This window comes from Nostoc sp. LPT (assembly GCF_017115165.1).
Lineage (GTDB): Bacteria > Cyanobacteriota > Cyanobacteriia > Cyanobacteriales > Nostocaceae > Nostoc.
The window spans coordinates 1-57,671 of the sequence record NZ_JABXKF010000135.1 but is presented as its reverse complement, the minus strand read 5'-3'; the positions used below and the strand labels follow the sequence as shown (position 1 = coordinate 57,671).

Genomic DNA, 57,671 nt, shown 5'->3' with positions numbered 1-57,671 from the left:
GAATTATCGTCAGTGGATATTATCAAAAAAAGAGGATGAGTCTCGTTTATTGCGGGGTCAAACTTTAGTAGAAGCGGAAAATTGGGCAAAAGGTAAAAGTTTAAGTTTTCAAGATGGAGAATTTTTAGCCGCTAGTTGGACACTACAGCGAAAAGAAGAACTAGCAGAAACAGAAATACAGGCAGAATTAGAAAGAGAAAGGAAAGAAAAGGAAGCAGCAGAAAGGGCTAGACAAATTGAAGGTAAAGCTAAACAGAAAGCAGAAAAGCAATTGGTAATTGCTAGGAAAAGAATACGTTTTGGAATAGTGGTTTTATTTATTACTTTAGGGCTTACATGTTTGCTAGCAATAGGTGCATTTATTGGGCTTGAAACCGCTAACAGAAATACAAATGAACTCAACCAATCTATTGATAAAATTAGAAAATTATCAGCAGTGGCTTCTAAACTGCAACAAAAGGGAAAAACAAACGAAGCCAATCAGTTTTTGAATATTGCAGGTTTAGTATTGCAGAAGAAAATTAATAATTATCAGCTAAAAGAGGCTTTATTAAATAGTTCGTTGGTTTTAGGGTATCAATATCTAGCTGATGCTGAAAAAGAGCCAAATAAAAAAGATTTAGAATTAGAAAAGGCTGAAATAAATTTTACTAAAAGCCTGGAAAAATTATCAATAATAGAAAATGAAATTGATAAAACCCCCGACAATTTAGCTACTTTAGTTTATATTAACTACGTTAAAGGTAAATTAGAGGAACGCTCAAATAAATCTAAGGCTTTAGCAGATTATAAGAAAGCATTTGATTCTATCAGTAGTCTTAAATCTCAGTTTAAGTCTCATCTTGATTTATTTACCTTAGACCTAAATATTCTCTACAATGGTAATGCTGATATTGTAGCTTTGCTTTATCGTCAACTAAAAAAAATGGATAGCTCAAATCCAGTTTATGCTGAATCTTTAAAAAAGCATTTATTGAATGAATTAGACTATCTAATGCAGCAGCAAAGATGGAGGGAAGCAGATTTAAAAAATTGGCAGTTTATTCTCTATTCGGCAGGAAAGGAAGAACGCACAAGAAAGACCAGATTTAGGTATTTGGTCTTCTGGCTACAAAGCTGAACCCTTTGAATGGAGAGGTTCAACAATGCCACTCTTTGATAGAGCTAGTAATTTACAAGAATATTTAGAAGTTTATGATATTGGAAAATACCCAATAATTTTTATCGCTCATAGTATGGGTGGATTATTAGTTAAAGAAATGCTGCGTAATGCTCAGACCTTTCAAAAAAAAGCAGTTATTCAACAGACAAAAGGCATTGTATTTCTATCCACTCCTCACACTGGTTCTCATCTCGCTAACTTAGTCGATAAAATTGGTATTTTGGCACGAAGCTCTGTTAGTGTTAATGAATTGAAAGCACATATTCCCCAACTGCGTCAACTTAACGAGTGGTATCGGCAAAATGTTGATTCTTTGGAAATTACTACAAAAGTTTATTTTGAAACAAAGCCCACTCAAGGTTTTTTAGTTGTAGACCCAGATAGCGCTAACCCAGGCATCAAAGATGTCCAACCTACCGCTACAGATGATGACCATCTTTCTATCACCAAGCCAAAATCAACAGAGAATTTAGTCTACAAGGGAGTGAGTCAGTTTATTAAGCAACAATTGCTAATTAATCTAGCCATTGTTAAACAATCAACACCAAAAGCAAAAGAGAATAACTCCTCAGTGATTTTTGAAAATACTGATGGTCAAGTTCCTCTTAATTCCCTGTTTTATATCGAACGTCCAGAGGTGGAAATTAAATGTTATGAATCCATCCTCCAACCAGGGGCGTTAATCCGCATCAAAGCGCCGCAAAAGATGGGTAAAACTTCTTTAATGAGTCGCATTCTTGAGCATAGTAAACAAAAAGGTTATCGCACAGTTTCTATTAATTTATGGAGTCAAGAAAATCTTACCGATCTCAATAATTTCTTACAGGCATTCTGTGCAACTCTGAGTTATGAATTAGGACTAGAAGATAAAATAGATCAATCTTGGAAAAGACGCTTAAGCAGTCAAGTTAACTGCACTAATTATTTAAAAGACTATTTATTAAAAAATATTGATGTTCCCTTAGTATTAGGCTTAGATGATATTGATAAAATTTTTCCTTATCCCGAAATTGCTCAAGAATTTTTTGCTCTACTCCGAGCTTGGCATGAAAACGGTAAAAACGAGGAAATCTGGCAAAAATTGCGTTTAGTAATTGCTCATTCTCAAGAAGTATATGTTTCTTTAAATGTCAATCAATCCCCCTTTAATGTAGGTTTACCTATCGAAATCGGAGAATTCAACGTCACACAAATAAAAGAATTAGTGCAACGACATAAATTAAATTGGTCAGATACAGAAATCGGACAATTAAAGGAAATGATTGATGGTCATCCTTATTTATTAAGAACTGCTCTTTATCAAATTGCCACAGGTAATTTAACTTTAGAACAATTTCTGAAAGTTGCTCCCACTGACGAGGGATTATTTAGAGGCTTTTTACATCCCTATCTTTCACTACTAGAAGAAGATAAATTGTTAAAAGCAGCGATGAAAAAAGTTATTGAGAGTGATATTCCTGTGCAATTAGACTATACACAAAGTTTTAAATTACGCAGTCTGGGCTTAATTAAATTTAAAGAAAATAAAGTTCAATGCCTTTGTAATTTATATCGTCTTTATTTTCGAGAACGCCTATCCGAATGATTACACCCAGCTTGAGAGGATGAAGTATCAATAATGAGTGGTAAAATGATTAGCGATCGCAGCGTCAATACTAAAGGCGATCGCACCCCATTAAACCCCAAATTTCACAACTGCGTAGCCGTAAGGCTTGTCGTCAGACATCGCACTCTCAAAGTTACTAATTTGTAGAGATGCTAAAAGATAATGCAGATGCTTCCAGTAGATGCGGATGATGGTGTTGCCAAAAACTCAAAATCTGTTCGCCAACCTGTTGAGGATAGAAGTAGTGAAAAAAATGATACCCTTGTGGGCATTCCCAGAGTTTATCTTCTGGCTTCAACCAATTCAACCAGTCATGCAATGCAGGTGGATTGACTACAGGATCGCTCTTGCTACCACATACCATCATTGGCATAGAAACTCCGCCCTTGGGTAAATAAACCAACTTAAATAAAGAGTGTGATGATGGAGATTGTTCTAAATCTTTATCTAAGGCAGCTACTAACTTCTTAGTAGTATGAGGTGGTTGATTTCCAAAAAGACTGCGAACGCTACTTGCTAAAACTAACTCACGGCTGATGCTAAAAAGTTGTCGTTGAAAGTAATAGTGAGCTTGCCAATTGTTTGCAGGTTGAGCTGCAACAGCCAGCAGAGTGAGCGATCGCACTTTTTGAGGAAATCGACGCGCAAAGGTTAAAGCGATCGCACCACCCATCCCATGTCCTGCTAAATGCACGGGGCGATCGCGCCATTCTAAAAATTTATACAGCAACTCCACAGCTTGATCTATGCAACTGGCTTCATCTTTAGTTTGCTGGTATTCCCACTGGGCGACATTTATATAACTAGATAAATGTTCAAGTAATGGTTTATCAAAACGCTGTAAAACAGGACTGGCACTTAACCATAAAACATCAAATGAATCAGACATAAATACCTATAACTTCCAAATTATCAATTTCAATAAAGGCGCACAGCTAGCCGTGCGCCCCAAATCTCTACAAACCAAATTCTGTCTTCAACTGAGCAACCCAAGTTTTAATTCGCTCATCTGTTAGCTCAGATTGACTACCTTCATCAAGTGCCAATCCGACAAACTTGCCATTTTTCAAGGCTCTAGAATTCTCAAAGTCATATCCCTCAGTTGGCCAGTAGCCAACAGTTTTACCGCCTCGCTGGGAAATCTTTTCTTCCAGAATTCCAATTGCATCCTGGAAGTTATCGCTATAGCCATATTGGTCTCCATCACCAAAATAGGCAACCAACTTACCACTAAAATCTATTTGATCCAGATCGGAGAAAAAGCCTTCCCAATCGCTCTGAAGTTGACCAATATCCCAAGTGGGAGAGCCAATAATCAGCAAGTCATACTCATCAAAAGTGCTAGTATCCGCCTCGTAAATGGGATGTAATGTTACAACATCACCACCAAACTCATCCCGAATTTTTTCAGCATCAGATTCAGTGTTGCCAGTTTGAGTACCGTAAAACAAACCAATTTTTTTTGACATATTGACACCTGATAAATAAATAGTTGTGTGCTATGCAGAAAAGTCGCCCTGAGAGGTTGGTTAATCCAGCGTTCGCTGCCCATCAAGGCATCGACTCCAGTGTTTGAACTGCCACGCAAGTCAAAAGCGTTATCTTTTCAGAAAGTTTGCAAATACCTGAAATACATGACCCACTTAATGAGTATCAGTCTCAATAACTCTGAAGATATACTACCAGACTTATTGAGAGTCTTTTTTATTTAACTAAGTAAACTTTTGTTAAGACTTTCAGGAACCAAACCGAAAACTAGACGAGGCAGCAAGAATTCTCGTACCTTAATTGGTTAAAAACCTTGCACTTACTCGAATAGAAGTAGTTGAGATGAACGTCTAAACAAAAGAGTTTGGGCTAAAAGCGGTACAAGACTCGATCTTGGAGGAGTTATGTGACGCCATTTTTTGGTCGAGTAAAATACTATAACTTTATCGAGTTACTGTATTTTAATATTAAAAGTGAATAATGCACTCTGCAAGAGGATAGTTTAAATCAAACGGAAATTGCCCCTTATGCCAAAAGACTGGTAAAAGACCGCCCACAATATGCGGGGTATCAACCTTCTCCCGATTGCAAGATTCCGCTTAACGTCGGGCGGGGCAAAAACCCAAGTGCGAAAGTGCTGTTAGCGGAAGCGGGGCGTTTAGCCCGTACTCTTTTTATTACTCAGCACTCAGCACTGAGTATGGTAAAAAAGGTTCCTTGATCGTTTGGACTCGTGGAGATACTAAGGATATTTGCCATTCTGATACTGTCCGCAAACTTTTGCGTGAAGCTGAATTTGAAGAAGTTAGTTTCAAACTCACTCCTACAGGAGATATGGCAGTAGGACTTCATCGTTATCTCGGTGAAGGTTCAGCTTTACCAGAGAATCAACAGTTATTCGTGTTTTCCGGCACCCCAAACAGAGGAACGCAGGCAGTTTTTCAAACCTCTGGAGAATGAATCAGACTGTTTTCTAGAATAATTTGTTGACAGCAGTTTTCAGCTATTTAATCAAGAAAATTGATTGAGAAATAGTGCGATCGCTGCTAAAAATATCGATAACGCTTGTAGAGACGCGATTTATCGCGTCTTGAAAGACTAAATACCTTACGATATCCTCACAAAACATTCCTGATAATTACTGGTTTCAAAAATTACTTCGGTAAATGAAGCTAGAGGGAGTAAGTTTTTTGTGCATTTATGAAATTAATCCAAATACTAAAACTAGCTGTAATTCCGGTTTTGACTGTATTAAGCTTTGTGTCTACATCAAATAAAGTACTAGCTGACTATTTAAATAGTCAGGGATCAGGAGGTAATTACCGTTATGAATTATGGTCTACTGATGATAATAATTATTACTATTTGAAAGTTTGGCTATATGAAGCAAGTCCAGAAAGTAACCCATACAACATAACTAGAGCATTCCCCTCTACTAGGGAAGCTTTAATTTATTTTGATTGCAATTACGCTGAGAAAAATTTACCAGAATGTTCTCAATGATAATTTGGAACCCTCAGAACATAATTTGTAATTGCTAATTCGTAGTTCGTAATTAAAGAGTTCAATTACGAATTACGAATTACGAATTATAAATTAAACTTCGGCTGGTTGATATTCTTGTTGTCTTTCCACAAACGACTGGACACGGGTGCGGTAGTTTCTCACAGTCTCATCTACCCATTCGCGATCGTTGCTATTTGCATACAAATGCACCAGTGGTTCGCTGGCATCTGGTAAAACTAACAACCAACTGTCATCATAGGGTTGACAAATTTTCACTCCATCAATTAATTCTAGGTTTTGGGCTGGATGAGTTTCCACCAAGTAACGCATCAAAGCACCCTTGGCTGTCCACGGGCAACGGACTGTATAAGTTTTGTGAATTACACGAGGCAATTCTGACCGCGCAGCAGCAAGCGATCGCTCTTGGATAGTCAACATCTCAATTATCTTCGCAATGCAGAACATGGCATCAAATCCCGGATGCAGTTGCGGGAAAATAAAACCAGTCTCTCCACTACCTCCAATTACCACATTCGGGTTTTTCTGGCAAGCTTCCATTAAAGCTGTAGGGTTGGCTTTAGTGCGAATCACTCTGCCATCATGGCGACGCGCAACTTGTTCGATAGCGCTGGAAGCATGAACTGGTACAACTACTGTTCCTCTGGGGTTAGCGGTTAATATCATGTCTACCATCAGTGCTGTTAACATTTCCCCACGAATTGGGTAGCCTGATTCATCAACTAAAATTAGCTGTTCTCCATTCGCGGATACTTGCACCCCAAAGTTAGCTTTTAATGCCTCCACAACATGACCTAACTGAGTCAGCAATCCTTCGCGATCGGTGATTGACATCGCCGTTTTATTGACACTGGCATTCAGCACGACTGCATCAGCGCCAAATTTATCTAACATTTGGGGTAAAACTGCCCCCGACACCGCATAAACATAGTCAATCACCACTTTTGCGCGACTGTTGCGGAGTGTATGAACATGCAACAGTTTCTCAAAAGCAGTACAGTAGCGATCCATGACTTGGCTGGGATAAGACACATCCCCAATTTCATGAATTAGCGCCCGCCGCATATCTTCCTTAAAATAAGCACCTTCAATTTTCTTTTCCAGAGCTTTGGAGATATTAATGCCCTTGGCATCCATGAATTCAATCAGAATGTAGTCAGGGCGGTCGGGGTGTACCCGGACGTGGATACCACCAGCTACCGACATTGTGGGTATAACAGTACGGGCGATGGGGATAGCTGTGGCATCGAGGTTTTGAATGTCAACACCTACTGACATTAAACCAGCAATCAGCGATCGCGTCACCATCCGAGAGACATTACGCTGGTCACGGGAAACCGTTACCTTAGAACCAGGTTTTAAGGTAGAACCGTAAGCAGCTCCCAATTTCACAGCGAATTCTGGGGTGATGTCGATATTAGCTAATCCTTGGACACCACGTTGCCCAAATAAATTGCGTTGGGCGGTGTTCCCCCAAATCAAGTTAATGTTTAAAATTGCCCCTGACTCAATCTTTTTACTGGGCCAAACACGCACACCAGGGCTAATTTGCGCTTCTTCTCCCACCGTGGAAAGCGAACCTACAACCGCAGCTTCTAATACTTGAGCGCGGCGGTCTACACGAGCGCCACGGGAAATCACACAGGCAGAAAGAGCTGCTTCATCGCCAATGAATGCCCCATTCCACACTATGGGACGTTTAAGATTAGCATCAGCGCCAATAGTGACATTATCCCCAATTACGGTTCCTGCCTCAATTTGTACTCTTGCACCAATGCGGCAATTGTCACCAATTACTGCTGGGGCTTCAATCACAGCCGTATGGTCGATGTAGGTATTTTGGCCTACCCATAACTCATGGGAAACTTCTTTGTAGGCATAATCTAGTTGCACTTTTCGATCTAACGCGTCATACTGAGCCTCGCGATAGGCATCTAAGTGACCAACATCACACCAATAACCTTGAGCAATGTAACCATACATTGGCTCATCTTTTGTTAGTAGTAAGGGGAATAAGTCTTTAGAAAAGTCACATTCAACGTTTGCTGGCAGATATTCCAAAACTTCTGGTTCGAGAATATAAGTACCAGTGTTAACGGTATCAGAAAAAATTTCACTACTAGAGGGTTTTTCTAAAAATCGCCGAATCCGTGTCTCCTCGTCGGTAATCACCACTCCAAATTCAATCGGATTGGGAACCCTGGTTAAAATCAAAGTAGCTTTTGACTTCTTTTGTTTGTGAAATGCGATCGCTGCTGTCAGGTCAAAATCTGTTATGCTATCACCGCTAATAACTAAAAAAGTTTCATCAAGAAGTTCGGCAATGTTTTTCACACAGCCAGCTGTACCCAAAGGCTGATCTTCTTCGACGGCATAAGTCATCTGGACACCAAAATCGCTGCCATCTTGAAAGTAGTCTCGCAAGACATCAGGTAAATAATGCAATGTTGCAATAACTTCTGTAATTTGATGTCGTTTGAGAAGATTGATAATATGTTCGGCAATTGGTCGATTTAAAATCGGCACCATCGGTTTCGGCAGATCGCAAGTTAACGGGCGAAGCCGCGTTCCCGAACCCCCTGCCATCAATACTGCACGCATAAATCCTCCTTATAACTAGTTATAGCTTTCGCTACTTGAAAAGTGTCAGATATATTTTGTTTTTCTTTCTCTAGTCTGCTATGGATATTGATATTTGAGGAACTTCCACAAGATGCATTACCGCAAGGCGGAAGTCAAAAGTTAAAAGTCAAAAGTCAAAAGTTTTGTACAAGGCTTTTGCAGGGCATTGGGAAGAGGACTTGGGGACAAGGAGAATTGGGGACAAGGAGAAGGGAAAGACTTGTTGCAAGTTCTAACTTTTGTCCCCTTGTCCTCCTTGTCCCCCTCATCTCCCCCTGCTCCCTGCTCCCCACTCCCCAGCTTATTGACAATGATAAAGTTCATATTCGTAGCCATCTATGCTTGGCAAAGATTGAGTATCAGACATAACACATGTGTTCGCGGTTTCTGCTACGGGTGCGTGAAAGTTTACCAGCCACAGGTCAAAAGGTCGTGGTAATTTCTTTAAAGTATTTTTTAGAGAAATGGTGGAAGCATTCGGATCTCGATCTTGATGAGCAAGGAGAAACAGAGAATTTTGGAGTGAATTTGCAAGTTTAATCTCCCTCGCAACTCCCATCATTTCCCCAGTGTGTACATAAGTTTTGTGGGTGGTGGCAATCAGTACTGGTGTCGCAGATCTTTGTTGAATTAGTTGCACAAACAGGTCAGGACGATAATATTTTTGATAGCCGAGATTGCAAATTACTGTAACAGCACTGAAAAATGCCATTAACCAAATTAATATTACGGCTTTTTTCCCGTTTATTCCCCATTTACCTATGCTTGTTATCCCATTTTTCGCTGGCTCTGTTTCCATCCATTCCTGGGGAGGATGCCAACAAACTGCAAGACTTGCACCTAGTAAAACAACGATCGCGGGAAAGTAAACAAAGTTATATCTAGCACCCCTGGTGAGGTCAATACCCAAAAAGTACGTAAATATAAAGAATAAAGCGATCGCACTGATAACTACTCCAGCAAGCACCTGAATCATCATCCGGCTTTCTCGGTGCTGTAATTGAATTTTAATTCCACGCAACAAAATTGGTACTGCCCAAATAAAGAAAGTCAACATCACCAATCCAGAAGGAATCACAACCAAAGCTTGAGAAGATTCAACTGGTAATAAGGAAATCATTGCAATCAATGTTCCTAAAGCTTGAAAAATTGGGCTGAACCAATCTAGTCCAACACGCGAAACTCGAATCCACTCGGTTAAATTATCACGATTTTTATTCTCTAACAAGGTTGGTATCCAAATTAAACCCGCTACACAAGTACCTATAACAACGGCATAAATACGTTGCCAGAGAGGAGAGAAGAAAAGAGAAAATTTGCTGCTAGTTTGCAATTGAAGCCAAGCAAGAAAAATCAAAACTATGACTTCTGTGCAAAGAGTCAGGGTGAAGAAATAATGAGTAGCAATACCTAAAGCATTAATTCCTACCCATAAAAGTGCTACCCATATAGGTAAAGGTGTGCGGTTTTGAATATGACGTGTGGCAATTACTAAGCAGGTGAAGGAACCAATTACCCATAAGACTGCCAAAGTGTAATGACGCGCTTCTTGTGCTAAAAATACGCCGTAGGGTGATACTGCCATCATGGCAGCAGTCAAGTGTCCCACTAATCGCGAACGAAACGCTACCCTGCCTAATACGTAAACACACGGAATGGAGGCAGCACCGAATATAGCTGGTAGCGATCGCGCACCAAACAGCGATACTAATCCTCCGCCGCTAGGAAATAATTTCATCCACAGGTAAGCCAGCACAAAATACAGTGGTGGATGACTATCTTGTGTAGCTAAGTTGTGAATGACATCACCAATAGTCGCCGCTGGGTTTGGTTGCAGTGGTTGTAATAGAATATCAGGTGCGATCGCTCGATCTAGGGGTACTGATAAAAAAGTATTTCCCAAGCTAAACACCAAGGTGGCAAACTCATCAGTCCAAGGAGGCTTTGCAGTCAAGTTGACTAGGCGCAAGCTGATGCCGACAATCAACCAGATTAAGATCGGCAAGAGATGAACCCAGGAAGGAGGAAGGCGAGTCTGCCAATTATGCCAATGCTTGCGTTGTGAGTTGGAGTTTTTATCTGCCAGAGGCAGGAAATGGGTAGCTGATAGAGGTAGCAACGAGATAATTTGTTTGTAAAAATAAAATGCACCTTGGAAAAGAACTCTCATTGCCGGGCCTCACAAGAATGGATTTGTAGATTTGACGTTTGAGATTTAAGTTCGTTCTAAAATCTAAAAATAAAAATCTAAATCTCAAATCCCTCGTTGTGATTATTTCACGTCTGTGACGCGCCAGCTAAGTTTCAAGTTAACCCAGAAATTCCAGATGGTAGCAACTGCGATCGCTATCAACTTAGCTAAATACTGATTTATTTCCAAGACATTATAGAGAAAATTAATTATTAGAGCTTGTAATATAACTCCTGCCAAACAGACCGCACTGAACTTTAAGAATCGCTTGAAACGTTGATGCAAAGCACGTTGCCCCTGAGAAATATCACTAAAAGTCCATACATCATTCCATAGGAAATTATTTACGATTGCCACTCCGGCCGAAAGAATTGTACTGCGAGTTAAACCTAAATGAATTACAGTACGCAGCAAGTGAAACACCGTTAAATCCACAAACACACCACTAAAGCCAACAAACCCAAAACGGACAAATCGACCGATGGGGAATTTGACTTTTCTACTCAATCGTCCTACTTTCCCTGTGGAAAGCCGTAACCGTACCAAGTGGTGGATGTAATCTATATATTGCTTCCATGTCACCTTACTCTCGCCCTCTTTGCGTTCGCAAAACACATACCCAACCTCGGCAACTTGGTCTACTTTTCCTCGCCCGATTACTTCTAGGAGAATTTTGTATCCGACTGGATTAAGTGTTGCACCTGCGATCGCACTCCGGCGCACCATAAAATAACCACTCATCGGGTCAGAAACTCTGCCCAATACCCCCGGTAAGATCACCAAGCCTAACAACTGAGCGCCACGAGACAAGAAACGCCTAACAACACTCCAGCTACTAACACCGCCTCCTTCTATATGACGGCTAGCTACTGCCAAATCTGCTCCTTGCTCAATACTACGCAACAGTTGTATTAGTATCTCTGGTGGATGCTGTAAATCTCCATCAATCACCCCCAAGACACTCCCTGTAGCTGCTTGCCACCCACGAATCACCGCTGAAGACAGCCCCCGTTCCTGTTGGCGTCGCATCACCCGCAACTGGGGGTATTCTGTCGTCAAAGATTGTGCTATCTCCCAGGTTCGGTCTGGGCTATCATCATCTACCACTATTAGTTCATAGTTTCCTGCAATAGATTCATCCAGTAATTGACTCAATACGTTGACTACATTCTTGATGTTTTCACGCTCTTTATAAGTAGGAATTACTAGAGAAAGATGAATAGATTCATCACCTGTACCCACGGAGTTGGGAGGCAACTCTGAAATCTTTAGTGGGCCAGTTGATACTGCTAACAGCGAGTTGGATGAGTTTGTTTTCATATTCCAAATTGCAGAACGAGGGTGTGTAAAATCTGTGGAAAATAGAGGCAAACATCTGCTGACTTTATTAACTGAACCTAGTTACTCAAAACTTGAGGAATACTTTTGTTACAGTTAGATGCCCTGAAACTTTAGTAATTTCCGCACTTTGATTCTCAGTATTTTCCCATATATCATCTAAATTTTACATTTCACTCTTTGTTTTTATGATATTATACGAAAAGTTACGTAATTTTGTAGAAATATCCTGTAGTTTTAATTAAACTAAGTCAGCAAATATACAGTCAATTAAGCATATCTTGATGAATTTTTAATACTATGGGAATCATTAATTTAATATGGAGTATCGAAAATTTTGGTAATATTTATATATTATTCTTGTTACAAAAAGGTAAGAATAAAGTGCTAATGCTGATTACATAAGCTTGTTATACCCGTAAAAATTTAATTGTTGATGCCATAAATCTTGAATTAATTAAACACTACAAAACAAAGAAAAATTCAAATATTTTTTTAGAAATACTTATATTTCTAAACTGTTAAGAGCAGCTATAGATTACTATTTGATTTTTGAAAAAACGAACTACTCCATAAGGTAAGAAGCAGTTACTATTTCGCTATTACTTATATTTAACAGTAATTTCATGAACCAAATGAGACTATATCTGTACAGCCCCATTTTGTCAGATTTGTCAACGTTTGGTAAAATAAAAAATAAGCTTAACAAAAATTAATAAGTTATTAAATAAGTATAATATTGAGTAAACATTGTATTGTAAATATGTCAAAAGTAACACAATAAAATCCCCCAATAGGGCATTGCAAAAAACAGAAAAGTTTTGTTTGTTATTAATATTGATGGCGTAGTTTTATTGCTTGTTTTGAGTAAATGAACCTCTAAGAATACAGGGTAGATCATGCATATTCCTGATGGATTTGTTTCTATTCCGGTGGCAGGGGCTACCGGTTTAGCGAGTGCGGCAGCGCTGTTTGTTGCCTTCGGGCGATCGCAAGAGGCTTTTGGTATTCGTCGTGCCCCGATATTGGGACTAACCACCGCCTTCATTTTTGCCGCCCAGATGATCAATTTTCCAGTAGCAGGAGGTACTAGTGGTCACTTGTTAGGGGGAACCTTAGCTGCGATCGTTTTGGGCAGTCCTTGGGCAGGAACGTTGTGTCTGGCCACAGTTTTGATTATTCAAGCCGTGCTATTTGCTGATGGTGGCATTACAGCCTTGGGAGCAAACATTTTTAACATGGCAGTAGTTGGGGTTTGGGTTGGCTGGGTTTTAACCGAAACCTTGCAACGGCTGTTGGGGGGGTCTAAAGGGCGCTTACCCTTAGCAGCTGGGATTGCAGCTGGTGTGAGTGTAGTGGTAGCTGCGATCGTTTGTGCTATTGAATTAGCCCTCTCAGGAACTGCGCCGGTAGCGATAGTTTTACCAGCCATGACTGGTGTGCATATTTTGATTGGCATTGGCGAAGGACTGATTACCGGGGGTGTGCTGACTTATCTAGCCAGAGCCAGACCAGATTTGTTACCAGGCGAACAGCAGGAGTTTCGCGGCTGGTCAGTGCCCATTGTCACTATTTTTTTGATTGCGGGAGTGCTGTCACTCTTTGCCTCAGCATGGCCTGATGGTTTGGAGAAAGTTGCTGAAAATACTGGCTTCCTCAATTTAGCAAGTCAAGTACGGATAATTGTGCCAACTCCCTTAGCTGACTATGGAATTGAGGGTTTGGGGCAAATTGGCACTAGTATTGCTGGACTAGTGGGAGCTGCGGTTTGCTTTGCTGTTGCCTTTGGAATTGCCAAGGTAGTGAAACCGAAGAATGCTTAAACTTTCCTTACCGCTACGCTTGCAACTGTCTCTAGTGATTGTGGTGGGAGCAGCTTTATTAAAGCATCATGCCTGGTATGGACTAAGTATATATGGCGCGATCGCACTTTTATGGGCTTGCTTCTTACGCGTACCAATTCGCCAATTGGGAGGATTACTCGGTACAGAATTAATTTTTTTGTCATTGCTAGCATTACCCTTAGGATGGGAACGAGCCAGTTTTTTGCTAGTTCGTTCGCTGGTTTGTCTGGTGACGATGAATAGTTTTTTATTAACCTTACCCCCCCACAGTTTCGGCATTGCCCTCAAAACATTACCAGTACCAGCACCTTTAAAGGAAAACTTGTTATTAGCTGGGCAATATATGGAAATTTTGCTCTCAGAAGTGACGCGGATGCAGCGCAGCGCCCAACTACGTGGTCTGAATGGAACTACGGGATGGTTGCGCTATGCCAGTGCTGCCATGATTGGAGCTTTGTATCTCCGTAGTCTAGATAGAGCAGAGCGAGTCTATGCAGCAATGGTAGCTCGTGGTTACAACGGACAATTACCCATAGATTCTACCCTCAGACCAAAAGAACGTTTTGCCCTATTACTAGCTTGGGCGATCGCTGCTAGTGTAACCCTAACTTCTTACAAAATTTAACCCACTCCCAACTCCGTTACGCAGTTGATCACGACTACTTAAATATTGAGTTTGTAAATTTTGAAATCATTAACTTCTAATCCCCAATTATCAACCGATAATCCCCATGCAGCTGTAGTCGAGGTTAAGAACCTGGTGTATGCATATTCCCACCAAGAGCCAGTATTACAGGAAATATCTTTTAGCTTGAAGAAAGGCGATCGCGTGGCATTGATGGGAGCAACTGGTTCTGGAAAAAGCACCTTGTTGGAGAACTTAATCGGCTTAAAACAACCGCAAACAGGAAAAATTACTATTAATGGCATTCCCGTAGAACCGCAAACTTTACCCCAAGTGCGTCGTCAAATTGGCTTTAGCTTCCAAGATGCCAACGACCAACTATTTATGCCGACCATCTTGGAAGATATTACCTTTGGGCCACGTAACTATGGAATGTCACGAGCAGAGGCTAGCGATCGCGCCCGACAGTTATTAGCTGATTTTGGTCTAGAAGCCTATGCCAATCGTTCCGCCCACGAGCTTTCTGGTGGACAAAGACGCCTAGCTGCCCTAGCTTCGATTTTAGCCTTAGAACCAACAATTCTAATTTTGGATGAGCCAACTAACGGTCTCGATCCAGCATGGCGGCGTCATTTGGCGCAAGTATTATTAAAGTTACCCGTGCAGGTAATATTAATTGCCTCCCATGATCTACATTGGTTAGGCAGAGTTACTCAACGCGCTTTGGTGCTATCTGGTGGTCGTATTCAAATAGACAGCGATATTCAACCACTTTTGCAGGATGGTGCTACTTTAGACCAGTTGGGTTTGCCGATAGATTGGTGATTCCAGATCAGAGGGAGTGAGGAAGCAAGTGGATTTCGTAGCTCCTTTCACGAGTATCAAAGACTCGTTGACGAGTATCAAAGGTGGATAAACGTAGTTCAAAGACTCATTAATGAGTATCAAAGGTGGATGAATCGAGTTCAAAAATGGATGAACTGAGTTTTCTAAGGGACTTCTAGAAATTAACAATTCAAAATTCACGCATTCAAAATTCAAACATTTTAGACATTTCATATCATGTCCGGCTAATTAGTTATAATTCCTGAATCTATGCAGAAAGCCCAAAAACCCCTCTCCTCTGCACCTGGAGCCCCTCTGCTCCTCTGCGGTCTTAATGATAAGTCTTTAACCGGACACGATATCAGACGGGGATTTAAACCACGACTGAAACTGATCGGAGGCGGAGTGGCTCCAACTTTGCGCTACATATAAATGTAGGGGTCTTAAACCCTTGAATTTACGATAAATTATCCAATTTATTCAGATAATATTTTTCTTTCTCCCCAAGCTTTGAGCTCCCAGCAAGAACTGCCTACACAGCGATAGGATATTTTTTTAGTTGGAAGTCCCTAACTCCTGCCTCCTGCCCAATACCCCTACCTTAATTACTATCTTTACTCGTAATATTGGATACTATATTCTCAGTTTTATTGCTGTTGGGGTGTTAATGTCTGTTTCACATAAATATACTGTTCTTGCTCCTGTTAGCCTAAGCATTGCTTTGTTCATTACTAGTTGCAGCGAAACTAAAGTCTCCCAGTGCCAGCGACTGGTTCGAGTTGTGAATGCTGGAACTTCTCTGATTGATAAAAATAAAGGAACGCAAGTGATAACCAGCATACAGCTGTCTAAAGATTTGGAATTTGTGACTAAATCAATTAAGGAACTGAACTTAACAGACCCCAAGTTGAAAGAATTTCAAAACGGTTTTGTCAAGATTTTTCAGAATCTCAGTCAAGCGATCGCTAAAGCAGGTAAGGCGCTTGGTGCAACCAAGACAGCAGAAGCCTCGGTATCTGGGAGAGAAAAAATCCAAAAGGCGAGAGACGAAATTGACTCAGCACTGACAACAGCTACAACTCTTGGCAAACAGTCAGATACATTAGTGAATCAGATGAATAAGTATTGTAGCGAACCAGAATAATCTATCTGGGGCATTGAGCGTTAGGAGTGCTGAGTGCTGAGTGCTGAGTGCTGAGTGCTGAGTTAAGAGTTAGGAGTTTTGTTTATCTCCTTGTCTCCTTGTCCCCTCATCTCCTTCATCTCCCTGCCCCCCTGCTCCTCTGCTTTCCCTTAACACTCTGAGCTAAGGTAACTTTTATCACTTTCTTTTCAAAAAAATTCCTGATATACACCAACTTTATCTGTCAAAAGAAATATTGGTGCAAGTCAAATGAAATACCAGGAGTGATATGAGTCTACTGATGGCGAGTGTGCTGGCAACAGTGCCAATATCTGCGCTCAATTTACCAGAACAGTCCGTAATTCTGTCAGACAATCCAGTGCAGCAGTCAACACAGGATAATTTATCTCAAGTTGTCTCACCTGCTGAAATTACACCACCTGAATTCGTGCAGCCAGATATAACCACGTCGCCAATTATCAAAAATAAGTACGTAAATATATTTAGAAAAGTTAGAGAAAAAATTCAATTCATTAGTTCCTCTAACTTACCTAAATTAAAAGATACTCAACCTGTAACAGAAGTTGTACAGAACCAGGAAAGCACAGAAAAATTTTCCCAATCTCTTCATCCCTCAGACTCAGACAACCAAATGTCTCAAGTCACCTCAGTATCGCAACTCCAGGACGTGCAACCCTCCGACTGGGCTTTTAGTGCTTTGCAGTCTTTAGTAGAACGCTATGGCTGCATTGCAGGATACGCTGATGGGACTTATCTGGGGAATCGTAGCATCAGCCGTTATGAATTTGCAGCTGGTTTAAATGCTTGTTTGGAGAAGATTAACAATGCGATCACTAACAATAAAATTAATACTGTTAATAATGAAGATTTAATCTTGCTGCAAAGGTTGCAAGGCGAATTCAAAGCAGAGTTGCAGCAATTACAGCAGCGTGTCGAAGCTGTGGAAAAGCAGACTAGTGAATTACAAGGAAATCGGTTTTCCACAACTACCAGATTATTTGGTCAAGCCATTTTTAGCGTTCAGGGAACCAATAGCCCCGATGTGGATTTGTTTCCTAGAGATGGAGTACCTGAACGCCAGGAGAAAACCAATCTGACTTTCACAAGTAGCGCCCAACTAACCTTAGCAACGTCGTTTACAGGGCGAGATTTACTGCTAACAGGGCTGTCTGCGGGTAATTTGAGTTCTAATGCATCGTTGTTATCTACTAATATGGGACGGTTGGGTTTCGAGTCAAACACAGACAACAATCTAGTTATTAGTGACTTATCTTATCGATTTCTTCTCTCGGATAACTTGGGAATTGTCGTAGGTACAGGGGGAGTCAACCCGATTAACACCTTTCGCGGTATTAGCCCTTTAGAAGGTTCTAGCGACGGTGCAATTTCTCTATTTGGTCAGCGAAACCCGATTTTAAGTATTGGTAACGGCATTGGTGGTATAGGCTTTGACTGGCAGATTAGCGATCGCATCAGTTTGCAAGGTGTTTATAGTGCCGAAATACCCAGTTTTCCTGGCGACATCAACCAGGGTGGACTATTTGGCGGTAGATATACTGCTGGCGCTCAGTTAAGTTTAGCACCCACAAATAATATCGATGTCGGCATACATTATCTCTATTCCCACTCCCCAGATGGCTTACTGGGAGGTGGTATTGGCGATTCTCAACTGATTTCACCTTTTGCAGATCCTACAGCTTTCGATACCCAAGCCATTGGCGCTACCGTTGCTTGGCGAATTAACCCTAACTTGCATTTGGGCGGTTGGGGTGGCTTTACTTCCTCCAAGCCATCTAACCTTTCTGGAAGTGTAGAAACTACTAACTGGATGGTGTTTGCGGCTTTTCCTAATTTGTTTCGTCTTGGGAATTTAGGGGGCGTTCTCGTTGGACAACCGCCCAAAATTACTTCCAGTACTTTACCCGACGGCTTCAATTTTCCCAACTTTTCTGATGGGGGGACAGCAGGTGGACGTAGTGACACATCAATTCACGTAGAAGTTTTTTACCGCGCTCAACTGAGTGAGAATATCGCCTTGACTCCAGGCTTATTCGTTATTTTCAATCCCGATCACAATGCTGCTAACGATGCATTAATCGTTGGAACATTAAGAGCAAGTTTCCGGTTTTAATCTTGTACTGGTGTAGATGTAATAAAATACGCCATTTTTGTACTTACTGGTTCAGTATTAGATGCTTTCATTGCCTAGTGGGAGCAAGGAAAAACCGTGTGTGTTTTTTTTGATACGTGATTAAAGGAGCAAATTGTTCATGAAATTAAATTCATCAGTTCAGTTGGGTTGTGTTCTTGTTAGCAGCAGCAGTTTAGCCGCAGTCATCATCGGTTTAGGTGGAACAAGTGCTTTCGCTCAAATCACAATTCAAAGCACTGGCACATTATCAGGGACTATCCAACTCCCCAGAAATAATCCCAATTTCAATCAAAGCATTACTCGTGTTGATACAGACGACACGGGGACTTACTCGCGGAACTTAGGTACTAAGAACAATCCTAATTACGTCCCTATATACAAGTCAGACTATGTGCAGGTAAAAACACGTGCTGATGGTAGTTTGCATTATTTTGTTGACTTTAAAGGCATTCCGATTGTCTCCTTTAATGGCGTTCTGACTTCGCCGATTCTCTCTGGCGGTGAGTTGACACCCTATAAATACCAGGGACAATTGGCAGGAACCACATTTCAAGGAGTAGTTCAGGATGAATTTAATCTCACAAAAGCCTTATACACTGGTACTGTCACCGATCCAAACACTGGAAACCAGTATCAGGGTACTTTTGAAGTGAGTGGATATGGAGTCCGATATAGCAATCGCAATGGTGCTGCAACCCCCACAGTCTTTGATTTCAAATCCGATCTCCCAGGTTCGCCAAAGGTGACATCTTTGGAAATGACTAACTCACCCCTAGCAAGAATAGAAATCAAAGTACCTGCAACTGCAACTCTCATAACTCCTACACCAAGTACTGCTAATGGAAGTATACCCACTCCCCCGCCAGTAATTAACGGTGGAAGTATACCCACTCCCCCGCCAGTAATTAACGGTGGAAGTACACTCATTCCTCCATCAGTAATTGATAGTAGTGCGATCGCTCCTACACCAATAGTTGATGGTGGTAGCACACTGACTGTTGCACCAATAGTTGATGGTAGTAGCACACTGACTGTTGCACCAATAGTTGATGGTGGTAGCACACTGACTGTTGCACCAATAGTTGATGGTGGTAGCACACTGACTGTTGCACCAATAGTTGATGGTGGTAGCACACTGACTGTTGCACCAATAGTTAATAGTGGTAGCACACTGATTGTTGCACCTGTAGTTGATAGTGGTAGTGCGATTATTTCCTCGACACCTACATCTGGATCTAATTCTCCATCGCTCTCTACTACACCTAATATCGAATTCAGTAGTGGTAATTTTTTAGAGGTTAATCAAGTAGTTGTCAACCGTGCAACCCTTGCTCAACCTGCTTGTTCACAGGATTCTGCTAATAACTGTACAATACCTACTTCACCCAAACAAGTGATCGGCCCTCGTAGTCGAGTGCTACTGCGTTAGTTAGAGACTTTTCAATAAAAAATATCCAACTACTTCTTGTCGGGTGGGCGTCTCGCCCGCCCTTGAGCAAAGGCTGACTTGACAAAAATTTTGGGTGCTTCTGGAACTCTAGCAGGGCAAAATGAAATCAATATAAGAGTTAGCAGAGGGGCAACATTGCAATTAAAAAAGTCCATCATCAGTTATTTGCGGCGTTTTTGTTGCTCAGACTACCTTTCGGTGGTATGTTTTACCCTGATGATTTTCTGGCTATACTAGTGGCTTAAGCCGATTGATTGATAAATTTCATCCTCCAGCATAAAATACACAAAAACTCTGAATTTTGGACATATATCAGTATGCATTTACTTCTAACTGACACACAAATATTGTCTGATATTGGAGGAAATTAATTTTCTTGGAGGCTACAAAAACTCGATCGCTAAGGTTAACACTAAGACTACAGAGTGAATCTAGATCAATCAAACATCTTCCGAGTAAGCACCTATGAAAGAAGAATTGATAGCCAGAGTCGTGCAGGTCTTGCGAATTAATATGAGTTGGATGACTTGGAATTTGTTTCTGGCTTTTATACCTTTGGCTTTGAGTATCTGGCTATTTCGCATGAGGCGCGGTGGCACTTGGCTTTGGTGGCTAGGATTCTTAGTTTTCTATGCTTTCTTACCAAATGCACCATATTTGTTGACCGATGTAATTCACTTGATAGATGATATCCGCACGATTCAATCGGTGTGGATGATTACTTTAGTACTCATTCCTCTATATATGCTAGTAATTTTAAGTGGATTTGAAGCTTATGTAATATCGTTAATTAATTGGGGTCACTACTTACATCGCATCGGTAAGAGCCAATGGATTTGGCGCCTTGAGACAATTACACATTTTCTCTGTGCCGTTGGTGTTTATTGGGGGCGATTTTTGCGTTTCAACAGTTGGGATTTTATTACTCAACCCGATGCCGTTCTTACCAAGGGGGTAGAAGAAATTCTGGGAAAACAGCCCCTGGTGATTATTGCTATCACCTTTGTGGTACTTGCAGGTTTGTACTGGATTATGAAACGAGTAACTTTAGGTTTTGTTAGGCAACCAAAAAATGCATATCCTCTTAAGACAGAGCAATCTGATCCTAACACTCCAAATGCTGGATGATTGAAGGTTTTTGATCAAAATCTTGACTTTCTATTATTTTATAAAACACAAGGTGAATTACTACGCCCCCTATGGGCATAGCTTAATACTTTAAAACTTTATGTTCTTGAAGCAAGCAAACTGTGTGTTGAATAAAAGCTTAATTGTTCCTGTGGGGCCGTTGCGGTGTTTAGCTAGAATGACTTCTGCAATACCTCGATCGGGAGTATCAGGAGAGTAATATTCATCGCGGTAAAGCATGAGTACTAAATCAGCATCTTCCTCAATAGAACCTGACTCTTTTAAATCTGACAGCATTGGTCGTTTATTAGTTCGAGACTCTACACTTCGATTAAGTTGAGATAATACAATTACAGGAACATTGAGTTCTTTGGCTAGTCCTTTTAGAGAACGTGTAATCTTTGCTAATTCCCGCGCACGATTTTCATCATTGTCTCCTGTCAATAACTGTATGTAATCAATCACAATTAACCCTAAGAAATTCTCGTGTTCAAGCATAACTTGGCGGGCTTTAGACTGAATCTTAGCAACACTAAGATTTGGACGGTCATCAATATAAATTGGAAGTTCAGCCAAGTTTGATATGGCAAGTGAGAGAGGTGTCCACTGATTTTTGCTAATGCGACCTGTCCGCAAGTAACTACTTTCGATTTGTGCTTCTGCTGACAATAAGCGTTGGACAACTTGCTCTTTTGACATCTCTAAACTAAAGATGCAAACTGGTAGTTTATAAACATTAGTGACATTGGAAGCAATATCTAAGCAGAAGGCAGATTTGCCCATTGATGGCCGTCCAGCCACAATAATTAAATCAGAACGCTGAAATCCGCTAGTCATTGCATCCAAGTCATAAAATCCACAAGGAATGCCAGGTAATGTTATACCTTGATATCTTTCTTCTATATTTTGAAAGGTTTGGACTACTATATCTGATATATGAATTAGTTGATTTGTGTCACTTTTGTTAACGATTACCTGAATAGATGTCTGTATAGTATCGATTAATTCGATAATAGGTCGCTGGTAGTTTCGATTAAGTCGTGTAATTTTAGCAGGTAACTGTTGAATTTGTCGGCGCAGATATAAGTCATATAGTTCTTTTGCATAACTTTCTGCATTCTGTAAGTTAGGGCAAGAACTAACCCAGTTATTTAGCACTTTTTCAGCTTCTTCTGCTTCCAAAACTTTACATTGGGCTAAATAGCCAGCTATGATTACTGAATCAACCGCTTTTTCCTCACTAGCCCTGTAACATAAGTAATTAAAAACTTCTCTTCTCAAACTAGATGTAAAAATATCAGGAGGAAAATCAGATAAGCTTTTAATGAAAGCAGGAATTTGCTGGAGTAAAGCTCCAAGTAGTCTTTCTTCCAATCTTTGGTCTGCAAGCCTATCAACCTCAGCTAATGAATCATGATAGAGTTGATGATGCTCAGAACACAGTACTACTAAATCTTCTAAATGCTCCCGTTCATTACCAAGATTATCGTAGGAATTATGATGAACATCTAAATCATTTGTTTTTCCACAAATTTGACATTTATGCCCAGATCGTCGCAAGGCTAGTTTGCGGACTTCCTGCCAGTCCTGAGAATTTATATATTCGTAGTAGTTTAACGACATAAGACACTTCTTTATCAAATAGTTGCGTAGTTAAGCACTCGTTCCCATCCCCAGCGCCATGCTGTCTCTACAAGCAATTTTTTGCCATTGGTAAATACAATATACTCTTTTCCTCGGTCATAAGCAATATTTGCAACAGTATGATTGCGTAGATCATAACCCCAAATCTTAGTAGCACTTTCATACCACCTTTGCCCTTGAGATTGCAGCTGGGGTAAACCAAACCATTCTTCACACCAATTTTTTGGTTTCCACTGTTCGTTAAGTGCGCGGATTAATACGGCGCTAGGATATTCCATTGGTTTTTCTTGCTGCTGCAACCAAATCCAATACGCAATGACGGCTTTTAAAGCATCTTCGAGGCCAAAACAACATACTTCTAAGATATCCTTCACGTCTTCCCTGCCAAAATCTACACCAATTGCAGATAATGCATATTCGTATTTTTTGAATGTTTCGTACTCTATTGAGTCTTCCTCCCAAAACCCCATACTTAACCAACCTCCTAACAATTGACCTCAGAATTCTTCTGAAACCACCGATTTATCCATCTAAAGGATAGTGTATACAATGGGTAATTTTTTATCAAAAGAAAGATGCAACTAAACTCTCCTTCAACTAAACTCTGTTTGAGGTGAAATCAACTCAGAAGTAAACGGTTGAACTTCAACCGCCATCACCTGAGAATAACGTTTTATCAGATCGTTGAATATCGATGGTCTGGTCTGATGTATCTAGTCATGTTGATAGGGGGGATATAATATGCAATTAATCTCTAGAGAGGAAATCAAGACATTAATAGAACAGCCAAAAGGAAATTGTGTTTCCATTTATATGCCAACGCACCCAGCCGGGCCAGAAGTGCGACAAGACCCAATTCGCTTTAAAAATTTGGTCAAGGAAGCGGAGACTCGTTTAATTGATGCGGGTTTGCAACAGAAAGATGTGATCGCATTATTAGAAAAATCCCATGAACTTGATACCCAAGAATTTTGGGAGCAAATGGGAGAGCAAGGGTTGGCGATTTTTATTTCTGAAAATATTTTTCGCTATTATACCCTGCCAATTGATTTTCAAGAGTTAGTCGTGATTACAGACCGATTTCACATCAAGCCACTGCTGCCAATTTTAAATGGCAATGGTCGTTTCTATATACTGGCTTTGAGTCAACAAGATGTCAGGTTCTTTGAAGGAACACGCTACAGCGTCAATGAGTTGGAAGTAGAAAATCTCCCTAAAAGTCTAGATCAAGCTTTGCAAAAAGACGAGACTGCTAAAGAAGGTCAGTTTCGCATCGCCACATCAAAAGGGGGAACTGCCAATGCTTCTTCACAACCAGGCACGTTTCACGGGCAAGGAAGCCCTGACAAGGATAAACGCCAAGAAGACATCCTCCAATTCTTTCAAATTGTTGATGGCGCATTACACGAAAAACTGCGATCGCAAAAAGCGCCTTTGGTGCTGGCTGGCGTAGAGTATCTCTTACCTTTGTATAGACAGGCAAATACTTACCAGCATTTGGTGGATGAAGCTATCACTGGTAATCCAGAAATACTCAGCGCCCAAGAGTTACATAACCAAGCTTGGCCGATTGTCGAGGCTGATTTCCAAAAGTCACAGCAGGATGCTTTAGAGCAATTTCACGAGTTGTTTAGTGGTGATACTGGTAAAGCATCTAACAAGCTTGAAGAAGTTGTCTCAGCCGCTTATTACCAACGCGTGGATTCATTACTAGTTGCAGTTGGTCAGCAACAGTGGGGTTTATTTGATCCAACCTCAGAAACGGTTTATTTGCACCCAGAAAAAGAAGCTGGTGATGAGGATTTGTTGGATTTTGTTGCTGCTCATACTTTATTAAATGGTGGCACGGTTTACGCTATTCCCTTTGAACAAATTCCATATAGCACAGCCGTTGCGGCGATTTACCGATATTGAGTATTTTCGCGGTGTTGTATAAATTTGAATGTGCTATATACAACACCAACGATGATTATTATTCGCTCCTTGCATAATAACAAGGTAAAATGACCAAGATTCTATTTAATATACGATTCTACTTAATATACTTTGATTTATAAATTCAGGAGACCGACTTTTGAACAGGCTGCAACGATTAACCCTTAACGGATTCAAGTCTATTAAGGCGATGGATATTAAGTTGCGCCCCTTAAATATTTTGATTGGAGCAAATGGAGCAGGTAAAAGCAATCTCATCTCGTTCTTCAAGATGCTTAATGAGATGATGGCTGGACGCTTCCAACAATATATCGGTATGTCAGGGCGTGCTCAGTCCCTCTTGCATTTTGGACCTAAAATAACTCCTCAGATAGAAGCAAAATTGGAGTTTGAAGTCGAAAACGGGGTGGATACCTATCATCTGCGGTTATTCTATGCCGCTGGTGATACTCTGTTCTTTGCTGAAGAGACATTGAGCTTTCTGCAAACGGGTAGGACATCCCCAAGAATTGACCACTTAGGTGCAGGGCATCAGGAAACAAAAATTAGTGAAGCAGCAGACGGAGGTAAACAAACAGCCAAGGCTCTCAAGTACTTGCTTGATCGTTGTCGTGTATATCACTTTCATGATACATCTTCTACGGCGGGAGTGCGGCAATCCTGTTACATTGGCGATAACCGATGGCTCATGCCTGATGCCGGAAATTTAGCTGCATTACTTCTGAAATTCCGCGAAGACAATATTTCAGCTTATCAACGTATCGTCGGAACAATCCGTTTGATTGCACCATTTTTCGATGACTTTGTTCTTGAGCCAGATGCATCTAATCGTGTCATTCTGAACTGGCAAGAAAAGGAGTCAGATAGGGTATTTGGACCCCATCAATTTTCAGATGGCACTTTACGCGCTATATGTCTTGTAACACTGCTCTTACAGCCAGAAGATAAACTACCAGAACTCATCGTTGTTGATGAGCCAGAATTAGGTCTTCACCCCTATGCTCTAAATGTTATGGCTGCCTTGTTTAGCAAGGCTTCGCTTCATACGCAAATTCTCATCAGCACCCAATCGAGCTCCTTCTTAGATAATTTTGATCTTGAAGATGTGATTGCGGTAAACCGAGAGGGTAAGGAGTCGCAATTTAAGCAGCTCAATCCCACAGAATTAGAAGCTTGGCTCGACGAGTACAGTCTGGGAGAAGTCTGGGAGAAAAATATCATTGGGGGAGGACCGCATTAATGATGCGCCTCTACCTATTTGCTGAAGGACAAACCGAGCAGACATTCGCCGATAACCTCCTAAAACTATATCTTGCTCAACATAGTGTTTTGATGGACAAGATTATACTGATTGCCCATGCCAGAAAAAAAGGTCATGTGCATCGCGGTGGCGGTCGAAAGTACGAGCCTATGAAAGATGACATCCTGCGCTTTCTCAAGCAGGAGAAAGGCTCTAAGGTGTTCTTTACTACTATGATTGATTTGTATGCTATTGCTCCTGATTTTCCGGGATTGGCTGAAGCTGAGAGTCTGCGGCAAAATCCTGTACAACGGGTCGAATTTCTAGAGCAACGCTTTGCAGAGGATATCAGTGATCCCCGATTTATCCCGTACATTCAGTTACATGAATACGAGGCATACCTTTTTGCTGATCCAACGTGCTTTGAATATCTTGATGCTCATTGTACAAAGGAGATTGAGGCTCTTAACGCGATCGCTAATCAATATGAGACACCTGAGTTGATCAACGACGGACAGCAGACAGCTCCCAGTAAACGCATCATCGCTAAGTTTCCTGATTATGGAAAAGCGAAGTCTGCTTTTGGACCACAGTTAGCTGAACTAATTGGACTAGAAGTAATTCGGAGCAGGTGCCCCCACTTCAACACATGGCTGTTACGCCTAGAATCATTGAATCACACTCCTAGCTAATGCAGTTTTCGGCGTGCTGCTGCTAAAATTATGCGTTGTTCAGCACGAGCGATCGCTTGATATGTTCGCTCGACTGCTTCTGGTTCAACAGAAATGGAAGTAATACCCCATTCCACTAATTTATCAATAATTTCTGGGTAGAGGGCTGGTGCTTGACCGCAGATTGAACAAGGTATATCGACACTTTTAGCCATTTGGATCAGTTGAGCGATCGCACCCATAACTGCTGGATGACGTTCATTAAATACTTTTGCTAGCTGTCCTTGTTCTCGATCCACTCCTAGCAATAATTGGGTCAGGTCATTTGTACCAATAGAAATTCCCGCCACACCTGCTACAACATATTCTGGTAATAAAAACAAGATACTTGGCACTTCTGCCATCATCCACAATTGAAACTGCACCACCTCGGTTAAAAAAGCTTGCTCAACTTTGCGACGGCAAAAGACAAATTCTTCTACAGTCCGCACAAAGGGCAACAGTAGATTGACATTAGTGTAGCCAGCCTGCTGTACGCTCACCAATGCTTTCAGTTCCAGCTCAAAGACTGCGGGATTTTGTAAATAGCTAAAGGTGCCGCGTTCACCTAACATCAATTGGGGCGAAGATTGTAAACTATCACTCAATGATGGTAAATCCTGTGATCGCCAATCTAAAGAACGATAAAAAACTGGCTTTGGTGCAAAGGCACGGGCAAACTGCATAATCTGCTCAGACCATAGCTCTAACAATTCTGCCTGACGCCCGCTTAAAATCCAACTATTGGGATGTTGCCCGTTCAATATATTTAGTACCATCAATTCGGAACGCAACAATCCCACTCCATCCACAGGCAGGTTTTGCACTTGTTCTATTAAAGTGGACTGACTCAAGTTAACCAGCAGTTGAGTAGCAATCATAGGTAGATGAGACGTAACAGAAGCATGGGGTGCTTTCGGGTTAAGGTGATGGGAGGAAAGAAGATTTTCTTCTCTGCCTTTGTCCATCTCCTCCTTTGAGTCTCCTTTGATGCGAAAAACTTCTCCTCTGTCGCCATCAAGCAGCAGTCGTTCGCCAGTTTGGATTAAAGTTGTGGCAGATGTGGCGTTGACTACTGCTGTGATACCTAATTCTCTAGCTAGAATTGCCGCGTGACTGGTTAATCCTCCTTGTTCTGTGATAATACCACCAACTTGTTGCAATAATGGCAACCAATCAGGTGTAATCGTTGGTACTACTAAAATTACTTCCTTCGGTAGTTGTTCGGGTTTCTGTTGCGGATTAATAATTACCAAAGCAGTGGCTATAACCCGTCCCCCGGCTGCTCCTAATCCCCGAATGAAGTGTGAGTGGGAAATTGATTGGGAAGGACTAACTTGTGTTATGTAAAGCTTGTCAGATGTTGTTTGTTGAGTGATAGTCCACTTAATGGTAAAAGTTTTACCTAGTTCACTTACCAGTTGAGTTCCCAGAGAAATTATTTGTTGTAAGTATTCTTCTTGTAAAGAGTACTGTTTTTGTTGTGCTTCTGGAAGTATATAGGTAATCAGACAATTGCGATCTGGTGTTAGCACTGAGTTGGGTACGGGTTGCGAAAAAGTTCCAGATGCTGCATCATCAACACCATAAGCCAGCATTTTATTGCCCAGTTGTTGCTCAAGCACAACCCCAGTTTCTGGTTGAATGTAGTAAATATCTGGTTGTACTTCGCCTTGAGCGATCGCAATTCCTAATCCCCAAGTAGCTTCAATTTTCCACCCAGAGGAATTGGTTGTGAGCGAGCCACTGGCGATCGCATTCTCAACAGGTTGTATCAGAACTGCAAGATTAATTTGTTGGAGATTTATTCCTGAGTGCTGCCAATATAATAGACTTCTGGCCCGAAATATTTGGCTCCAGGTACGCTTTAGAGCCAAAGCGATCGCTTCGGGTTCGCACTGGCAAAATACCGACTCCAGCAAACCCGATATATTGTTGTTTATACCTGGGTTAGCAGTCGATACTGCCAAAGTTGGCCGAAGAATCAAACACCTAGTTTGCCATTCTCTAGCTACTTGGAAAATTGCACTTACCCACTGCTGTGCCACAGTTGCAGTCAGAATTTCTTGGCGCAAGCGACTAGCTACCTGCTGAAGTTGACGCCAATTAGTTACATCCAGGTGTAACGAAGAATGGGGTAAGTCAGCGACTAATGATTCTGAACTATTGAGATTTTCGAGAAATTGTCGCAAAATTTCCGCCGAAATTACAAAACCAGGCATCACCGGATAGCCACGCTGGATAATTTTGCTCAAGTAAAACGCTTTGTCACCTACTTTGGCGCGGTCTTGTAGTTTAATTTGGTCTAGCCAGTAGAGTTTATCCACTCAATTTTTTAGTTGTCAGTTGTCTATTTGTAGCCACAGCTATTTTTTCTGGTACGTTATCAGGTTAATCCACTGACTCCTGAATAAAAAGTGCTCAGGACTTACAGCAGTTTTCTTTTGTATGAAGTACAAAGTTACGGGTTTTGCAGCAGGAGGCAGGAGGTAGAAACTCTTGACAGCAGAATTCAGAACTCAGAATTCAGAAGTAAAACAGGCTTTATACCTGGCTTTGAGACGAGTCGTTGCGTACTTCAGTAACTTGAAATACGCTGTATAGCTGATTTGCTTGAGTTGTACATGGCAGTATCATATTTAATTATTAAGTGTATGGGTTAAATCTAACAAGTTAAGGTATTATTTTCTAGCTCCGTCATTTTAAATAGCCAAAAAACTATTTAATAAACTTAAAATTCATCTAGTTTGCCCAAATTACGGTCGTTGCCATAATTTAACAATGCAAATCTCCATTGATTGACCAGAATAATATTTTATTGAAAAATAATCCTAACAATCGAAAATATTAATTCTCAGTCTAAAACCATTCCTGAATTGATAGAATCCAAAGATGAGATCGGCTACTGTACTATACCCATTGGATTAAACTCCATTAATAAAACATTAGAATAATTTTGTACTATTTTTATAAAATTATTACGAGTTAACCTAAGTATATATAGTTCTTCATATCAGAATAAACATTGCCAAACACTTACTACCTTGCAACCAATGATTGGCTGAATATCAGCTTCCGGCTATGCATTGCATTGCTTATGGGAGCAATTATCGGCTTAGAACGCCAAATTAGGCGCAAACCAGCCGGTTTAAGAACTCATATACTGGTAAGTTTGGGTTCAGCCTTATTTACCTTGATAATCATGCAAACAGGAGGACTGCAAGCTAGTCCTGATGCACTTAGCCGCGTGGTTCAGGGGATTGCAGCTGGTGTAGGATTTCTCGGTGCTGGAGAAATTGTGCGTCAATCTTCCCAAGAATCACAGCAACTTGAAATTCACGGACTCACCTCAGCAGCGGCTATTTGGATTTCGTCTGCATTGGGAATTGCTGCTGGCTGTGGTTTATGGCAGTTAGGATTAATCAGTGCTGTGCTGACTTTTTTGATTCTCAACGTTTTTAAAAGGTTTGAAAAACATCAAAAAAAATTATAGTAGAGACAGATGAGCGCTATTATAAATCCCTGTACAAAAATGTCTTTAAAATTTTAATTTTTAATTGTTAATTCTCCTGCTTTCACGAAAATAATTTGGGATGACTTCAACCACTGGGAATCAAAAGAACCCAAGTGAGTGGTAGTAATCAGAGTTTGAAAGCGGTCTTGAATGGCATCCAGCAATTGATTTTGGCGGGATAAATCTAGTTCGGCAAGAACATCATCAAGTAATAGTAATGGTGGCTCTTTGACGACTTCTTCAATTAATTGTAATTCGGCTAATTTTAAGGCTAGAACCAGCGTTCGTTGTTGACCTTGAGAACCATATTGACGAGCGGGTGTCTGGTTAATGGTTAATTCTATTTCGTCTCGATGGGGGCCGACAAGAGTAGTACCTTGGTGCATTTCAGCAACGGTTCGCTGCTGAATTTTTGCTAAAAAAGCTTGCTGTACTTCTTCTGGCTGGTTATCCTCTAAAGGAATATTAGGTACATACTTGATTTGTAGAATTTCTGTACTGCCACTGATACTGCCGTGCCAAGTGGTAGCAATGGGAGCTAATCTTTGGATAGCGCGATCGCGTCGTCTAATTACCCTAGTTCCTGTAGTAGCTAACTGTGCATCCCACAGCGCTAGTTCTGATTGTAAAGACGTTGCATCTAACGTCTCTACATGGCGTTTTAAAAAGGCATTGCGCTGGCGCAACACATGATTATACTGCTGCAAAATGTGAGCATAAACTGGTTCAAGTTGAATTAAGAGTGTATCTAACCAGTTGCGGCGACCTTCGGGGCCGCCGCGTACTAGTTCTAAATCCAAGCTGGAAAATTGGACTGCATTGAGAACGCCAAGAAAATCCATTTGACGGCGGATCGATTCGCCATTGAGAGCAACGCTACGGCGACCATTGCGGCGCAAGGTCAAGGTCAGGTCACTAACACCTGTTTGTCGCTCAAGGGTGGCATTAATTTGGGCTATGGCTTCCCCTTCTTGAACTAAATCGCGATCGCGGGTCATGCGGTGCGATCGCAATGTCGCCAGCAACTCCACCGCCTCCAACAAGTTCGACTTTCCCTGAGCGTTATTACCTACCAAAATTGTTTTGGCAGCAGTAAACTCAACATTTTGGTCTTGATAATTGCGAAATTGTCGGAGGTTTAGAGTTTTTAGGTACATAGGGAAAAGTTAGGAGCGAAGAGGTAAGAGTTAGGAGTTAGGAGTTAGGAGTTAGGAATTGAAAACTCATATCTTAGTAACTCATAACTCTTCACTCATAACTCCTCACTTTTTCAAACGGCCTTCTTGCCCATAATCCGCAAGAATATCTTCTCCGCTTCAATCCAGACAAACATTAAAGCACTGAAACCAATACAAACCCCCAACTCTTGCATATTCAAGTAGTGAGTACCAAAGAAATCTCGCAGAGGTGGGACATAAACTAGCATCAGCTGCAAAATCGTGGTGACGACAATAGCCGCTAGGACAAATATATTGGAGAAGGGATTCATCTCGATCGTCAGTCGGTTGTTGGAGCGAATGGCGATCGCATGACCCATTTGGGCAATACACAAGGTAGTAAATACCATTGTTTTCCAAGCTTCGGGATTGCCCTGATACCCAGCAGCATGGGTATGTTGATAAGCCCACCACATCAAGGCAATACTGATAATGGCAAAAATGATGCCAATGCGAATCATATAAGAACCCAATCCCCTAGCGAAAATACTTTCGCGGGGACTAAAAGGTGGACGTTGCATGACATCCGGTTCTGGAGGTTCCACAGCTAATGCCAAGGCTGGTAAACCATCTGTCACCAAGTTCATCCACAAAATTTGTAAGGGAGTCAGGGGAACGCCTCCCAAGCCGATTAAGGGTGCGGCTGCAATTGTGAGAACTTCACCAATATTACTGCCCAAGATATATTTAATAAAGCGGCGGATGTTGGTGTAAACAACTCTGCCTTCCTTGGTAGCGCTGACAATGGTGGCGAAGTTGTCATCAAGTAACACCATGTCACTGGCTTCTTTACTGACATCAGTGCCAGTAATGCCCATTGCAATACCGATGTCGGCTTGTTTGAGGGCTGGGGCATCGTTGACACCATCGCCTGTCATCGCCACAAATCGACCCCGGCGTTGCAGTGCTTGGACAATTCGCAGTTTGTGTTCTGGGGAAACTCTGGCATAGATGCTCACCAGGTCAACGTTTTGCTCTAATTCCTGGTCAGTCATCCGTTGCAATTCTTGACCCGTAAGCAGGCGATCGCCTTCTTGAGCAATTCCTAAATCGGTGGCGATCGCTCGTGCTGTTAATTGGTGGTCGCCAGTAATCATCACTGGGCGAATACCTGCTTCTCGGCACTCTTGCACAGCTGCCCTTACCTCTGGGCGTGGTGCATCTAGCATTCCCACCAATCCCAGCCAGACTAAATCTTGCTCAGATGTCTCATCTGAACCTTCCGGGGGAATCTCCACCAGGGGTTTGTAGGCAAAACCTAGCACCCGTAAACCTTTACTCGCCATTTGGTCATTTTCTGCCAAAATTTTCTGGCGTTGTTCTTCGGTCAAGCGGCCTGTGTCATTACCCAAATGAATCTGAGTGCAACGTGCCAGGGTTAACTCTGGAGAACCTTTGGTAAACATTAAATAAGGTTCCGATTGCAGAAAACCAGCGATCGCAGGGTCAACACCTCTCGAAAATGCTTCACCTGTGGCGACTCCCTCCACCTGAGAAATCACGCTCATCCGCTTCCGTTCTGAGGAAAAGGGGAACTCTCCAACGCGAGGTAACTTACTGTTCCACTGGTCTTTTTCGATTCCGGCTTTTCCCGCTAGGGTGAGTAATGCCCCTTCTGTCGGATCTCCCAAAATCGCCCATTCACCTTGTTCTTTTTGCAAGACTGAATCATTACAAACAGCACAGGCGACTGATAACGTGGAGATTTCTGGAGACTCCTCTAGGGAAATTTTTTCACCATTTAACTGAAAGTCCCCTGTGGGAGCATAACCTTCGCCAGTAACGCGAAAAGTTTTGTTATTGGTGGAAATCGATTGCACCACCATTTTATTTTGAGTCAGGGTGCCGGTTTTATCAGAGCAGATAGTGGTTACAGAACCCAATGTTTCCACTGCTGGCAATTTGCGAATCAAGGCATTTTGGCGTACCATTCGCTGGGTTCCCAGTGCCAAGGTGACGGTAATTACAGCAGGTAAACCTTCTGGTACTACAGCAACCGCCATACTCAAGGAAACTTCCAAGAGTTCTTGGATGTTTTTAAAACCTCCATCCTTGAGGACACCGCCAACGACGACGATCGCCACGAGAATTAAAGAACCCGTAACTAGGACATTACCCAGTTGAGTCATCCGCTGCTGTAAAGGCGTAGGTTCACTTTCCACCGCCTGTAACATCGCAGCAATTTTACCCAGTTCTGTAGTCATTGCGGTGTTGGTCACCAGAACCTTGGCGCGTCCTTGGACTACTTCAGTTCCTTGAAAGACGACATTGAGGCGATCGCCTAATGATGTTTCCTCCGGCAATTTTAATGATGCCTGTTTATTCACCGCTTCCGCTTCACCAGTCAATGCCGACTCACGCACTTGTAAATTAGACTGTTCGATCAAGCGTCCATCTGCGGCTATCTGCATCCCAGCTTCTAGCAGCATTACATCCCCTGGAACTAGTTCTTTCGCTGCTATCTCCACCAGTCTGGCGTCGCGAAGCACCCGCACTAAGGGAGAAGTCATTTTTTTCAAAGCAGCCAGGGCTTTTTCGGCGCGGCTTTCTTGGACGTAGCCGAGTATGCCATTGAGAATAACAATTGCTAAAATTGCGATCGTATCTTTAAATGGCACTTCACCAGGCTTTAATCTGCCCTCCCGCAAAGCCATCAGGTCTAAAAACCCAGAAATGAGAGCTACGCCAATCAGCATCAACAACATAATGTTCTTGAACTGATCGAGCAGAATTTCCCAAGCACTACGGCCAGCAGTTTCTTCAAGTTCGTTGGGGCCGTATTTTTGTAATCTCTGTTGAATTTCTTGGGGTGTTAAGCCGCTGTCTGCGTTACTATCAAGCAGGTCTAGCGCTTTATCAACTTCTAAACTATGCCAAACGGCGGCACCTTCAGGCAGAGAATTAGCAGACATCGTGTAGGTCACAGCAAATGGTTACAAAATTCGATCATAATTTAGTGATGGCAGGAATTGCATCTTCTAAAGTTACATTAAGCTGATCGCCCAGTTGTATGAGTGTATATGTAATTCTTAATATTTGTAAATTCCTCCTGTTTTGACATAGTATTATTTCTCACGAAAGAGTTTTTCGGAACAGATTGTACCGATAATTATTAGTACCCCGCTGTAAACGTGGCGATCGAAAACCACTAATTGATGTACTTAGTAAGAGCAACGCCCATTGTGGGTAGTCTTTTAACTCAGCACTTTTCATCCACCCCAATCGGGGGAGCCATTGCTCGACTAGGATTTTCCATCTTAAGCAATTGGTGTGACGGCGGTAAAACCGCTTGAGTCATGTTTCCTCCCCTACCTAAAGGTGAGGGTTTTTTACACTTACCACAAGGTTTTATGAGTTTTGCACTCCCCACTTTGACCGTTAGCCAAATGTTTGGGCAAAGAACAATTCGACCGCTTACTGCTGCTGCCCTGTGTGGCATTACTTTCATTAAAGATAGACTGATTGCCATTGACAGTATTAAAGGACATCTACTGGAGATCGATCCTACCTCTGACAACAGCAAAATTCTCAATCCCCATCAAGTTGAAGAATTTACCGATGTCACTGGTCTAGCGGCGTGGGATGATACCCTGTGGGTAAGCCGAGAAAATAGTGTTTATTTGTGCAAGCTCGACACTTTGGATCTAGAACATTTTGTAACATTGCCTTATCCAGCTGATGGCGTTGCTGTTTGGGAAACAACAGTTTATGTTAGTTGTCAAAGGCTGGGCTACATTCTGGTTTTTGACCGCGAAACGCGAAAAGAGATTACTAAATTTTATGCCCCTGGAGTTGGAGTAGAGAATTTGGCAGTCAACCAAGAAATGCTATGGATTTGCGATCGCACCGAACAATCAGTTTACGCGATGGACAGAGCCACGGGAGAACTGCAATTTAGCGTCCTGACACCCTTTGAATGTCCTACAGGCATAGCAATACATAAAAATGCCGAAACAGGCAAAGAAAGTATTTACGTCGCCTACGCCTCAGAGGAGCCTTATATCCGGGATAACCCCAATGCCGATCCGAGTCATGAGCTAACATTCCGCGATCGCACTTTTATTCATCCTCTGTATTATCATTACCAGCCAGATAAGCGTTACGCCCTTTCCAATGGCTATCTGATTGAAATGTCCTATGCTGAGGAAATTGCACCTCTAGACGAAGTTCATTTACCTGATGTCGAATGGCGCATCGCCTTACCATCGGAAACTGAGCGTCAAAAGGTGAAACACGTTGAACCTATTGGTATGCCCTTTACCGAAGAAGTCATAGAGGGGCAACGTGTAGCAGTCTTTAAATTTGATTCTCTTGCACCAGGAGAACGGCATATATTTGGCTGGAAAGCACTTTTGGAAGTTCGAGGGATTAAGTACCGCATTACACCTAGAGATGTGGAAAATATACCGGAACTGTCCCCAGAATTACAAACACGCTACCTAGTGGACGACGACGATTTAGCAATGGATACTACCATTGTTCGCCGTTCCGCCAGAGAAGCGATTGGTTCTGAAACCAATGTGCTGCGGAAAATGCACAGCATCCGCAACTATGTTTATGATGAGTTATCCTACGGTATTAAACCTTACATTGACACACCAGATATAGTTTTAGAGCGGGGCGTTGGTTCCTGTGGCGAATATGTCGGTGTTTTACTTGCCCTATCCCGTTTAAATGGTATCCCCTGCCGCACCGTAGGCAGGTACAAATGTCCTCCCCATAGTGACTTCGTAGGAGTACCGTTACAACCCGACTTTAATCATGTTTGGCTGGAATTCTACGTCCCGAATTTTGGCTGGTTGCCAATGGAATCAAATCCTGACGATGTGAGTGAAGGTGGGCCTTATCCGACGCGCTTTTTTATGGGCTTATGCTGGTATCACATTGAAATTGGCAAAGGCATAACCTTTGAAACCGTGACAAGTCAAGGTGCGCGGCTAACCAAACAAGATATCCCCATCGGTGATTTGGCGATTAATCATATTCGATTCACAATTCTTAAAGAATTACCGCCTTTTTGAATTTCTTCGATTTATTTACCCAAATTATGCTTTTTAATTAGCTCCTGGTTTTCAGGCTTATTGAGCCAGTCTTCTAAAGCCTCAGCGATACGATCGCTGAGGTTTTTATCTTTGACTACCACAGCCCGAAACAATCGGTTTAACTCTGGAGAAACATAGCCCCGTAATTCCTTCTTTTCACTCATCAACCTTGCACAGCGTACAACCGCTTAATTTTTGCATAGCTTTTTAGGCTATGTTGATTTAGTTTTTTATCCGATTATCCGATTGTCCTATTTCGGCAGTATGATTGTGAGTGTTGGAATGCGATCGCCCTGTGGTTGGACACCAAATAACAATTCACGCATTCACGCATTCACGCATTCAAACATTTTAGACATTTTCAGACGGGGATTTAAACCCCGACTGAAAATGATTTGGAGGCGGAGTGGCTCCGACTCCGCGCTACCTGTAGAGGTAGGGGTCTTAAACCCTTTGATTTCCGATAAAAATCGGTGTATCTAACATCTAGGTTGTCTGATAAGAGAAGAGAATCAGGTCAGTAAAAATACGAGTATTTAGTAGATTTTTTTGAAAATTGAACCAATATAAACAGGTAAACTAATTAGCTATTAACTCTTAAACTGGGCAATGGATATGATTGATGCTGCTTAAAATCGGCAAACTCACAAATCGAGTTAAATGGGCAAAAGCGGCAGTGAGAGCCAGGATTAGGAGGGAATATTTTACTGAAATTACTAGTTTCTTCCTGATATTTTTGCAAATCGTGCTGGTGCTTGTGGGCAATATTCGCTAACTCAAATTTTAAGGATTCTAATTCACTATTATTAATACTAATTAACTCTGACTTTTTACATATTTCTAAATTATAAAATGATGCAACAGCTTCTCGTCCAGGGTAAAGATAACGAGCAGCTAACAAGTAAACTAATGCCTGTCGTTTGTCAAAAGCCGACTTACCAGTTTTGAAATCCAAAATATGTAAAGTACTATCAGACTCAATAAAAACGCAGTCCATAGCCGCGTATAAGCGAAAGCAATAATCTTCTTGTTCTACTAGTATCGGTTTGGGAAAGCCTTCATCACCCGGAGTTAATTGGATAATATCTTTATCCAAAAGCAATGGCGCATCGTGATATTTTTTCAAAATTTGCAGCACGCGTTGCTGGACTTGAACGCTTGAGTTGCCTAATTTAAGTAGCTGTGCAACTCTTTCTACACCATCTGCTTGCTTCAACAGATACCTGTGATGATGAAACTCATAAATGCCTTTTTGCGCTAGTATGCCAATCCGCTGGGGCGCGGTGGCTTGCGTTAAAAGCGCTTTGACTTGTGGTTCGTGTTGCCGTGCTTTGATAAACCCCCGTCTCATCTGGCAATGCCAGCGTTCTTGCCCAGTCGCTGGGGCAACTAGAGACCAAAGGTGATAACTGGCAAAAGGTCGATCGGGGGTTGACATTGCTCAGAAACAGTGAGAGAAAATACGGTGGGGAGAAGTTTAAGCTAAGGCTTCCTTAGAAAAGAACTTCGGAGGATACTTGCTGCTACACACGCTTTGCGGGAAGCTTTTATAGTACTGATAATGTACCGGAGCAAGTGGCAAAAATGTCTAGCAAGATAAAATTTGGTACCGATGGATGGCGAGGGATTATTGCCGATGACTTTACTTTCCCTAATGTGCGGAAAGTAACAAGGGCAATCGCCACTTACTTAGAAACAGCCTACACAAAAGATAGACCAGTACTTATTGCCTACGATACTCGCTTTTTAGCTGACCAGTTTGCCCAAACAGCGGCTCAAGTACTAGCAGACTTGGGTTGGACTGTGAAAATTACCGATCGGGATTGCCCTACACCAGTAATTGCCTACAACGCCCGTCACCTAAATTCCGCTGGGGCGTTAATGTTTACTGCTAGCCATAATCCAGCACCCTACTGTGGAATTAAATATATACCCGATTATGCTGGGCCTGCCACTCCAGAGATTACTGATACTATTGTGGCAAATATAGAAGGTGCATCGGATGAGTTGCCTGGGAGCAACCCATCAGGTTCAATTTCAATTTTCGATCCCAAACCAGATTACCTGCAATTTATCTACACTCTACTTGATGTAGAAAAGATCAAAAGCGCTAATTTAAAGGTGAAGTACGATGCTTTGTATTCTACCTCTCGCGGTTATTTAGATGAAGTTTTGCAACATAGTGGCGTTCAGTTAGAAAGTTTCCACGATTGGAGGGATGTTTTATTTGGGGGTGGGATGCCAGAACCCAAAGGAGAACAGTTAGTTGAGTTAGTGGAAGCAGTAGTTCGCGATCAAGCTGATTTGGGCTTGGCGACGGATGGAGATAGCGATCGCTTTGGTATCGTTGATGAACAAGGAAATGTCCTCACTCCGAATACTGTGCTGCTACTTCTAGCACGTCATTTAATCAAAAACAAAGGTAAAACTGGCGCCATAGTCCGTACTGTCGCTACAACCCACCTGCTGGATAATTTCGCTGCTAAAAATGGGCTACAAATTTACGAAACAGCAGTTGGTTTTAAATACATCGGCGAAAAAATGCGCGAAACTGCCGTATTAATCGGTGGAGAGGAATCAGGTGGTTTGAGTATTATTGGTCATATTCCCGAAAAAGACGGGGTATTAGCCGATATGCTGGTGGCAGAAGCGATCGCTTATGAAGGCAAACCGCTAAGTCAACTTGTCAAGGAAGCGATCGCTGAAGCTGATGGGCCACTTTACAACAACCGCCTAGACTTGCACCTCACAGAGGCGCACAAAACCGCCGTCATCGACTCCTTTACTAAAAATCCACCTACAGAGGTAGCAGGAATTAAAGTCAAGGAAGTGGGGCGTAAAGACGGTATTAAGCTCTATTTAGAAGAAGGTAGCTGGGTTTTACTGCGTCCTTCCGGTACAGAACCACTGGTACGTGTCTACCTAGAAACCAACACTCCCGAAAAACTCACCCAAATCGCCCAAGAGTTAGAGAGTGCCATTGCTAAACTAGAGGCAGTAGCAGTTTAATCTGTCAGAGTTAGGAATTAAAAGTTAAGAGTTATGAATTAGGAGTTAAGAATTATTAATTTACAATTCTTAACTCCTGATTTCTGTTTTTGAGCAAAATACAACTCCTAACTTCTCACTTCAATCAAAGTATGAAAACTTTCGCTCCTTTTTTGACATCTCTAGTTGTAGCGGTTTGGGTAATCGCGATCGCAATTATTTCAGTCCAAAATGCCACACCCGTATCGTTAAAATTTTTAACATTCCAATCGATTCAGATACCAATGGGTTTGGTGTTAGCTTTTAGTGCCGTTGTCGGGTTAATTGGTATGGCACTGCTGCAACCTCTGTGGGGACTTGCTGGTATTGGACAGGGTAATTCTCGATTGGAAGAAGATGCGGAATTTTTTGTTGACGATGAAGATTTTTAAGGTTTGAAAAAAACACATAAAATTACACCAGTTAAGTAATCTTCATCTACTAATATGCACGAATGTGCATACAATAGATTTAGATGGCGTATCAGTGGGATACGGATAAGGCAGCAGCTAATCTTCGCAAGCATGGCATTGACTTTACTGATGCAGTAACCGTGTTTTCTGACGATTTAGCAATTACCATCACGGATGAACGTTTTGATGAAGAGAGATTTATCACTATTGGGATAGATGCTTTCAGTCGAGTTTTAATAGTTGTGTATACATGGCGCAATGATGAGATTCGATTAATTTCTGCCCGCCAAGCTACGCGCTATGAACAAAAGCAGTATGAGGAGGGATAAGTTATGGAAGCTGAGTATGATTTTAGCCAAGGCAAGCGGGGAGCGATTGAATCAACACCAACAGGTAAAACTAGAATTACAATTCGCCTAGATGATGAAGTACTAGCATGGTTTCGTGACCAAGTTCATGCAGCAGGTGGGGGAAATTACCAAACTTTGATTAACGATGCCTTGCGTGAGTACATTCAGCAGCGCCGTGAACCGTTAGAAGAGACATTACGGCGAGTATTGCGAGAGGAACTTGAGCGCATCGGAAAATGAGGATATTTTGGCTTGCCTAAGATCGATAACGGCTATGAACGCAACTTATAAAGCAGATTTTAATTTGTGGATTGAACAGACAGCCCAACTATTGCGATCGCATCGCTGGCATCTTCAAAACGCTATACTAGTATCGTTAAAATTTTTAACATTCCAATCAATTCAACTCAACTCTCAGCAGTTTTAGTGCTAGCTTTCAATACTGGTATCGGGTTAATTGGCAATTTAAACTAAAATCATAAAAAGTAAGTGACAGACTTAAATGTATATTAAAAATTTACAGATTCAGAATTACGGCCCTATAAATAATATAAGCTTAAATTTTGAATTCGATAACAATTCCTATCCAATCCCTCCCTTAATATTTCTTGGTAAAAATGGTACGGGTAAAACCTTATTGTTATCCTTTATAGTTGATGGACTTATCGAACTAAAAAGAAGTAAATATGGTAAATTACAGGAAGTAGAAGAAAATCAGTTTTTCAAAATAGGCAAAAAGGATTATATAAAAGCTTCTAAAGACTTTAGTTATGTAAATATTGATTTTGAAACATATGGCAAAATATTAAGTTATACAGAATTAGTTACTAATTTGTCCTTTTCTGCATTTAATTCAAATTATTCGGCAAAAGTATTTTTGAATTTTGATGTTAATGAAAACCTATTCCAAGAACATGGTTTTTATAAAAAAACATCTCCAATAAATGAAGTCAATTTATACACTAATGCGATCGCTCATTAGTGTAAATTGATTTTAAGTAAGGAAACCCAGCAATTTATGTATCTTCAGCAACCACACTGCTTGTGCGTAGACGCTTTTTAGCGGCTTGCCGCCAGGCATCGCACCTGTGGGAGGCTAACACCTCAATGCAATGGACAAGCGATGTCTACGACGGGCTACGCCTACGTACTCGACTTGACGCTAGAATAATTAGTCGCAATCTTGTAGAGATGATTGGCGATGAAAATTAAAGCAGTTGATTTTTCTGGTGTCACTAGTATATTGAGTCCATGAAGTTTGAGTGGGATGAGCGTAAAAACCAAAGCAACATCACAAAGCATGGTTAAGACTTTGCTGATGCTTTCCGCATCTTTAATTACCCATGCTTGTCTACCTAGATGAACGAGAGGACTATGGAGAGGATCGGTATCTCGGTATTGGACTACTTGATAGACGAACCATAGTAGTTATTTACACCGAGCCTGGTGAAGAAATGGTTCAGATCATCTCATTAAGAAAGGCACTGTCTCACGAACGAAAAAGCTATGAACAATACCTCAAGAACCGATTGGGTTAGAGTCGATGCAATGAGTGACGAAGACATTGACACCTCAGATATTCCACCTTTGTCAGAAGAGTTTTTTGCTAAAGCACAATTGCGAATGCCCAAGTCAGCTGTAACAATAACAGTTAAGGTAGATCCTGAAACTTTTGCTTGGTTCAAAGAGCAGGGAGAGACTGCCGAACAGCAGATGGCTGTAGCATTAAAGATTTATGCAGAAGCACACAAAGCTTATCCAGTGTCTGAGGCGAAGTTAACATAAGTCTTTGGTCATGATTACTGCATTAGCGACTCGTGCTGCCTCAAAAATCTCTACATCTTTAGCATCTCGTAATCCAAGCTTTCGTAGGGCAATAGCCTCTACGTCAAAAGTCTCAGTTAGCCAAAGTGCTAATGTAGGAGGCAACTGAGCATCAATCCAAATTTTCATGCTATCAGTCGAGGAAAGTCAGTTCTCCGTGCTGCGAACAATAAACAAGCTTGGATATCTTCGAGTTCGAGATCGGGAAAATCCTCTAAAATCTCAGAAACACTGACATTCTCAGCCAACATTTCTAAAATGTCATTCACACGAATTCTCATGCCTCGAATACAAGGACGACCACCACACTGACCAGGAGTTTGAGTAATGCGAGTTAACAAATCAACCCTTGAGTTCATGCAAGTATTTTAATATCAGGTACTTTTATTTAACCTAATTCTGCGATCGCAATTATCCTAGCCTAGCATCTCAGTCTAGCAAAAGGGCGATGTTTACGACGGGCTATTCGGCGTCGCAATTATCCAAAGCTCACCAACAGAAGCTAAGTTGGGCAGTTTTGGGTTAGTTGTAGCTTTAAGTAATCAATAAAGTCCAGAATTTCTGTATCAGTGAGTTGTAGACGTGATCGCTTACCATATCTCTGCTGCAAATAATCCCTTCCTTGCTCTGGAGTCCAATTTAATTGGGCTAAATATGTGTCACTTTTAGCTATAAAAACATCACGGAATTCAACCGCTTTTATATTGTCAATTGTTTCTGATTGAGATTGATTTTTATCTGGATTAAAATTGTTAATTTTATTAATTTTTAAACTTACTTTTTGCCCTAAAGCTTGCCAGTCTAATTCCTTATGTCCATCCCAACTAACACCTACAGAGCGATAAGTGACTGGATCGTAAATATTACAGAATACTACTTTTTTATCTCCAGGACTAACGGCAATAGTAAGCGGATGACGCAGTTGTTCAAAAGTAAGAATATCTAAAGACAGCAATAAGCCTTTACAAAAATAGGTATCGCTTCCTGAACGGATAATATAAGGTTTATCTGCCAAAACATTTAAATCTGTTCTGATAACTTCTCCAAATGTATTTTCAACCTTTTTATTAACTTCTATTCCTGTAATTACCCCAGTCAAGGCTCTTTCATAAATTGGGATGCGTTTTTCATCTTCAGCAAGCACATACCAACAGTGATCAGATTCTTTGCTGACAAACACATATTGAGGTTTTGGGAATGCTCCAAATCCTAATTTAACTTCCATATTTTTGATGCAGGTTTTGGTAAATATATTTATTGAGCAACCCGCTTTTACGATTTGTATCGTCAAGCTATGAGTTATTTATAGATATAATTCCCTAGCCAGTAAGCTAATTAACATTAAGGCAGCAAAAACTACAAAATTTGGTGAATCTATGACAAAGTTTCTGGATCAACACCAAGCGCATTCAACCTTTCAATTAACATTTTAACTTGTTGTTCTGCTTCCACACGTCGCTGTTCTTCAAAAGCTGTGCGTTCTTCCGCTTCCCTGATGCGTTCTTCTGGTGTCAGCAATCTTTGCCCTTCTTCGTCATACCAGTACAGCCATTCCCGCACTATACCTTGATAAATTCCCCGTTCTCGCCCAATTCCTAAACCAATTTCTGGTAGCCAAACGGAATTTCCTGACATTAAGATATATTCCCCATCAACTAAGCGATATACCTCCAAAGGTGTCTTTTTACGCCGCAGGGGACTATACACAACGTAGTACAAAATTCCTAATTCTTTGGCATAAAATTCTTTCTTGATGTTATATTCTTCTCGATATATTTGGGAAACAACTTCCAATGCTAAAATTGGCAGTTTATTTTCTTCCCACAGCACATAACTTAGGCGCAAGTCCTCATCAATGAAGCGTTTAACTCCTAAGCTGAGAAACCCATCAGGGACAATAGCTGGTTTATCTGGGTGATAATAAATACCCATATCAACACCAAAAAACCAATCCCAGCGATCGCACCAAACCAAAGCTAGGATCGTTTTTAGCAAGCCGGGAATTAAATTTTGGAGTTCATTATCCACAGCAGTATCATCTGAGTCGGGTAGTTCTTCGGAAGATGGCAAACAATGCAGTGGATCGTAGTTTAACATGAGCGGTTTTGCCAAATCTGATTCTAGATAGATTGTACGTAATCTATTGATGTGCGATCGCACTGATTTTGATAGCCCTTGGAAATAAATTATAGAAGCTTATTTTCCCAAACAATGCAATTGGAAAAAATATATCTACTCATCTTACCCCGTACAGAATTTTTTTAACTTAGTTCAGTGAGTAACAAAAAGGGCAGGTTTTATACCCGCCCTGGAAGAAATAAATATTTAAACTAAACTAGCGATCGCAACTTAATTACCAATTTCCGGTGCACTCAAAGAAACCTTTAGTGTTTCTTCTTTTTGCTGTGCTAATGTCGGTACAGAATCCCGCAATCTTGCCGTCAATTGTACAGTTGTAGCGTCATACATTTGAGTCAGCAATTTTGGATAGAAACCAATACCAATAATTGGAATTAACAAACAGGCAATGATAAATACTTCACGGGGTTCAGCATCTATCAAAGCTTGGTGAGAAACTAATTCCTCGTTCTCTTTACCGTAGAAAATTTCTCGCAACATCGACAGCAGATAAATCGGAGTTAAAATCACTCCCACTGCCATCAAAAACACCACGATAACTTTGAAGGTAGAGCTATAAGCATCGCTAGTAGCAAAGCCGACAAATACCATTAATTCTGCCACGAAACCGCTCATCCCTGGCAATGCCAAAGAAGCCATTGAACAGGTGGTGAACATGGCGAAAATCTTCGGCATTCTCTTAGCGACACCGCCCATTTCATCCAACATCAGGGTGTGTGTGCGATCGTAAGTTGCGCCGACCAGGAAGAACAAACTCGCCCCAATTAACCCGTGGGAAACCATTTGCAATACTGCCCCACTCAATCCCAAATCGGTGAAGGAGGCGATACCAATCATCACAAAGCCCATGTGAGAAATTGAGGAGTAGGCAATTTTTCGCTTTAGGTTGCGCTGGGCAAAGGATGTCAAGGCAGCGTAGATGATATTAACTACCCCCAAAACTACGAACACTGGTGCAAAATAAGCGTGGGCATCGGGGAGCATTTGGGCATTCATCCGAACTAAGGCGTAACCGCCCATTTTCAAGAGAATACCTGCTAATAACATGTGTACAGGGGCTGTAGCTTCACCGTGGGCATCAGGTAGCCAGGTGTGCAAAGGAATAATCGGCAACTTGACAGCGTAAGCAATTAGGAATCCAGCATAAAGGGCAAGTTGGAAATTCAGGGCGAAATCTTTTAAGGCGAGCGATCGCATGTCAAACGTCACCGTATCGCCGTAAAATCCCATTGTCAGGGCAGACAGCAAAATAAACAGCGACCCGCCTGCGGTGTATAAAATAAATTTGGTTGCTGCATATTGCCGCCTTTTGCCTCCCCAAATCGACAGCAGAAAGTATATCGGTACTAGTTCCAGTTCCCACACCAGGAAAAATAACAGCATATCCTGGACAGCGAACACGGCAATCTGACCGCCATACATCGCCAAAATCAAGAAGTAAAATAGCTTCGGCTTGAAGGTAACAGGCCAAGCTGCTAAAATCGCCAGCGTGGTAATGAATCCAGTCAAAATAATTAGGGGCATGGACAAGCCATCTGCTCCTACTGACCAATTCAAACCCAATTGTGGTACCCAGGGGTAACTCTCCACTAACTGCAAATCTGGATTGGAAAAATCATACCCAGTATAAAAAGCGTAAACAATTAGTGCAAAATCTATCAGCCCCACGATCAGGGAGTACCAGCGCACTGTTTTGCCTTCTTTGTCAGGGATGATGGGAAGAAGTAGCGACGCGGCTATTGGCAACAGAATAATCGTCGTCAGCCACGGAAAATTAGCTGTATTCATCACAATTCGTCTGCTATCAAAATCATGTTTGGCAAAAAGTCACTAGTTATTAAGTAACAGCTTTTTGGGGATTTCGTCTTCCTCGTTAGGTTGATTTAATTAAATTAGCAATCCCCCATTTCTTTTCTTGGGAGTCTTTTTTGACATTTGGGGGTGCAAAATGTGCGTTGTGATACTCCAAGTCTTGTCAAAAATTTACCCTAAAAACTGTACGTTCGCTTATTTTGAGATGGCAAAAGGAATTAATACCTTGAGAGGAAAGGAATAAAACAATTTTCCAACCGAATCGCATAATGCCTCTCATTTCTCAGTAGTGTGGAGAAAAACGATAGGGCAATTCTTGGGTAAAAGCGATCAGTTCATTCCTAAACTTTGAGTGACTTCGCTCTATGTAGAGGATTCACTCAGTTTGAATTTATCACCATGCTTCCTGGGTCGGCCCTTGCCAGCTTATCAACTTACTATGAGTCATTCCTTGGTTTAAATAAACCTAGTACCATATTAGACTTGTCACGCTAGTATCTGTTTTCTACCTCTGTTTGGAACTTGCTAGTTGATCTGCAAGTTTGACATTGGCTGGCGACCCTTCCTCAAAAACCGAGCCAGCGATCGCATGATCTAAACGCGATCGCACCTTTGCTAGCAAGTTATCCGGCAAAGGAACGTAGCCACTTTCTGAGATTAAGGAACGGTTAGCAGCATTTAGGTGGTAATCTGCAAAAACTTTGACGACAGGATTTTCTTTAAGAGCTGTCTTGCTGACGTATATAAATAGAGGACGGGAAAGGGGATTATAGCTGCTGTTGGCGATCGTTTCTGGGCTTGGCTCTACACATTTACCTTCCTTGTTCTCAATAGCAAGAGCCTTGAGAATGTTCTGATTTTTTAGGTAGCGGGAAAAGGATGTAAAGCCAAGACCTCCCGGCTCAGACGCGACTGTCTGAACAGTTACGCTTTCCTCTTCACTGGTTTTGTAGTCGTTGCGGATTTTCCCACTTTTGCCAATTATCACCTCACTAAAATAGTCTACAGTACCAGTGCCTACAGCCGGTCCAGCCAGTATGAGGGGATATTGATCGGGGTAATCATTACGAACTTGGTTCCAGTTAACGATTTTGCCTGATGCAGCAGACTCCCATATTTTGCTCAGTTCTTGAGGTTTGAGGCAAGTAGCCCAAGTGTTGGTGCGATTGACTACAAGGGAGATGCCATCAAGGGCAAGGGGCAATTCAACGAATTCAATGTTGTTTTTTTGGCAGGCTTCAATCTCTGACTTTTTTATCGGACGGGCTGCCATTGAGATATCAGTTACGCCAAGGCAAAACCTTGTAAAGCCGTCTCCAGTACCGTTCTTCCCAATAGCGATTCTTACATTGGGGTTTACTTTTCTAAATTGTTCTTTCATTGCTTCACTAATAACAGAAACCGTACCCGAACCGTCAATCAGTACATTTTTACTTGCACCTAAGCCAGTATTGCCATTTACTCTGCTGTCTAGTGGAGTATAAACTTGCCTTTGCTCGCTGGTACAAGCAGTCAAACTCACCAATAAGATAGTTGCTAAAAAACACCTAATATGAATCATTATTTTAACTATAAATAGATACAGCCAATTTATATGTAAATTATATGGAAAAGTGTCAGAATACTTTACGAGAAAATTTATTTACGCTTTTGATAACTGGCATTTATGGAAAAGAATAAAAAGCAAAAAATACTATTCTTTACATTACTAACCCTTTGTGGTATCACTCTTGCATTAGCTCTATTTGGGTTTTACACCTATTGGCACACCGCACAACAGAGACTTCAAAAAACTAAAAACCAAGCCCAGCGAGAAGCTGTACTAACGACTCTGGAGATCGAGAACGAACTGCGTAACACTCAAGATAATTCTCTTGCTCTTGCTAACTCCCTCACAACAGGTGAAATCAACGATGAGCAACTATCAGCGCAACTCCAACAAAAAATTGAAAAAAACCCTTATCTTGCTACCTTCGGTGCAGCTTATGAAGCTGGTGTTAGTAGAAGCAAATCCCAAAAGCTAGATGCACCTGTCTATTTCAGGGTAAACAACAGTGTGCAATTGGGACAACAAGAGAAGAATGATGACAACACAAAATATCCCTGGTATCGCAAGACGTTGCAGGATGGAGCATCTTGGGGAGAACCTTACCGCAGGTCACAGCAGTCTTTCTTGACTGAACCCATAGTGGGATTTTATGCTCCGTTCTATCGTTTGCAAGGCAAACAAAAATTGCCGCAAGGAGTTCTTTTTAGTGAATATTCCTTAAGTCAAATACAACAGTTGATTGATTCCTTAAAACTGGAACTGGGAAAAACGGGGTACGCCTTTGTTCTTTCTAAAAATGGAACTTTTGTCTATCATACGATTACTGATAATGTAAAACAGCAAAACAACTTGGTTGAAATTGCTGCCAAGCAGAACAACAAACAACTCCTAGCATTAGTTAAACAGGCGCTTCAAGGTAAGGAAGGCGAAGCGGAGTTGTTCGATGAAACCACAGGTCAAAATTCTTGGTTTTTCCTGCAACCAACTAAGCTGAATAATTGGGTGGTGGGAGTAGTCTTTCTCAAACAAGAAGTTTTGCTAGATGATCAAACTAAGCGGCAAACGCTAATCTTAAGCTGTTTAGCCTTGGTCTGGTTTTTCATTTGTTTGTCAGTTCTAATGTTGCGGGCTTATGAGTTTCGTGCTAGCCGAGTGTGGATAGTGTCGTCAATCTCTAGTATCTTGTTTGCCACAGAAATCGGAATGATTTGGAAATTAGCTTTGGGCGATCGCAACTATATAGCCAATCACAACGTCCTGCTTAATCAAGCACAAGTTGATAAATTATTGGCTCCCCAAGTCAAGTTAAATAAAAACTTAAACCGAAAGCCGCCGTTATATGTGCCTACTGGAATTTTCATTCAGTCCTTAGAATTTGGAAGTGCTAAAAAAGTTTTTATGACGGGTTACATCTGGCAGAAGTATACCAAAGGCATTCACGATGGGTTGACTCGCGGTTTTATTATGCCGGATGCTGTCAGTGTCAACGATGTACAAGTGAAGGAAGCTTACCATTATACTCAAGGAAATGTTGAGGTTATTGGCTGGTATGTGGAAGCTACAGTGCTGCAAAATTTGGATTACTCTCACTATCCCTTTGACTACAAAGATATTCAAATTCGGTTATGGCACAGCGATTTTAACGCTCAAAGTAATTTAAACCGCCAAGTATTTCTCACGCCCGATTTTGAGAGTTATAAAATTATTAACCCCAGCGCCCATCCTGGTTTGGATAAGAGACTAGTTTTGGATGGCTGGCAGATTGAAGATAGTTTTTTTGAATATCTTTATGCGACATACGATAGCAATTTTGGGATACAAAATACTATTTTTAAAACAAATGTTCCTGAACTGAATTTCAATATTACTACCAAACGCCAAGTTATCAGTATTTTTATCTCCAGAATCGGCCCGCTGTTTGTAGTCGTTGTCATGCTGTTTGCCATGCTGGTAATTGCCGATAGAGATAAGGCTATGGAGGTTTTGGCAGCTTGTGCTGGTTTTATTTTTATTGTCATTCTTGACCAAGTTTCGCTTAGGGAACAAGTCCTTGCTAAAGAACTTGTTTATTTCGAGTTTTTCTACTTAGTTATTTATTTCTACATTTTCTTAATAACTATTAACGCTGTTTTAATGCTCGTAAAACCAGATTTAAAGCTGTTACAGTATAAAGATAACTTGATAGCTAAAATATTTTACTGGCCTTCTCTTCTGAAACTGTTGCTGTTAATTACTATTTTTATATTTTTCTAAAGCAATTTGTTAGAGAAGCCTATTATGTTATTCCTGAAATTAGAGACTTGAGCAATGTAGAGGCAAAGGGGCAGACAACCGCCCCTTTGCTTCTATGAAAATCAGGTAACACCAAAGACAATCACTAAACCCAAAACCGCCCCAAACACAATCAAGGCATAGAATTGAGCGCGACCGTTTTCTAGGTACTTCAGACCTTCACCGCTGACAAGGGTGAAAAAGCCTGTGAGGTTAACAGCACCATCGACAACGCGGAAGTCAACTTCCATAACTTGTCTAGCTAGGCGACGCAAGCCGAGGACAAAAACCCGATGGTAAATGTCATCAAAGTACCACTTATTGAGGGATAACTCGTAAAGTGGTTGGATTTTAGCAGCGATCGCAGCCGGGTCAATCTTACGGCGCAAATACATCAGCGAAGCTAAGGTAATCGCAACCAAGGAAATTCCCACTGAGGCACCCGCCATAATGTAGAATTCCGTCGGATTGAACTCGGAAGCCTTTTCTAGAACTTCGGTGATTTCGTTAGGAGGAAAGATAAACTCTTCAAAATAATTGGCGTAGGGAGTTCCCACTAAACCAATGAAAATCGAAGGCACAGCCAAAAATACTAATGGCAGAGTCATTGTCCACGGCGATTCGTGAGGAGAGTCGCTGTGATGCCCGTGGGAGTCATGATCATGGGAGTCATGGTGTGCACCAGTTGCCGCCAATTCTCCTTTTTTCATTGCCCCAGGCCCAAAATTCGGGGCTAGTTCTTCTGACTCTAACTCCAGAACAATTGTGGCTGCCTTCTTGAGTTTTTCCTTGATTTTCTCGTCAGTACCCCGGAATTTACCTTCAAATGTCGAAAAATACATTCTAAACATATAGAAAGCAGTAATCCCGGCAGTTAGCCACCCGATAAACCAGAGGAGTGGGTTCGCCTCAAAAGCCTTCCCTAGAATTTCATCTTTTGACCAGAAACCAGCAAAGGGCGGAATACCAGAAATTGCCAAGCAACCAATCAAAAAGGTAGTTGCTGTGACGGGCATATACTTTCGCAGTCCGCCCATCAAGCGCATATCTTGGGCTAAGGCAGGGTCATGTCCAACCACACCTTCCATACCATGAATTACTGAACCTGAACCCAAGAACAGCATCGCCTTGAAATAGGCATGGGTCATCAGGTGAAATAGTCCCGCACTGTAGGAACCTATTCCCATTGCCATCACCATGTAACCGAGTTGGGAAATGGTGGAGTAAGCCAAGCCCTTTTTGATGTCATTTTGGGTAATGGCAATGGTTGCCCCCAAGAACGCCGTAAACGCCCCAGTAAAGGCAATGACATTCATTGCGGCTGGAACGTCTTCAAATACTGGGTACATCCGGGCAATCAGGAAAACACCCGCCGCCACCATCGTTGCTGCGTGAATCAAGGCAGAAATGGGGGTGGGGCCTTCCATTGCGTCTGGTAGCCAGACATGGAGGGGGAATTGGGCTGATTTCGCTACTGGCCCTAAGAAAACTAAAATCGCAAACAGGACAGCGAGAAAATTGCTGATAGAACCTGATTCTACGAGTTGGGCGAGGCGATCGCCCATGATATTAAAATCAAAGCTTCCTGTTGCCCAGAACAGCCCCAAAATACCGAGTAATAGACCAAAGTCGCCTACGCGGTTGGTAACAAATGCTTTTTGCGCGGCATCGGCTGCTGACTTGCGATCGTACCAAAAGCCGACCAGCAAGTAAGAACACATCCCCACAAGTTCCCAGAAGATATAAATCTGTACTAGGTTGGGGCTGATCACCAGACCTAACATTGAAGAGCCAAACAAACTTAGATAGGCGTAAAACCTCACATAACCGGGATCGTGAGCCATGTAGCCATCGGTGTAAACCATGACTAAGCAGGCTACCGTTGTGACAATCACCAGCATTAGGGCTGTCAGGTGGTCAATAGTGTAGCCCATGCTCAGGTGAAAATTACCTGCTGCCGCCCACTCAAAGGTACGGAGATAAGGCGCGTGTCCTTGAATTTGACTCCACAACAAGGCAAACGACAGCCCCATAGCTGCTGCCATCATGGAGATAATCACCACAGCGTTAAGCTGCCGTAGGCGGTTTGTCACCTGATTCAACGAGATTAACCCTAGACCGACCAGCATCGCCCCAAAAAGAGGGAACACCGGAATCAGCCAGGCATACTGATAGATTACTTCCATCACTGACGCCTACTTTTAGAATTCTTGATTAGCGTGTCGAAACTGTTAATAATTGTGACACACACCCTTTAGGATAAAATAACCCACCCAAGGCTGATTGGGTGGGGTATTAAGCATGGCTTTAGATTTGTCGAGAATAGCTCTGAGTTCTGAGTCCTGAGTCCTGAGTTTAATTATTACTCACGACTGGGTAATCTTTTCAGGCTGACCGACACTCTAAATCCACTGTTTTTGAACTTTTGTAGATTTTGGGGTAATTGCTGTAGCTGGCTTTAATCTCTTCTAAAGCTAGACGTAAATCTTCTCTGCCGCGAAAGCATTCCAAGCGATGGCGAATGGTGCCATTTTCAATCAATAGTAAAGTGGGTAGTGATTTTAGCCTATAGGTAGTAGACAATTTAAAATTTTGATCGGCGTTAACCCCGACTAATTTAATTTCATCCCCGCACTGGGCTTGAAATTGCAACAATAGTGGGTGAATAACTCGACACAAGCCACACCAAGGTGCTTCAAAGTTAACTAAAACAGGAATAGGAGATTCTAAAACTTCTTCAGTAAATGTCCGCTCACTAACCGACAACACCATGACGCCTCTTGGATTATAAGGTTTTTATTTTTATATCAAACTAGCTATCAGTACTGAATTGAGTAGTACTGAGTCCGAGTTCTGGTTGCTGAGTAGAAGTCCATAACTAAAGTTAGCGGATTGAATGAGGAACTCGTTTATTTTTCTTTTAGAGTTAAAGCGGGGATTGGGACTAATTGCCAAGCTGTGAATACTAAGTTACTTGCTTTTACTCAGGACTCAGGACTCAGCTACTGCTTCAGCGGAGGATTGGCAAGTCACTAACTGCCGATAGATGCTTTCAGGACACAAATATTCAGGACACAGAATAATTGGCAAAAATTGAGGGCGTTAATGTGTCTCTGACAGAAAAGCCACCTTAGTAGTCACGTTGGCTTTTTTGGATGTTTAACTCCTGATTGCCATGGCTGCCTGGGGATTTGACTGAATCCGCCACTTTTTTTCAAGGAAAGGCAACTGACCAACGACTACCAATATAAAATCTCAAGCTGGCTGAACGCACCCCCCACTGATAGATGTTTGAATTTATCCTACATTGATTTGGAGCAATTGATAAGCTGAAATTTCCATCTATTTTGGATTTTTTGCTGACATTAGGGATCGTCTAAAGTTACCATCCTATCCTACTAGTTGCTTCCAGTAACAGAGGGTGCGACCACCAAAGCAAAGCTATAAAAATAGTAACTCCCAAATAGGCGGGGCGGAGAAATTCCTGCCATCTGAGAGATTGACGCCCGTCAATAATTGCTTTACAGGGAATAATTGAAGTCCGCTGTCTGGCAATTTCAAAAGCTTCCCCATAACGATCGCTCAAACGGCGATCGCCGTGCCAAACCCCAAACAAGTGATGCAATATCAATCCAATGGAAGTCACAAGGGTAAAGGTAGTACCCAGCCAGAGAGTATGGGCAACACACCAAATTATTTGTCCTACCATCTGGGGATGACGGGTAATCCGAATAATTCCTGTTTCGTAGAGATGAACTTGGGGCTTTTGAATAGCAGCAATTTCTAGTAGATTGAAGGTAGCAGGATATAAAAACAAGAACGAGATTGCTGACAGCAGCCAAACAAATTCTCGCACTCCTGGCACCCCTTGTACCTGCCAAATTTGCAAACCATCATAGCGGTGCCCAAAAAAGTAAATAATTAATATCACAGCCAACGGTAGGCTGACTAATGCAAAGAGAATGCGATAAAACCTTGGGCTAATATATTTTTCTGCCCAAGGGCGTAAAGCAGCGCCTCCACTGTGAGCGATCGCAAAAACTATTTGTAACCCTAGTATGACAAAATGACTGGGTGTCAACCAAGAAATCAGCAGCATATACACAGGTGAAGTAATTTAAAGAAAACTGAATTCAGTACAACCAATACCACAAAGTATTCAAAAGGGGACTTTAGTCAAGATGTTGTGCTATTGTCTTTTTCGAGTCAATCCTTCAAGTTTAATATGCAACAAATCATGTCCGGCTGATTGCTGTCAAACCGGATTTATTACGTGCATCTGCTCCTTTAAAAGTTTGTGGGTTGAGCCTTATGTCTGACCTTCCTTTCACTTTAGATCAGTTACGTATCCTGAAAGCGATCGCCCAAGAAGGAAGCTTCAAGCGTGCCGCTGATAGTCTTTACGTCTCCCAACCTGCCGTCAGTTTGCAAGTCCAAAATCTCGAACGGCAACTCGATGTCCCCTTATTCGATCGTGGAGGACGACGCGCTCAGTTAACCGAAGCCGGGCATCTACTCTTAAACTACGGTGAAAAAATCCTCAGTCTCTGTCAGGAAACCTGCCGCGCGATCGAGGATTTACAAAATCTCCAAGGTGGTACTTTAATTGTCGGTGCTTCTCAAACCACCGGCACTTATCTTTTGCCCAGAATGATCGGTATGTTCCGACAAAAATATCCAGATGTGGCAGTGCAATTACACGTCCACTCTACCAGGCGGACTGCTTGGAGTGTCGCTAACGGACAAGTCGATCTGGCAATTATCGGCGGTGAAATTCCCGGTGAACTGTCAGAATCTTTAGACGTGATTCCTTACGCTGAGGACGAGCTAGCGCTGATCATACCTGTCTTTCATCCTTTTACCAAACTTGAAAAAATCCAGAAAGAAGACCTGTATAAATTACAATTCATTGCCCTAGATTCCCAATCGACTATCCGCAAAGTCATTGACCAAGTGCTAGCACGCTGTGAAATCGATACCAGACGTTTTAAAGTTGAAATGGAATTGAATTCCATTGAAGCGATTAAAAATGCTGTGCAATCTGGTCTAGGGGCTGCCTTTGTCTCAACTAGTGCGATCGCTAAAGAGTTACAAATGGGCGTTTTGCACCGTACTCCCATTGAAGGCGTTGTCGTCAAACGGACGCTGTGGCTGATTTGTAATCCCAATCGCTATAGATCCAAGGCCGCAGAAGCCTTTAGTCAAGAAATCTTGCCCCAGTTTGCGAACCCAGGATGGAATCAAGATGTGTTAAAATTAACACAAAAAAGTCTAGTGTTAACTACATTGGAGGTAGCAACACCCACCTTATCTGGCGAAGACTAAAATCAGGTTATTAGTCCCTTGTCATTTGTCCTTTGTTTTTTGTAAATGACCAAATAATTCGTAATGACGCTCCTCTGTCGCTAACTTAATTCGTAATTATTAACCCATTGTGTTCGTGCAGGGTGCTGTAGGCAAGCCAAGGGTTTGACATCAGGAAAAAAGTTTCCTATTCCTCATTAACAAATTTAGTTACTCTGTAACCGGAACTAATTACGAATTACGTAGCTTGCTTCTTGCCATTCGCGTAGCATCTCGTAGAGAAGGCGAGTATTATCAATTGCGAATTATTTTGACTAATCACGAAAATGGAAGTTTACTGCACTCGTCCACGTTGTCCACGCCCACAAAACTATTTTGCCGATTTAGATAATGTTACGACACTCAAAACAACCCAGCAAAAATATTGCACTACCTGTGGTATGCCATTGATGCTAGATGGTCGATACGTGCCAACGAAACTCCTGGGAAGGGGCGGGTTTGGAGCAGCATTTTTGGCACGCGATCGCCGAATACCAGGAATGCGTCAATGTGTGGTTAAACAGTTTCAACCATCGGGAAATTTAACTTTAACTCAACTGCAACAAGCGCAGTTAATGTTTGAAAGAGAAGCAGAAGTTTTAGCACAGCTTGGTAACGATCACGAGCGAATTCCTGACTTGTTTGCCTTCTTTCCAGTGATAGTTAATAGCTTGCAACCAGGTGAGCAAGACCAATTTTTTTACTTGGTGCAAGAATACATTGACGGGCAAACCTTAGAGGAAGAATTAATTCAACAGGGGAAATTTTCTGAACAGCAAGTGTTAGAGGTATTACAAGGAATTCTGAGGGTACTAGAGTTTGTCCATGACAGAGGCATTATCCACAGAGACATTAAACCTTCAAACATCATGCGTCGTCGTGATGGTAAACTTTTCTTACTAGACTTTGGTGCAGTCAAGCAAGTAACAAATGCTGCACTTGGTTCTGCGGCTTCTTCCACAGGAATTTATTCTATGGGATTTGCACCGCCTGAACAGATGGCTGGGGGGCAAGTATTTCCATCTACAGATTTATACGCTTTAGCTGTAACTCTGATTACCTTGTTAACAAATAAGGAAGCAATTCAACTATTTGATGCTTATAGTAACCAATGGAAATGGCGAACCCAAGTAAGTGTCAACCCTCACCTTGCTGACATTTTAGACAAGATGCTGCTACCTGCGGCTAATCAGCGCTTCCAGTCAGCCCAGGAGGTTCTACGCGCACTTAACTCACAGGCAGTTCAAGCCCCTACACAACTTAATTCGCCCTCTGCAACCCTCCCCCCACAACCATCCAAAGGTTCTAATCCTGTTGTTCCCCGTCGTCCACCAACTCAGCCAGCGTTTTCTACATTGGAATTATTGGGTGGGGCGGCATTTAGTGGATTTGAGGGTGCATTGATCGCGATCGCCCTCTTCAGTCTAGTAAAATCACCAATAGTTACCTTGACTACTTCTGCGCTGATTTTAGGTATACTAATTTTTGCCCAAACCAGGCGGTGGATTGAAAAGTTCGATTTATTAATTATTCCCACAATTACTTTTGTAATTATTTTTTTTGTCCCCTTTTTACGGGGAGGTCAAGACCTTTCGTCAGTGGTGATTTTAGCAGTTGGAGCAGGCTTAGTAGCTATTTCACTAACCGCTGTATTTCGACTTATTTATAAATTATTATCTCTCTTACTTTAAAAAAATTCTAGTGCTAACAGCTACATAAATGTTTCAGAAAAACGAAACACTTAGTCTTTTTTTAGCCGTTGTCATCACTATTGGTGTAATCTTTGGTGGTCTATGGTTTCTTATGAAACGGTGGCCGCAATTAAACGGAACGTATACTTAATAATAGTTTCGCCCTTGGTGGGCGAAAGCGTGTAGCGAGACGTTCGCGGTAGCGTCTCGTAGAGAAGTACGGTTTTAAACCAATATTCACCACCCAGTGTACAGAATTCATACTGACTTTTGAGTTCTAAATTCTTCATAATAAATATTTTTACTTTATTGAAACTTATTTATGTCACAAAAAAATGAAACCACAATTTTAGCTTTGGCCCTGCTGCTGACAGTTGGAATAGTTGGCGGTGGTTTTTGGTGGTTTACTAACAATGGGGTCAAAATTGGTAATACCAACATTCAAAATCAACAACCAGGCAACAATTCATCCTTGCAAGACCGCATTAGTTTTGGAGAAAAATCTTTTACTCCGGGTGACATTTCTCCAGTAAAAAAAGAAGGAGTACAGGCGATCGCAGCTAAAAGTTATGATAAGGCGATCGCCAATTTCACAGCTGCCCTAAAACTCAACCGTAACGATCCAGAAGCATTAATTTTTCTTAACAATGCCCGCATCGGTTCTTCCAAGAGCTACACCATCGTGGCCTCTGTACCATTTGGCACTGACCCCAATGCCTCCTTAGAAATTTTACGTGGGATAGCCCAAGCCCAAAATCAAATCAATAGCTCTGGAGGAGTCAAGGGAGTACCGTTGGGGAGCATCTCAGTTTTTGAAGTGCCTCAAACCGACAATAATCCATTAAGGTAGG

51 protein-coding genes (1 of these 51 running past the window's edge) are annotated in these 57,671 nt (G+C 41.7%); 30 read left to right on the top strand and 21 right to left on the bottom strand.

Features of this window, described 5'->3' with window-relative positions:
- The 3 genes in view from HWQ58_RS25340 to HWQ58_RS25330 are tightly spaced (at most 33 nt apart) and all read left to right on the top strand, a layout consistent with a single transcriptional unit that may run on beyond the window.
- Positions 1-1,120, top strand: the end of a protein-coding gene (locus HWQ58_RS25340; RefSeq protein WP_292868870.1) for an AAA-like domain-containing protein. 1,142 nt of this gene lie to the left of the window's left edge; the window shows 1,120 of its 2,262 coding nt (coding positions 1,143-2,262); its start codon lies beyond the left edge, outside the window; its stop codon occupies positions 1,118-1,120.
- A 25-nt stretch (positions 1,121-1,145) separates the two neighbouring features.
- A complete protein-coding gene (locus HWQ58_RS25335) occupies positions 1,146-2,747 on the top strand; it encodes an AAA-like domain-containing protein (protein ID WP_292868867.1) in 1,602 nt (533 codons plus the stop codon).
- Between the two features lie 33 nt (positions 2,748-2,780).
- Positions 2,781-2,915: a hypothetical protein gene (locus HWQ58_RS25330; RefSeq protein WP_292868864.1), complete on the top strand. Its 135-nt coding sequence runs from the start codon at positions 2,781-2,783 to the stop codon at positions 2,913-2,915.
- Here the strand turns inward: HWQ58_RS25330 and HWQ58_RS25325 are convergent.
- Together HWQ58_RS25325 and fldA are read right to left on the bottom strand one after the other, a co-directional pair.
- Positions 2,905-3,657: an alpha/beta fold hydrolase gene (locus HWQ58_RS25325; RefSeq protein WP_292868861.1), complete on the bottom strand. Its 753-nt coding sequence runs from the start codon at positions 3,655-3,657 to the stop codon at positions 2,905-2,907. The two genes, HWQ58_RS25330 and HWQ58_RS25325, sit on opposite strands and share 11 nt — an antisense overlap.
- Positions 3,658-3,724: 67 nt before the next feature.
- Positions 3,725-4,237 (bottom strand): flavodoxin FldA, encoded by a 513-nt coding sequence (gene fldA / locus HWQ58_RS25320; RefSeq protein ID WP_292868858.1) that lies wholly within the window; start codon positions 4,235-4,237, stop codon positions 3,725-3,727.
- Between the two features lie 736 nt (positions 4,238-4,973).
- Between fldA and HWQ58_RS25315 the strand changes: the two genes are divergently transcribed.
- Together HWQ58_RS25315 and HWQ58_RS25310 are read left to right on the top strand one after the other, a co-directional pair.
- On the top strand, positions 4,974-5,216 hold the full coding sequence (locus HWQ58_RS25315) for a hypothetical protein (RefSeq protein WP_292868854.1): 243 nt from the start codon (positions 4,974-4,976) through the stop codon (positions 5,214-5,216).
- Positions 5,217-5,456: 240 nt separating this feature from the next.
- Entirely contained in the window at positions 5,457-5,759 is a 303-nt protein-coding gene (locus HWQ58_RS25310; RefSeq protein ID WP_292868851.1) for a hypothetical protein, read from the top strand.
- Positions 5,760-5,852: 93 nt separating this feature from the next.
- Here the strand turns inward: HWQ58_RS25310 and HWQ58_RS25305 are convergent, their stop codons facing one another.
- The 3 genes from HWQ58_RS25305 to HWQ58_RS25295 form a co-directional block, all read right to left on the bottom strand.
- A complete protein-coding gene (locus tag HWQ58_RS25305) occupies positions 5,853-8,381 on the bottom strand; it encodes a mannose-1-phosphate guanyltransferase (protein ID WP_292868848.1) in 2,529 nt (842 codons plus the stop codon).
- A gap of 322 nt (positions 8,382-8,703) precedes the next feature.
- Positions 8,704-10,572: a glycosyltransferase gene (locus tag HWQ58_RS25300; RefSeq protein WP_292868845.1), complete on the bottom strand. Its 1,869-nt coding sequence runs from the start codon at positions 10,570-10,572 to the stop codon at positions 8,704-8,706.
- 102 nt (positions 10,573-10,674) lie between these two features.
- Positions 10,675-11,913 (bottom strand): glycosyltransferase, encoded by a 1,239-nt coding sequence (locus tag HWQ58_RS25295; RefSeq protein WP_292868842.1) that lies wholly within the window; start codon positions 11,911-11,913, stop codon positions 10,675-10,677.
- A 917-nt stretch (positions 11,914-12,830) separates the two neighbouring features.
- Between HWQ58_RS25295 and HWQ58_RS25290 the strand changes: the two genes are divergently transcribed.
- The 7 genes from HWQ58_RS25290 to HWQ58_RS25260 all read left to right on the top strand — a co-directional run bounded on the left by HWQ58_RS25290 (position 12,831) and on the right by HWQ58_RS25260 (position 21,099).
- Complete coding sequence (locus tag HWQ58_RS25290; protein ID WP_292868839.1) at positions 12,831-13,754, top strand: energy-coupling factor ABC transporter permease; 924 nt, start codon at positions 12,831-12,833, stop codon at positions 13,752-13,754.
- Positions 13,747-14,400 carry an energy-coupling factor transporter transmembrane protein EcfT gene (locus HWQ58_RS25285; protein ID WP_292868836.1) on the top strand — a complete coding sequence of 218 codons (654 nt, stop codon included), beginning with the start codon at positions 13,747-13,749 and terminating at the stop codon, positions 14,398-14,400. Before HWQ58_RS25290 ends, HWQ58_RS25285 begins: the two co-directional genes overlap by 8 nt.
- 60 nt (positions 14,401-14,460) lie before the next feature.
- A complete protein-coding gene (locus tag HWQ58_RS25280; protein ID WP_292868833.1) occupies positions 14,461-15,225 on the top strand; it encodes an ABC transporter ATP-binding protein in 765 nt (254 codons plus the stop codon).
- 667 nt (positions 15,226-15,892) lie between these two features.
- Positions 15,893-16,369: a hypothetical protein gene (locus HWQ58_RS25275; RefSeq protein ID WP_292868830.1), complete on the top strand. Its 477-nt coding sequence runs from the start codon at positions 15,893-15,895 to the stop codon at positions 16,367-16,369.
- 268 nt (positions 16,370-16,637) lie between these two features.
- Positions 16,638-18,500 (top strand): iron uptake porin, encoded by a 1,863-nt coding sequence (locus HWQ58_RS25270; RefSeq protein WP_292868827.1) that lies wholly within the window; start codon positions 16,638-16,640, stop codon positions 18,498-18,500.
- Positions 18,501-18,639: 139 nt separating this feature from the next.
- The gene (locus HWQ58_RS25265; protein WP_292868824.1) at positions 18,640-19,950 is read left to right on the top strand and encodes a hypothetical protein; all 1,311 of its coding nucleotides are present in this window, start codon (positions 18,640-18,642) and stop codon (positions 19,948-19,950) included.
- A 486-nt stretch (positions 19,951-20,436) separates the two neighbouring features.
- Positions 20,437-21,099: a DUF1361 domain-containing protein gene (locus HWQ58_RS25260; RefSeq protein ID WP_292868822.1), complete on the top strand. Its 663-nt coding sequence runs from the start codon at positions 20,437-20,439 to the stop codon at positions 21,097-21,099.
- 90 nt (positions 21,100-21,189) lie between these two features.
- On the opposite strand, the gene dnaB is transcribed toward HWQ58_RS25260, so the two are convergent.
- Together dnaB and HWQ58_RS25250 are read right to left on the bottom strand one after the other, a co-directional pair.
- The gene (gene dnaB, locus HWQ58_RS25255; protein ID WP_292868820.1) at positions 21,190-22,722 is read right to left on the bottom strand and encodes a replicative DNA helicase; all 1,533 of its coding nucleotides are present in this window, start codon (positions 22,720-22,722) and stop codon (positions 21,190-21,192) included.
- Positions 22,723-22,736: 14 nt separating this feature from the next.
- Entirely contained in the window at positions 22,737-23,213 is a 477-nt protein-coding gene (locus HWQ58_RS25250) for a hypothetical protein (protein ID WP_292868817.1), read from the bottom strand.
- A 271-nt stretch (positions 23,214-23,484) separates the two neighbouring features.
- Between HWQ58_RS25250 and HWQ58_RS25245 the strand changes: the two genes are divergently transcribed.
- The 3 genes from HWQ58_RS25245 (at position 23,485) to HWQ58_RS25235 (ending at position 26,610) form a co-directional block, all read left to right on the top strand.
- A complete protein-coding gene (locus HWQ58_RS25245) occupies positions 23,485-24,657 on the top strand; it encodes a hypothetical protein (protein WP_292868814.1) in 1,173 nt (390 codons plus the stop codon).
- A gap of 160 nt (positions 24,658-24,817) precedes the next feature.
- Positions 24,818-25,918: an AAA family ATPase gene (locus HWQ58_RS25240; RefSeq protein ID WP_292868811.1), complete on the top strand. Its 1,101-nt coding sequence runs from the start codon at positions 24,818-24,820 to the stop codon at positions 25,916-25,918.
- On the top strand, positions 25,918-26,610 hold the full coding sequence (locus HWQ58_RS25235) for a DUF4276 family protein (protein ID WP_292868809.1): 693 nt from the start codon (positions 25,918-25,920) through the stop codon (positions 26,608-26,610). The genes HWQ58_RS25240 and HWQ58_RS25235 overlap by 1 nt, the downstream gene beginning before the upstream one ends.
- On the opposite strand, the gene HWQ58_RS25230 is transcribed toward HWQ58_RS25235, so the two are convergent.
- Positions 26,607-28,955, bottom strand: coding sequence for a putative PEP-binding protein (locus HWQ58_RS25230; protein WP_292868807.1), 2,349 nt, complete (start codon positions 28,953-28,955; stop codon positions 26,607-26,609). The genes HWQ58_RS25235 and HWQ58_RS25230 overlap by 4 nt on opposite strands.
- Before the next feature lie 698 nt (positions 28,956-29,653).
- Between HWQ58_RS25230 and HWQ58_RS25225 the strand changes: the two genes are divergently transcribed.
- Positions 29,654-30,121: an MgtC/SapB family protein gene (locus HWQ58_RS25225; RefSeq protein WP_292868804.1), complete on the top strand. Its 468-nt coding sequence runs from the start codon at positions 29,654-29,656 to the stop codon at positions 30,119-30,121.
- Positions 30,122-30,174: 53 nt separating this feature from the next.
- On the opposite strand, the gene recF is transcribed toward HWQ58_RS25225, so the two are convergent.
- The gene (gene recF, locus HWQ58_RS25220) at positions 30,175-31,299 is read right to left on the bottom strand and encodes a DNA replication/repair protein RecF (protein ID WP_292868801.1); all 1,125 of its coding nucleotides are present in this window, start codon (positions 31,297-31,299) and stop codon (positions 30,175-30,177) included.
- A 113-nt stretch (positions 31,300-31,412) separates the two neighbouring features.
- A complete protein-coding gene (locus HWQ58_RS25215) occupies positions 31,413-34,271 on the bottom strand; it encodes a cation-translocating P-type ATPase (protein WP_292868916.1) in 2,859 nt (952 codons plus the stop codon).
- A gap of 438 nt (positions 34,272-34,709) precedes the next feature.
- On the opposite strand from HWQ58_RS25215, the gene HWQ58_RS25210 reads away from it, so the two are divergent.
- The gene (locus HWQ58_RS25210) at positions 34,710-36,380 is read left to right on the top strand and encodes a transglutaminase domain-containing protein (protein WP_292868798.1); all 1,671 of its coding nucleotides are present in this window, start codon (positions 34,710-34,712) and stop codon (positions 36,378-36,380) included.
- Positions 36,381-36,391: 11 nt separating this feature from the next.
- On the opposite strand, the gene HWQ58_RS25205 is transcribed toward HWQ58_RS25210, so the two are convergent.
- A complete protein-coding gene (locus tag HWQ58_RS25205) occupies positions 36,392-36,565 on the bottom strand; it encodes a hypothetical protein (RefSeq protein ID WP_292868795.1) in 174 nt (57 codons plus the stop codon).
- Between the two features lie 419 nt (positions 36,566-36,984).
- Complete coding sequence (locus tag HWQ58_RS25200) at positions 36,985-37,839, bottom strand: PD-(D/E)XK nuclease family protein (protein ID WP_292868792.1); 855 nt, start codon at positions 37,837-37,839, stop codon at positions 36,985-36,987.
- A 146-nt stretch (positions 37,840-37,985) separates the two neighbouring features.
- Between HWQ58_RS25200 and HWQ58_RS25195 the strand changes: the two genes are divergently transcribed.
- The 9 genes from HWQ58_RS25195 (at position 37,986) to HWQ58_RS25155 (ending at position 41,976) form a co-directional block, all read left to right on the top strand.
- Positions 37,986-39,410 (top strand): phosphoglucomutase/phosphomannomutase family protein, encoded by a 1,425-nt coding sequence (locus HWQ58_RS25195; RefSeq protein ID WP_292868789.1) that lies wholly within the window; start codon positions 37,986-37,988, stop codon positions 39,408-39,410.
- 131 nt (positions 39,411-39,541) lie between these two features.
- A complete protein-coding gene (locus HWQ58_RS25190; protein WP_292868786.1) occupies positions 39,542-39,820 on the top strand; it encodes a LapA family protein in 279 nt (92 codons plus the stop codon).
- A gap of 83 nt (positions 39,821-39,903) precedes the next feature.
- On the top strand, positions 39,904-40,170 hold the full coding sequence (locus HWQ58_RS25185) for a BrnT family toxin (protein ID WP_292868783.1): 267 nt from the start codon (positions 39,904-39,906) through the stop codon (positions 40,168-40,170).
- A 3-nt stretch (positions 40,171-40,173) separates the two neighbouring features.
- Entirely contained in the window at positions 40,174-40,431 is a 258-nt protein-coding gene (locus HWQ58_RS25180) for a BrnA antitoxin family protein (RefSeq protein ID WP_100901828.1), read from the top strand.
- Positions 40,432-40,465: 34 nt separating this feature from the next.
- The gene (locus tag HWQ58_RS25175; RefSeq protein ID WP_292868777.1) at positions 40,466-40,618 is read left to right on the top strand and encodes a hypothetical protein; all 153 of its coding nucleotides are present in this window, start codon (positions 40,466-40,468) and stop codon (positions 40,616-40,618) included.
- Positions 40,619-40,693: 75 nt separating this feature from the next.
- Positions 40,694-41,173, top strand: coding sequence for an AAA family ATPase (locus HWQ58_RS25170; protein WP_292868774.1), 480 nt, complete (start codon positions 40,694-40,696; stop codon positions 41,171-41,173).
- A gap of 62 nt (positions 41,174-41,235) precedes the next feature.
- On the top strand, positions 41,236-41,403 hold the full coding sequence (locus tag HWQ58_RS25165; RefSeq protein WP_292868771.1) for a hypothetical protein: 168 nt from the start codon (positions 41,236-41,238) through the stop codon (positions 41,401-41,403).
- A gap of 131 nt (positions 41,404-41,534) precedes the next feature.
- Entirely contained in the window at positions 41,535-41,729 is a 195-nt protein-coding gene (locus tag HWQ58_RS25160; RefSeq protein ID WP_292868768.1) for a BrnT family toxin, read from the top strand.
- Between the two features lie 10 nt (positions 41,730-41,739).
- Positions 41,740-41,976 (top strand): hypothetical protein, encoded by a 237-nt coding sequence (locus tag HWQ58_RS25155; protein WP_292868765.1) that lies wholly within the window; start codon positions 41,740-41,742, stop codon positions 41,974-41,976.
- On the opposite strand, the gene HWQ58_RS25150 is transcribed toward HWQ58_RS25155, so the two are convergent.
- The 6 genes from HWQ58_RS25150 to HWQ58_RS25125 form a co-directional block, all read right to left on the bottom strand.
- Positions 41,968-42,144: a DUF5615 family PIN-like protein gene (locus HWQ58_RS25150; RefSeq protein ID WP_292868762.1), complete on the bottom strand. Its 177-nt coding sequence runs from the start codon at positions 42,142-42,144 to the stop codon at positions 41,968-41,970. The genes HWQ58_RS25155 and HWQ58_RS25150 overlap by 9 nt on opposite strands.
- Positions 42,141-42,374 carry a DUF433 domain-containing protein gene (locus HWQ58_RS25145; RefSeq protein WP_292868759.1) on the bottom strand — a complete coding sequence of 78 codons (234 nt, stop codon included), beginning with the start codon at positions 42,372-42,374 and terminating at the stop codon, positions 42,141-42,143. Before HWQ58_RS25145 ends, HWQ58_RS25150 begins: the two co-directional genes overlap by 4 nt.
- Before the next feature lie 143 nt (positions 42,375-42,517).
- Entirely contained in the window at positions 42,518-43,240 is a 723-nt protein-coding gene (locus HWQ58_RS25140; protein WP_292868913.1) for a hypothetical protein, read from the bottom strand.
- A 149-nt stretch (positions 43,241-43,389) separates the two neighbouring features.
- On the bottom strand, positions 43,390-44,112 hold the full coding sequence (locus tag HWQ58_RS25135; protein WP_292868756.1) for a Uma2 family endonuclease: 723 nt from the start codon (positions 44,110-44,112) through the stop codon (positions 43,390-43,392).
- A gap of 252 nt (positions 44,113-44,364) precedes the next feature.
- On the bottom strand, positions 44,365-45,942 hold the full coding sequence (locus HWQ58_RS25130; protein ID WP_292868753.1) for an NAD(P)H-quinone oxidoreductase subunit 4: 1,578 nt from the start codon (positions 45,940-45,942) through the stop codon (positions 44,365-44,367).
- 529 nt (positions 45,943-46,471) lie between these two features.
- On the bottom strand, positions 46,472-47,527 hold the full coding sequence (locus HWQ58_RS25125; protein WP_292868750.1) for a PstS family phosphate ABC transporter substrate-binding protein: 1,056 nt from the start codon (positions 47,525-47,527) through the stop codon (positions 46,472-46,474).
- A 105-nt stretch (positions 47,528-47,632) separates the two neighbouring features.
- Between HWQ58_RS25125 and HWQ58_RS25120 the strand changes: the two genes are divergently transcribed.
- Positions 47,633-49,768 carry a cache domain-containing protein gene (locus tag HWQ58_RS25120; protein WP_292868747.1) on the top strand — a complete coding sequence of 712 codons (2,136 nt, stop codon included), beginning with the start codon at positions 47,633-47,635 and terminating at the stop codon, positions 49,766-49,768.
- Positions 49,769-49,869: 101 nt separating this feature from the next.
- Here the strand turns inward: HWQ58_RS25120 and HWQ58_RS25115 are convergent, their stop codons facing one another.
- The 3 genes from HWQ58_RS25115 to HWQ58_RS25105 all read right to left on the bottom strand — a co-directional run bounded on the left by HWQ58_RS25115 (position 49,870) and on the right by HWQ58_RS25105 (position 53,885).
- Positions 49,870-51,972 carry an NAD(P)H-quinone oxidoreductase subunit 5 gene (locus HWQ58_RS25115; protein ID WP_292868744.1) on the bottom strand — a complete coding sequence of 701 codons (2,103 nt, stop codon included), beginning with the start codon at positions 51,970-51,972 and terminating at the stop codon, positions 49,870-49,872.
- A gap of 199 nt (positions 51,973-52,171) precedes the next feature.
- Complete coding sequence (locus HWQ58_RS25110; protein ID WP_292868741.1) at positions 52,172-52,558, bottom strand: thioredoxin domain-containing protein; 387 nt, start codon at positions 52,556-52,558, stop codon at positions 52,172-52,174.
- A gap of 610 nt (positions 52,559-53,168) precedes the next feature.
- Positions 53,169-53,885: an NnrU family protein gene (locus tag HWQ58_RS25105; RefSeq protein ID WP_292868738.1), complete on the bottom strand. Its 717-nt coding sequence runs from the start codon at positions 53,883-53,885 to the stop codon at positions 53,169-53,171.
- Positions 53,886-54,097: 212 nt separating this feature from the next.
- Between HWQ58_RS25105 and HWQ58_RS25100 the strand changes: the two genes are divergently transcribed.
- From HWQ58_RS25100 to HWQ58_RS25090, 3 genes are all read left to right on the top strand, one after another.
- On the top strand, positions 54,098-55,111 hold the full coding sequence (locus tag HWQ58_RS25100) for a LysR family transcriptional regulator (RefSeq protein WP_292868735.1): 1,014 nt from the start codon (positions 54,098-54,100) through the stop codon (positions 55,109-55,111).
- Between the two features lie 305 nt (positions 55,112-55,416).
- A complete protein-coding gene (locus HWQ58_RS25095) occupies positions 55,417-56,820 on the top strand; it encodes a serine/threonine-protein kinase (RefSeq protein WP_292868732.1) in 1,404 nt (467 codons plus the stop codon).
- Between the two features lie 322 nt (positions 56,821-57,142).
- Positions 57,143-57,670, top strand: a complete 528-nt coding sequence (locus HWQ58_RS25090; protein WP_292868729.1) for a hypothetical protein — start codon at positions 57,143-57,145, stop codon at positions 57,668-57,670.
- Position 57,671 lies beyond the last annotated feature (1 nt).

What these genes read in the sequence shown, in the direction of transcription:
- HWQ58_RS25140 (WP_292868913.1), bottom strand. Translation starts at nt 43,240, where the DNA reads ATGGAAGTTAAATTAGGATTTGGAGCATTCCCAAAACCTCAATATGTG.
- HWQ58_RS25090 (WP_292868729.1), top strand. Translation starts at nt 57,143, where the DNA reads ATGTCACAAAAAAATGAAACCACAATTTTAGCTTTGGCCCTGCTGCTG.
- fldA (WP_292868858.1), bottom strand. Translation starts at nt 4,237, where the DNA reads ATGTCAAAAAAAATTGGTTTGTTTTACGGTACTCAAACTGGCAACACT.
- HWQ58_RS25250 (WP_292868817.1), bottom strand. Translation starts at nt 23,213, where the DNA reads ATGGGGTTTTGGGAGGAAGACTCAATAGAGTACGAAACATTCAAAAAA.
- HWQ58_RS25185 (WP_292868783.1), top strand. Translation starts at nt 39,904, where the DNA reads ATGGCGTATCAGTGGGATACGGATAAGGCAGCAGCTAATCTTCGCAAG.
- HWQ58_RS25135 (WP_292868756.1), bottom strand. Translation starts at nt 44,112, where the DNA reads ATGTTAAACTACGATCCACTGCATTGTTTGCCATCTTCCGAAGAACTA.
- HWQ58_RS25120 (WP_292868747.1), top strand. Translation starts at nt 47,633, where the DNA reads ATGGAAAAGAATAAAAAGCAAAAAATACTATTCTTTACATTACTAACC.
- HWQ58_RS25095 (WP_292868732.1), top strand. Translation starts at nt 55,417, where the DNA reads ATGGAAGTTTACTGCACTCGTCCACGTTGTCCACGCCCACAAAACTAT.
- HWQ58_RS25335 (WP_292868867.1), top strand. Translation starts at nt 1,146, where the DNA reads ATGCCACTCTTTGATAGAGCTAGTAATTTACAAGAATATTTAGAAGTT.
- HWQ58_RS25235 (WP_292868809.1), top strand. Translation starts at nt 25,918, where the DNA reads ATGATGCGCCTCTACCTATTTGCTGAAGGACAAACCGAGCAGACATTC.
- dnaB (WP_292868820.1), bottom strand. Translation starts at nt 22,722, where the DNA reads ATGTCGTTAAACTACTACGAATATATAAATTCTCAGGACTGGCAGGAA.
- HWQ58_RS25145 (WP_292868759.1), bottom strand. Translation starts at nt 42,374, where the DNA reads ATGAACTCAAGGGTTGATTTGTTAACTCGCATTACTCAAACTCCTGGT.
- HWQ58_RS25115 (WP_292868744.1), bottom strand. Translation starts at nt 51,972, where the DNA reads ATGGAAGTAATCTATCAGTATGCCTGGCTGATTCCGGTGTTCCCTCTT.
- HWQ58_RS25200 (WP_292868792.1), bottom strand. Translation starts at nt 37,839, where the DNA reads ATGTCAACCCCCGATCGACCTTTTGCCAGTTATCACCTTTGGTCTCTA.
- HWQ58_RS25150 (WP_292868762.1), bottom strand. Translation starts at nt 42,144, where the DNA reads ATGAAAATTTGGATTGATGCTCAGTTGCCTCCTACATTAGCACTTTGG.
- HWQ58_RS25270 (WP_292868827.1), top strand. Translation starts at nt 16,638, where the DNA reads ATGAGTCTACTGATGGCGAGTGTGCTGGCAACAGTGCCAATATCTGCG.
- HWQ58_RS25295 (WP_292868842.1), bottom strand. Translation starts at nt 11,913, where the DNA reads ATGAAAACAAACTCATCCAACTCGCTGTTAGCAGTATCAACTGGCCCA.
- HWQ58_RS25300 (WP_292868845.1), bottom strand. Translation starts at nt 10,572, where the DNA reads ATGAGAGTTCTTTTCCAAGGTGCATTTTATTTTTACAAACAAATTATC.
- HWQ58_RS25275 (WP_292868830.1), top strand. Translation starts at nt 15,893, where the DNA reads ATGTCTGTTTCACATAAATATACTGTTCTTGCTCCTGTTAGCCTAAGC.
- HWQ58_RS25265 (WP_292868824.1), top strand. Translation starts at nt 18,640, where the DNA reads ATGAAATTAAATTCATCAGTTCAGTTGGGTTGTGTTCTTGTTAGCAGC.
- HWQ58_RS25190 (WP_292868786.1), top strand. Translation starts at nt 39,542, where the DNA reads ATGAAAACTTTCGCTCCTTTTTTGACATCTCTAGTTGTAGCGGTTTGG.
- HWQ58_RS25325 (WP_292868861.1), bottom strand. Translation starts at nt 3,657, where the DNA reads ATGTCTGATTCATTTGATGTTTTATGGTTAAGTGCCAGTCCTGTTTTA.
- HWQ58_RS25155 (WP_292868765.1), top strand. Translation starts at nt 41,740, where the DNA reads ATGAGTGACGAAGACATTGACACCTCAGATATTCCACCTTTGTCAGAA.
- HWQ58_RS25100 (WP_292868735.1), top strand. Translation starts at nt 54,098, where the DNA reads ATGTCTGACCTTCCTTTCACTTTAGATCAGTTACGTATCCTGAAAGCG.
- HWQ58_RS25215 (WP_292868916.1), bottom strand. Translation starts at nt 34,271, where the DNA reads ATGTCTGCTAATTCTCTGCCTGAAGGTGCCGCCGTTTGGCATAGTTTA.
- HWQ58_RS25105 (WP_292868738.1), bottom strand. Translation starts at nt 53,885, where the DNA reads ATGCTGCTGATTTCTTGGTTGACACCCAGTCATTTTGTCATACTAGGG.
- HWQ58_RS25245 (WP_292868814.1), top strand. Translation starts at nt 23,485, where the DNA reads ATGCAATTAATCTCTAGAGAGGAAATCAAGACATTAATAGAACAGCCA.
- HWQ58_RS25205 (WP_292868795.1), bottom strand. Translation starts at nt 36,565, where the DNA reads ATGAGTGAAAAGAAGGAATTACGGGGCTATGTTTCTCCAGAGTTAAAC.
- HWQ58_RS25285 (WP_292868836.1), top strand. Translation starts at nt 13,747, where the DNA reads ATGCTTAAACTTTCCTTACCGCTACGCTTGCAACTGTCTCTAGTGATT.
- HWQ58_RS25130 (WP_292868753.1), bottom strand. Translation starts at nt 45,942, where the DNA reads ATGAATACAGCTAATTTTCCGTGGCTGACGACGATTATTCTGTTGCCA.
- HWQ58_RS25260 (WP_292868822.1), top strand. Translation starts at nt 20,437, where the DNA reads ATGAAAGAAGAATTGATAGCCAGAGTCGTGCAGGTCTTGCGAATTAAT.
- HWQ58_RS25175 (WP_292868777.1), top strand. Translation starts at nt 40,466, where the DNA reads ATGAACGCAACTTATAAAGCAGATTTTAATTTGTGGATTGAACAGACA.
- HWQ58_RS25170 (WP_292868774.1), top strand. Translation starts at nt 40,694, where the DNA reads ATGTATATTAAAAATTTACAGATTCAGAATTACGGCCCTATAAATAAT.
- HWQ58_RS25180 (WP_100901828.1), top strand. Translation starts at nt 40,174, where the DNA reads ATGGAAGCTGAGTATGATTTTAGCCAAGGCAAGCGGGGAGCGATTGAA.
- HWQ58_RS25290 (WP_292868839.1), top strand. Translation starts at nt 12,831, where the DNA reads ATGCATATTCCTGATGGATTTGTTTCTATTCCGGTGGCAGGGGCTACC.
- recF (WP_292868801.1), bottom strand. Translation starts at nt 31,299, where the DNA reads ATGTACCTAAAAACTCTAAACCTCCGACAATTTCGCAATTATCAAGAC.
- HWQ58_RS25160 (WP_292868768.1), top strand. Translation starts at nt 41,535, where the DNA reads ATGCTTGTCTACCTAGATGAACGAGAGGACTATGGAGAGGATCGGTAT.
- HWQ58_RS25210 (WP_292868798.1), top strand. Translation starts at nt 34,710, where the DNA reads ATGAGTTTTGCACTCCCCACTTTGACCGTTAGCCAAATGTTTGGGCAA.
- HWQ58_RS25195 (WP_292868789.1), top strand. Translation starts at nt 37,986, where the DNA reads ATGTCTAGCAAGATAAAATTTGGTACCGATGGATGGCGAGGGATTATT.
- HWQ58_RS25110 (WP_292868741.1), bottom strand. Translation starts at nt 52,558, where the DNA reads ATGGTGTTGTCGGTTAGTGAGCGGACATTTACTGAAGAAGTTTTAGAA.
- HWQ58_RS25125 (WP_292868750.1), bottom strand. Translation starts at nt 47,527, where the DNA reads ATGATTCATATTAGGTGTTTTTTAGCAACTATCTTATTGGTGAGTTTG.
- HWQ58_RS25330 (WP_292868864.1), top strand. Translation starts at nt 2,781, where the DNA reads ATGAGTGGTAAAATGATTAGCGATCGCAGCGTCAATACTAAAGGCGAT.
- HWQ58_RS25305 (WP_292868848.1), bottom strand. Translation starts at nt 8,381, where the DNA reads ATGCGTGCAGTATTGATGGCAGGGGGTTCGGGAACGCGGCTTCGCCCG.
- HWQ58_RS25310 (WP_292868851.1), top strand. Translation starts at nt 5,457, where the DNA reads ATGAAATTAATCCAAATACTAAAACTAGCTGTAATTCCGGTTTTGACT.